Source organism: Bacteroides graminisolvens DSM 19988 = JCM 15093 (assembly GCF_000428125.1).
GTDB classification, from domain to species: Bacteria; Bacteroidota; Bacteroidia; order Bacteroidales; family Bacteroidaceae; genus Bacteroides; species Bacteroides graminisolvens.
The window spans coordinates 1-51,501 of record NZ_ATZI01000017.1; the positions used below are offsets into that span (position 1 = coordinate 1).

The window sequence follows — 51,501 nt, forward strand, 5'->3', positions numbered from 1 at the left end:
ACACTTGCAGCAATGTATATACATGGTTGCATTTGCTCTTTGTCCCAAAGAGGGATAGCTCTGTCATTTTTAACCCTTTAATCACATCCATAATGGTATACATGGCTTTATGGGAATCATTTTCCCGGAAAAAGATGCTGATCTCTGAGAGGAATGTTGTAACTTTGTGCATAAGCATAGGGGCGAGTATTAATTTTAGTTTGCACTTTAAATTTACTCATTTTCTGCAACATACAGAAACTCCTATGCCTTTTTTATGCCATCATGTCAACATATCTCATTAACTTGCGAAACTTGAATTATTAAAAGTAAGATTATGAAAATGACTATTAAAACTGGCTTGACAGCTATTGCATTACTACTTTGCGTTAACCTAAGCGCCCAAGAGAAACCGGTAACTTTTGGAGTAAAGGGAGGTCTTAACCTTTCTAATATGACACAAGATTTAAAAGGAGATGCCAAAGTAGGCTTTAACTTAGGCGTAACAATGGATTATGCATTACAAAACAATTTCTATTTATTAACCGGACTAAGTTATTCACTGGAAGGTACTAAAGAAGATGATGTAAAACTCAATCTGTCATATCTAAAATTGCCTATCCACTTTGGATATAAATTACCCGTTGACAACAACACCAAAATTGTATTCCATGCAGGACCTTATCTGGCATACGCACTAGATGGCAAATATAAATCGGGGGGAGTTAGTGTTGATGCTTTCAATGATGATATTGAGGAAGCTTCAGGTTATAAACTAAAACGATTCGACATGGGATTGGGATTGGGCATTGATGCCGAATTCGGACAACTATGCGTAGGTCTTAACTGCGATTTGGGATTAACAAACCTGATTGATGTGAAAGATGAGGTAGAAGATATCTTTGGCACAGCAAGCCCAAAAGGGAAAAACACCAACGCTGCATTAACAATAGGATATAAATTCTAATTATAGAGAAGCATCTGTACGCTATGTGACAAACTATAAAAAAGGTATCTGCAACAGATACCTTTTTTTGTGACCGTTAAACAAATCTAAATTACACCCTTCACGAAGCAAGCAATGCACTTTTACTTCATTTAGACTATAAATAACCAATCAAAATAATGAAGTAATGAAAAAAGTATCGATTCTTATTTTTACATTTTGCATGATTTTAAGTTCATGTGCCACATCAAAAAGAACACAACAAGACGTTTCTATTACAGCAACACAATGGAAATTGAGAACTGTGGCCACCTCTTCAAAGGAACTTAAACCGAGCGAAGAAAACCCTGTGACACTAAAAATAGAGAATAACCAGGCAAGTGGCAACAGTGGTTGCAATTATTTCTCGGGACCTGTAGAGTTGAAAGAAAAGAGTCTCAAGTTTGGCGATTTGGCTTCAACCCGTAAGTACTGCATGGAAAGTATGGAAATAGAAAATGCCGTATTGAAAGCGTTGAGCGAAACGGATAATTACAGAATTAAGGACAATAAACTCGAACTTCGAAAAGGTTCCCAAACATTAGCTACATTTGCTATAGCCAATTAAGGCAACACGCGTACACGCGCATTCCAAACGAAATAAATAGTCTTAAAAAGAAAGTGGCAACTTTGTGCTTGCATACACAAAGTTGCCACTTAACATATTACGTTTCAACGAATACAAATACAATTTAGTTAGACTGAAAATCTACAAACAATTTGAATTCGTGTGCAGGTATGCTTATCGTTTGATTAGTAGCCGACACAGAAACAGATTCTCCCGTCATGTAGTTATACCACGTGCCCGTATGCGGGAAGGTAACGGTATAGCTGCCTGCCTGATTCGTAAAGTTGCCTGCAACAACAAGTTTCTTACCTCCCCCTTCAAGAGTCAGGAAGCGGCCGTTCAACCAGTTAGTATTTCCTTTTACCTGCCAGCTAAAGAGTGCTGAAGTATCAAATAATTCAGTATTTGCATTTCGCAAAGTCATCAGCTTGGCATAGGTGTCATAAAGCGCTTTGCGGCTTGCATCATCATAATACTCCCACTTAACAGGTTTCTTGCCGGTACGTCCGTTCTCTTCGATGGAATAATCGTAACCCAATTCACCAAATTGCCAAATCATTTTCGGGCCGGGTACAGTAAGGAAGAAAGCCGTATTCACTTTCAGTTGCTTCATGCGATCTGCCAGACTCGTTTTAAACGTATAATTACCATAAGCGATTTGTTTAAAACTCATGCGTTCCTCGTCGTGGCTTTCCATGAACCCAACCAAAGAGCCCATAGGCATTGAAGTGTCATACAAGCCCGAGAAATCAGAATTACCGGGAAGTCCCATAGCCGATTCGCAATAGGCATAGTTCATGTTACGCCACAAATACATGCCGTCATTAGCTAACTCCTTCTCTTCTGCGTTATCACAAAAATGCTCCAATATCATCATGGCCGAAGGATTGACTGTTTTCACCGTACTGTTGTAATCTTTAAGAATAGCAATGCGAGTAGCATCGTAAGCTGAGGCCGTACTCTCCGTGCTGCTTTTTTGTGTAAATCCTTTCGTCAGGTCAAAGCGGAAACCATCAATCTTATACTCTTTTAGCAAGAATTCAAGGTTCCGTTTTACAAAAGCACGAACCAAAGGAGATTCATGATTGAAGTCATGAAACACACTGTAAGGATGAGGTGCATCCACATTAAACCATGGATTCTGAGCAGACGTTTTGTTCGTTGCACTGTTCCAATAAAGTTTAGCAAACGGATGAGAGCCGGTGGCATGATTATAAACCACATCAAAAATAACAGCAATGCCTTCTCCATGACATGCATCAATGAACTCCTTATACATCTTGTCAGTTCCATACGCTTTATCGAGCGCAAAGAAGAAACAAGGATTATAGCCCCAACTATCGTTTCCGTCGAATTCCTGTACGGGCATCAACTCAATGGCATTTACCCCTAAAGATTTGAGGTAACTCAATTTAGCCTTAGCTCCGTTGAGGTCGCCCGAAGCAGTGAAGTCACGCAACAACATCTCATAAATCACCAGATCATCTTTATCCTTCATTTTGAAAGCAGTATTCTTCCACGTGTAAGTATCCGGTTCTGTTTTAAACACGGAAACAATGCCTTCAGCTCCTTGAGGATACGTCTTGTCTTCATTATAGGTAGTAGAAGATATATAAGAATCATTATCCGGATCAAGTATTTTTCTGCTATAGGCATCAGCCAGACGCGTGGCACCTTCTGCCGCCGTTCCTACATAATATTGGAAAGCATACTCTTTAGTCCCCGTCAAACCACTTAATGTAATCCACCAACAGCCGGCAGCGTCGTCGCGATTCATCTGAGATTTATCATCATTTGTCAACTTCCAGCTATTGAAATCACCTATCACATGCGCATAATCTTTGTGATTACCACTCTTATCCTTGTCGTAAAGCACCAACGTAACAGTAGAACTATTAACAATATTAATTCCCTCCTTTACTCCGGCAGGCAAGGTAGCATATTTAATAGCCGCAGGCGTAAATGGCTTGTATTTTGAATCGGTAACAGAAACAAAGGCATCATCAGTTAAGCCCTTCTTGCTGCCATCGGCGTTGCGAATCACAATGCCCAGTTTCTGAATGGAAGTTTCACCCGAGGCAAACCATTGCCGAACAGTAGGAGACAGCTTGACACTCCACACATTGTCGGCCGTTTTGGTCATTTTACATTTTGAGATATTTTCCGTCCATTCGGCAGGAACATACTTCCAGCTTCCATCAACAATTACGCCTATGTGAACATAAACATCGCCAACATAATTATACAAAGCAGAAGTACTACCTGCTTTAAAAGTAATTGTCAGCTCCTGATCCGCATCGGGAGCAGTTGGAGAATAGTTCAAACCTTCTTTGAGAACAACCGGTGGTTCTATGACAGGATCATCACTACCACTGCAAGCAACTATTAAAAAAGGAATCAATAATAAAAACCAATACTTATATCTCTTCATAAAACTAAAATTTTAAAATCAGGGCTCCAAGCAGTGTACCTGTTGAAGCCCCGATCATTATACTGAACAGTATGTTGTTACTGTTTTACAATTGTGCATTTATAAGCCTTAGGATCACTTAAGTTTAAGGTAATTAAATAAGTACCACTTTCAGCAATGCTCATATTGTCGCCGCCATAAGTCAGATTACTTGCATTACCTCCTAAGTTAATATCCCATGCATTATTAGCTCTGAACTTCATGACCTTTCCTCCTGTTAATTCAGCCGTTACAGTCCATTCACCGGTCGTTGCATTGTAAGTCATATCAGTTGAAGCATCCCAACTGCCCGGTGTTGCATCACCAATAATTCCCCAAACAGTTTTGGTCACCGTATAGGTCATAGGAGTTGTTGCTAAATTAGCAGTTAAGCGGTAATAACCGGCTTCGGTTACACTCATGTTTCCAGCGTCAGCGTCAGTACTGAGAGTTCCGTCTCCTCCGTTACCGTATTTAGTACCGTCCCAGCTTGGTTGAGCGGTAAACTTAAACGCTTGACCGGCAGCTGTAAAGTTAACATATCCATCATACTTCTTGTCATAGTTCTGACAATAAATAATAGGTGTCAAATCGGAATTCCAAACTTGATCAGCCTCCGGTACATATAATTGAAGAACCATGTCACCAATGTAGTCAATGGTGTAAGTTGATTCCATCATATTCAATGTAAACTTAACGTAGCCTGCTTCCTCAGCTATTTTACCGGCTTGAGCATTATCGTTTACTAATGTACCCGTTGCAGAAGTATCACCATCAGCAGACGGACCAAGAACGCCGGGGTTAGCCCATACATTACTTGCATCCACATTCGATTGAGGAATGATTTTCCAGTAACAATTGGCAGGCACCTTAACGATAACAGTAAAATAAGGATCTTCATACACATCTTTACCGCTGTGATTGAATTTAACTAATTTGGCTCCGTCCCAATCATTCATATTACCGATTAAATAATAAGCCGTTTCAATAACGGGAGCCACCGGGGTAACAATAATATTAATCGTATCGGAAGAAGCACGGAACACCTGACCATTCGTCTTCATGTATGCATGAACAACACCTTTCATGGTTCTCGCTTGCGGACGTTTGCCAAAAAGCTGTGTTACAGCCGATTGTAAATCGGCTGTTGCAACTTTACCCGTTGGCGTTAAATTCAAAAGTATTTTTTGGTCAAAGCTCAGATCGAACCCGGTAATCGTTTGCCCTTCACTCACCGGCGGAGCGGTGAATGAACAAACAGCAACCGAATCGGTCGTAACCGTTGCTAAATCAATTGCCGAAGCAGCCGTAGCTGAGAAAGAAACCGATTTACCATCTTCCTGTTCCCAACTCTGCGGAGCAGCAACATCTTCGTTAAAGTCCTCATCGCAAGCAACCAATGCTGATGCCAGCATGAGCATATATAATGCTATCTTTTTCATATTCATTTCCTGATTAAATGTTATTACTCATACTTTCCTTTACCAGTCATAAAGTTCAGGTAAGCTTTCTTGCCTGCGTTGACACTAATTCTTTCCTGATCTCCTCCGGTACCACGATAAGAAATAAGACCATCTGCCAAAACGATAAACTCAGTTTTCCACCAATCAACATCTTTCAGTTTAACGCACATACGTACCTCGTCAGTAGCAGCAAAAGGTTTGGAAATAAAGAACCCTTCTCCATCTGCAGGAACATCAAACAGATTGCTATCAAGCACATCCCAACCGCCGGCTGTTGCACCCATCAAATAAACCTCAGGCTTATTAAACTCAACGGTGTAAACAATGTTACGGCCAACGATCTCAGCTTTTACAACCACCAGATACCAACCGGCATTCGCAACAACAATATTACCGTCACCACTTAAACCAGCCTCTGCATTATCTTTCAACGTAGCAGTGGTTCCAAACTCAACGCCATCCCAAGCCTTTTCAATGTTGAACTTCAGTTCGCCCTTCTCAGGAACATAAATCATTCTCCAGAACGTACCGTTATTGTCATAGGTAGGAATCATTGCAATAGCGTTTTTCTCCCAATCCCATCCGCCAACACCGCTTCCGATGATATTCATTGTTTTGGGTAACACAACCGGACTTAATGCGAAATGTACGCGAACATTCTGTAATTCAACCACATTGGAATATATTTCTCCCGTTCCGTTTGTTAATGCCGCCTTAAGACGAACATACATCTTGGTCACAATAGGAAATTCATCTTCTGTCTTGCCATTAGCTAAAGCCATTGTAGTTGCTGCTGTCGCAATTTCCGATGCATCAACATTCATTTTGGCTGTTGTATAAGTAGTAGCTAAAGTAGTATAAGTTCCTTCGGTTGTAAAATCGTTGTTTAACGAAACCTGAACCGTATAGACTGTTGCAGCAGTAAAACCGTAATCAGGCTGCGAACAAGTCAGTTCCACACTTGAAGACTTCGACAAGTCATATACTGCCGTAGAGTAGGCAGGCGTATTCAATACAAAAGCAGTTGGATCCTGTAATATCGGATTTGAATCTCTGTCATCCTCACAAGCTGTGAAAAGAGATAATCCCAAGAACAAGGATGCCCATATCGTTATTTTTTTCATAATCATTACTTTTTATTAATTACTAAATCTTGTTGCAACCTCATTAATAACCAGGATTCTGTATCAGATTAGAGTTCGAATTCAAGTCGTTGGTAGGAATAGGATATAAGTTATAGTTTACACTAAAACTGGTTCCTGCCTGAGTACCACCTTTCCATTGCCAAGTATAATCAGAGTTACCACCAAATTTGCCAAAACGGATCAAATCAGAGCGACGACGGCCTTCGAATGCAAATTCTCTGGACCACTCATCCAAAATCATACTCAAGGTATAAGAAGTCTCCGTCTTTGCATTAGCACGTGTACGAAGAGCATTAATCGCATTTTTTACGGGATCCGAACTGATGTTGTTGTTTGCTCTGAGAGTTGCTTCAGCAAAAGTAAGGTAAGCTTCGGCAGCCCGCATAAAAGGCACATCCGTATCGGTGAATTTGGAATCATTAGATGAAGCTCCATCTGCTCTTACGTTTGAATACTTAGCACAAGAGAAGCCATTGACAAATTTGGATTCATCATCTATGGACAACGTACGATCAATTCCGTAAAACAAAGCACGATCATCTTTAGCAGCTGTAACCATTTCAGTAACTCCTACATTAGGAGCATCGGATGTTGGAAAGAATTTAGCCATCAGTTGAGGACGGCAACTATTTCCTGCCCATCCTTCGGTAGTGCCGTAGTAAGGCATATCATCCTTATGTGTTGATGCAATCAAGAACAAACTACCACCGTAATTTTTGGTTGTAGCTCCATCTTGCAAAATAGGAAGGATAATTTCAGTGTTCGCTGTATTAACAGAACTACCATTATTATCAGCCATAAACAAATGTTTATAAGTAGTGCTCAATGTATAAGCAGAGTTCATCACTTTTTCGGCATAAGTAGCAGCATCTGTCCAACGTGCAGTACCGGTATAGACTTCAGCATTCAAGTACAAGCGTGACAACAATAACCATGCAGCTGCCCTATCAACACGGCCATACGTATTAGTACGTGGCTCCTTCATATCAGGTTCAATAGCTAATAATTCCGTTTCAACAAAGTTGAACAGCTCACTTCTTTTTGCTTGTTGAGGGTTCTCTGTTGAAACACTTGTTACCAAAGGAACATTGCCAAACATATCAATCAGGTAGTAATAATTCAATGCGCGAATAAAACGGGCTTCCGCACGCTGGGCAACAGACTCCGCATCCGTTTTTCCTTCCGTTTGTTCCAAGAAGAAGTTACATAAAGTTACATCAAAGTATAAACGATAATACAAACCTGTAATTTGGCTGTGAGAAGCTCCCCATGCGCCATAATTCAATTCAGGAATTCCCACATCACCCCAGTTGCAATGAGCCTCATCGGTGGGTAATTCATTCAAATTCCATATCAAGCGTACAAAATCAGAAGTTCCTTCATCGATTCCATCTACGTCACCACTTCCGGCAGGACCTTCCTGTCCTGTCAAGCCGAGTGTTGCATAAATTTTAGTAAAAACTTCGTTTTGATTAAATTCCATTGTTGTGCTCGGATCAATCGGATTAACATCCAAATCGCTCACACAAGAGGTTACACTGAGCGCCAATGTCAAGGCTGCTGCCGGTATAATTGATTTTAAATATCTTAATTTCATAATGATGTTCTTTAAATGTTAAGTGATTTAGAAGTTAAGACTTAAACCGATAAGTGAAACCAACGGACGTGGATAGATATCTCTGTCAATACCTCCGTTTACTTCCGGATCAAGGCCTTTGTAATCAGTAATCGTAAAGACATTGGATACTGCTGCATAAGCACGTCCACTAACACCTAATCCAAAGAGTCTCTTGAATGAATATCCCAACGTAATATTATCACATTTCAGGAAAGAAGCATTCTGTACATAATAATCGGACATATAGTAGTTACCTGTTCCCTGGAAGTTATTGGCAAGTACCATGGTAGGACGGTTAACCAAAAAATTCGAAGGAGCATAGAGTGTACCCATATCACTGTTGTTTGATTCTACATCATTATATACATAATTATTAAAGCTGGCACGCAGTGAAAAGCTTAAATCCCAAGCTTTATAAATTAATTTAGAGGTGAATCCCATCAACACATCTGCTGTTGGCTTTTTATAGAAGTATTTATCACTTTCATTGACTACGCCATCACCATTGCGGTCTACAAACAAGTTTTCAATCGGTTTACCGTTTTTATCATATACTTGTTGGTATACATAGAAAGAAGAAGCCGGTTGTCCAACAGCATGCGCCTGAACCGTATTTCCTGTTCCGGCAGAAATACCACCTGTAGTAACATAGTATCCTTCGCCTTCACCACTGGTTAATTTAGTAATTTCATTCTTATTATATGTCAGATTAAAACCAACATCCCAAGTCAAATCCTTTTCAACAATCGGTTTTGCGTTGATTGTAAATTCAAAGCCTCTGTTTTCCAAAGAACCTACATTCGCATTTACCTGATTCTTAAAGTTTGTACCGGCAGCAACATATACATAATTCAACAAGTCATCAGTCTTGCGGAAATAATAATCAGCCGAAGCAGTGATGCGACCATTAAGGAAACCAAAATCCAATCCGGCATTGTAAGTTGTTGTTTTTTCCCACTTCAGGTTTTTATTATAAGCATTGGGCCTATAAGTCTCACCATCTCCGTAACCGATAGGATAATAAGCACCATCTTTGTTGGCATTGTAAGAAGCAAAATAAGCATAATCACTACCAATGTTTTGCTGTCCTGTCATACCATATCCTAATCTGAGTTTCAAATCAGAGAAAAGATCTACATCTTTCATAAAAGCCTCTTCTTTTATTTTCCATCCCAATGCGAATGAAGGGAATGTTCCCCAACGATTGTCTTTGTGGAAACGAGAAGAACCGTCATGACGTACAGTAGCAGTAAACAAATACCTATCCAATAAAGAATAATTCAAACGACCAAAGAAAGAAACCAGAAAGTTCTCTGAAGCCCATTCTTTTGTTGTCAGGTTATATGCTTCACCCGGTTTTTCAGTATGAGTAGACTGATAATAACCATTGTACCGTGAAGATCCTTCGCGGTGAAAATGTTGCCACTCGTAACCACCCATTACATCAAAGTTGTGAATGTTCAACTCCTTAGTATATTGTAAATAAGAGTTGAAAGAAAGATTATATTTATCAATCTTTTCCCATCCATAACTACCGTAATAGTTATTAGAAGCTGAATAAGGACTTACATCCGTGTTCTGCTTACCGGTTGAAACATCCATACCTCCATTCATGTGAAGACGAAGATCGGGTAAGAAATGAAATTTATAATCAACTTCCAGATTACCTACTAAAGATTTCGATGTGGCTCTATCGTTTTTCATTTCGAGTGTAGAAACCGGATTGGCAGGTGCCAATGAGTTGAATGTGCGCGTCCAGTTCGGATCATTCAAAGAAGTACCATTTGTTGTCCACTGGAAATACCCACCAAAATAGTTTTTGTAAACATCATCAGAAGAATAAACAGACTGTGTTGGATCAAAACGAGCGGCTGCTCCCACTACTCCACTATCGGCATAGCGGCTTTTAGCCAACATCGCCTTCAAGTTTCCGTTCAATTTCAAATAACCATCAAGGAACGAAGGAGCTACATTAACAGATGCCGTATAACGTTCAAATTTAGAAGTTTCAATAATACCATTCTGATTGGTATACCCCAAAGAAACACGATAAGGCATATTCTTCAAGCCTCCCGATATGGTAAGATTATGGTCTGTACTCAATGCATTTCTATAAATCTCATCTTGCCAGTCAGTATTACTGTTTCCCAAAGCTCTGTAGGCATCACTATCTTCTCCATAGAGTGCTACTATCCACTTACGATAATCACTTGCGTTCAGTACATCAAGCGTCTCTTTGACATTACTCATTGAAACATTACCGTCGTATGCCACACTAGGTGCTGCCCCGGCAGAACCTTTTTTAGTAGTGATGATAATCACACCGTTTGATGCACGTGAACCGTAGATAGCAGTTGCAGAGGCATCCTTTAATACCGTAAAAGTTTCAATGTCGTTGGGGTTTACCATTGACAAAGGGTTGGCCAAACCTTTAACGCCATCGTTATCCATTGCCAAACCATCAATGATAATCAACGGATCATTACTAGCCGAAAGAGAAGAACCACCACGAATACGTATGGTCGCTCCACCACCCGGCGTACCACCATTGGAAACAACATTTACACCGGCTATTTTACCGGCCATCAAATCTTGCGCATTGGTTGTAAGTCCACGATTCAATTTATCAGGTTTTATAGCCGTAACCGAACCTGTTGCATCGTTTTTCTTCACTGTACCGTAGCCGATAACTACAGCCTCCTCAAGCATCACCGCATCATCCTGAAGCGTAACTACCATGTTACGGGCTGCTGGAATCTCGGCCGACTTGTATCCTACAAATGAGAATACTAAAATAGAATTCTGAGGAGCATTCAGAACAAAGTTACCATCAAAATCTGTAATTGTTCCGTTCGAAGTGCCTTTAACCAATATGTTAGCACCAATAATTGGCTCGCCTGTTACATCTTTCACATGTCCCTTAATAGAGATCTGTTGAGCAAAAGCGCCAATTGACAAGAACATCCCTAATAGCAGGGGAAGAATCGTTCGAAGGATTCTAAGATTAACTTGCTTCATGCATTCTTAAAATTAAAGTTAACAATATATTGAATATACATTTCACATCACTAACAGAACCTCTCATTCTGTTCGTTTGTCACTGCAACAAAAATAGGACTTCTTAACATGAGCGATACAACTTATTTAGTCAAATCTGCATTTAGCACAGTGCAATCGTTTGCACTCCGATGCGGAATCAAACACACCTCATAATCAAACAATTGCGGTTCGTTCCATTATTTTTGCATACAGTTAAAACAAAGTCCACATGCAATGGTTTTGTTATTTCCTTTGTATTATTTACCTTTGATTGAAACATTGAGAACCATGAACAAACCGCAGATCACAATAAAAGATATCGCCAAGGCGTTGAACGTCTCTCCTTCAACTGTGTCCAGGGCATTAAAAGACAACCCCGACATTAGTCAGGATACTCGAGATGCCATCAACAAATACGCGCGCGAACATAATTATAAGCCCAATGCTTTGGCCCTGAATCTTCGTACCAGTCGTTCAAACACCATTGGTGTTATTATCCCGCAATTGGTACATCATTTTTTCTCTTGCGTATTAAGCGGCATAGAAATGCAGGCGGCTAAAGCCGGCTATAACATTTTAGTGGCACAGAGCAATGAAGAGTACGAACAGGAAGTTAAAATAGTACACTCCTTTCTTGCTGCAAGAGTATGCGGCGTTATTACTTCATTGGCTAAAGACACCTCTCAATACGATCACTACCAAGAACTCCTGAACAACAACATACCTATTGTTTTTTATGACCGCATTTGTACCGGTATCAATACCGAACGAGTGGTTGTTGACGATTATGCCGGTTCTTTTGCTGCCGTTGAATACATGATTCAGACCGGCTGCAAACGTATTTTATTTTATAGCGGGCCACCTCATTTGGAAATATCCAAAAATAGAAGAAACGGTTATTTGGATGCCATGAGAAAATACAAAGTTCCGGTAGACGATAACATGATTAAATTATGCGATACCCGCGAACAAGCCATAGCCATCACGCCCGACCTGCTGGAAAAAAAGAATCGTCCCGACGGTTTTTTTGCTATTAACGACGAAACAGCTTCAGGCATTTTGTATGCTTGTAAACTAGTAGGGCTTAAAGTACCCGATGAAGTCTCGATCTGTGGTTTTACCGATGGAGCCATTGCACAAAGTACAGATCCGAAACTAACTACCGTAGAGCAACACGGACAAGAAGTTGGAGAAAGTGCTTTTGAGATTTTAATAGGCCGCTTAGAGGGAACAAGCGGAGAACAAAAAAACAACAACCGGATTGTTAAAACCAATCTGGTAGTTCGAGGAACCACAAAATAATAATTACTAAGAAATAATACCATGAAAGTAAAACCAGATTTAAGTTTTTGGAAACTGTGGAACATCAGTTTTGGATTTTTCGGCGTACAAATAGCCTATGCACTTCAAAGTGCAAACATCAGTCGAATCTTTGCCACCTTGGGTGCCGATCCGCACAACCTCAGTTATTTTTGGATACTGCCACCATTGGCCGGAATTATTGTGCAACCCATTATCGGATCGGCAAGTGATAAAACATGGACCCGATTCGGCCGACGCATTCCCTATTTATTTATAGGATCTCTCGTTGCGGTACTAGTTATGTGTTTGCTCCCCAATGCCGGAAGTTTCGGAATGGCTGTAAGCACAGCTATGATATTCGGACTCATTTCTCTCATGTTTCTGGATACTTCAATCAACATGGCGATGCAACCTTTTAAAATGTTGGTAGGTGACATGGTTAACGAAAAGCAAAAAGGCTTGGCCTACTCCATTCAAAGTTTCTTATGCAATGCCGGCAGTCTGATGGGTTACCTTTTCCCTTTTTTATTTACGTGGATAGGCATTAACAATGTAGCAGCCAAAGGAACGGTTCCCGATTCTGTTATTTACTCATTTTACATCGGATCGGCTATCCTGATGCTTTGCGTAATATACACATCTGTCAAAGTGAAAGAAATGCCTCCTAAAGAATTTGAAGAATTTCATGGTATAACGGCTGATGAGAAACAAGAAAAAACAGATTTTATATCCTTATTAAAACATGCACCCAAAGTATTCTGGACAGTCGGACTGGTCCAATTCTTTAGCTGGGCCGCCTTTATGTACATGTGGACATATACCAATGGAGCTATAGCTGATACCGTTTGGAATACCACTAACGTACAAAACGCCGGCTACCAGGAAGCCGGGAACTGGGTAGGCATACTATTTGCCGTACAAGCCATCGGCTCGGTTGTATGGGCAGTGATACTTCCATTATTCAAATCTCGCAAATTAGCTTACTCGTTAAGTTTACTGTTAGGTGGCTGTGGTTTTGTATCCACCCTGTTTTTTACCGATCAATATCTATTATTCATATCTTATTTACTGATAGGTTGCGCTTGGGCAGCGATGTTGGCAATGCCATTCACCATATTGACCAACTCCATTTCCGGTAAAAACATGGGAGCTTATCTGGGATTATTCAACGGAACCATTTGCATTCCGCAAATTGTGGCAGCCGTAGTTGGTGGCGGCATTTTACACTTAGTGGGAGGCAAACAAATAAATATGTTAGTTCTTGCCGGTGCATTATTAATGATAGGTGCCTGCTGTGTATATTTCGTTAAAGAAACAGTGGTACACACAAACGATAAATAAAAAACAAGGGAAATACTTGCATTGTCATTTTTATAAAGTATTTTTGTAGAAGATACAAACCTTGTAGCAGTTATTTATTATTAAAACGGCACTATATCATGAAGAAATTCCTCAAAACAGATGAATGGAATGTTATTGAAGAGAGTTTTCACGCTGACAACCTGCGCGCTTTCGAAAGTATTTTCAGTTTGGGAAACGGCAGGTTGGGACAGCGTGGCAATTTTGAGGAAACATATAGCAGTGACACGTTACAAGGTTCTTATCTGGCAGGTATTTCATTTCTGGACAAGACTCGTGTGGGATGGTGGAAAAACGGATATCCCAACTATTTCACCCGTATACCGAATGCGCCCAATTGGAGTGGAATTATTGTGAGATTAATTGACGAAGAACTCGACCTGGCACTCTGGGATGTAGATTCCTTTGAGAGACGACTCGATATGAAAGAGGGAATCTCTTATCGCGATTTCCAGGTGACTTCACCCAAAGGTCATAAACTGAAAGTACATGTTGAGCACATAACCAGCATGGCAAATCAAAACCTATGTATTATAAAATACAGCGTAACATCAGTCAATTACGAAGGGAAAATATCACTGGTTCCCTACATAAATGGTGACGTAAAGCATGAGACATCTAATTTCAATGAAAAGATGTGGAATATTTTACGAGCTGAAACAACCTCTGAATATGCTTATTTATGGACGCAGACACGACATGAAGACTCGCAAGTGTGTAGTTGCATGACATACCAGCTCTTTAAAAACAGCAAAGAAATCACCGGGAATCCCATTAAGATAGAGAAAGAAAAAATGACCGGGTTCAGTATTGGAGCCGATGTAAAACCCGGTGAGCGGGTCACTTTGATAAAATATACCGCTGTTCTAAGTTCGCTTTACTACGATCGTCAGCTATTGGTTGATGAAGCTGTATCTGAAAGTAAAAAAGCAAAAGCAATAGGATGGGATGCACTGGTAAACGAACATAAAAAGGTGTGGGAAGACATCTGGAACGAAACAGATGTAATCATAGACGGAGATCCCGAAGCGCAACAAGGAATTCGGTTTAACATTTTTCAATTGAACCAAACCTATCGGGGAGACGACCCACGACTAAACATCGGATCCAAAGGATTTACAGGCGAAAAATACGGAGGAAATACCTATTGGAACACAGAGTTATGCTGCGTACCCTTCTTCTTATTGTCTAATCCTAAAGACGTAGCGCGTAATTTATTACTTTATCGATACAATCACTTACCTAAAGCCATTGAGAACGCTAAAAAACTTGGATTTAGTGGAGGCGCAGCTCTTTACCCCATGGTTACCATCAATGGAGACGAATGCCATAACGAATGGGAAATCACCTTCGAAGAAATACACCGCAACAGCATTATAGCTTACGCCATCATGTTGTATACCACCATGACCGGCAACAAAGAGTATGTCGCTCATTACGGATTGGAGGTACTCATCGCAATCAGTCGCTTTTGGAGCCAACGAGTTTCTTTCTCGCAGCCCAAACAAAAATATGTAATATTAGGAGTTACCGGTCCTAACGAATATGAAAACAACGTTGACAATAACTGGTACACGAACTACTCTTGCATACAATGTTTAAATGTGACCCTCGAGTATTTGGAGATGATAGCGTTAGAATACCCTGATGAGTATGCTCGTATCCGTAGAAAGACTTCTTTTGATAAAGAAGAGACATACCGGTGGAAAGAAATCATAGACAATATGTACATGCCTGAAGATAAAGAACTGGGCATATTTGTACAACATGACGGTTACCTAGACAAAGAATTAAAAACGGTACAAGATATTCCGACCAATGAGCGCCCTATCAACCAACATTGGTCATGGGATCGTATATTACGTTCTTGTTACATCAAACAAAGCGATGTATTGCTAGGTTTGTATTTATATTACACCAACTTCGACAAAGAATTCATCCGTCGCAATTTTGACTTTTACGAACCTCGCACAGTACATGAATCATCTCTTTCACCCTATCTGCATTCCATTTTAGCTTCACGAGTAGGTTACGTAGACAAAGCCTACAATCTGTTTCTGCATGCTATTCGTCTTGACTTGGATGATTACAACAATGAATTAGAGCAAGGTTTGCACATAACCAGTATGGCAGGCGGGTGGCTCGCTATAGTACGAGGATTTGCCGGCATGCAAGTACTCGAGGGGCTGATGAGTTTCAGTCCTACAATTCCTCAAAAATGGAACAGCTATACTTTTAAGATTAATTTTCGGGAACGAACACTTCAGCTATGCATCAACAAAAGAAATATTGAAGTCAGACTGATTAAGGGTCAAAGCCTGAAAATCAAAGTGTATGAAAAAGAATATATTTTAGAAGAAAACAACCCAGCAATCATATCTACAATTATAAAAAATCAATAAAAGATAAAAGCAATACTGGGCGACAGCATATAATCCTAGTATTTAGATTATCGTTAACAATAAAGGCAGAGAAGCTCCTGTTGATTCTATTAGTAATCAATCGGAGCTTCTTTTATTTCAGCTACCCAAGGAATGAAATCAGCACGCCGGCAGCAACAGCCGAACCGATAACGCCGGATATATTGCTGGACATGCAATACTGTAGCACATGATTTTTAGAATCATACTTCAACGCAATTTCGTTGGCCACCCTACTAGCCATAGGTACAGCACTCAACCCCGTTGCACCAATTAGCGGATTGATTTTTTTCTTACTAAACAAATTGACTACCTTTACAAATAAAATACCGCCTGAGATAGATAATGCAAACGCCAAGAAGCCACCAACAACGATACCGATAGTCGTCCAGTTAAGAAAAGCCTCCGTAGTCATAGTCGCTCCCACCGATAGACCAAGAAAAATGGTTGCAGCATTCATGATACTGTTTGATGCAGCATCAAACAGGCGGAACGTATTAGTACCAATTTCCTTTACCAGATTTCCAAACATCAACATCCCTACCAAGGGAACTGCACTAGGTACAAATAATGCTACCACCGTAGTAACTACAATTGGAAATAATATCTTCAACACACGCAAATTCTTGATTTGCGTTTTTGACGGATACAGCTTCTCCTGTTCCTTCATATTGATACTTAATTCTTTTTTTGTGCAAAGCAGTTTTACCACCAGCGGAATAATAACAGGAACCAGCGCCATGTAAGAATAAGCCGCGATAGCAATAGGACCCAGCAAATGAGGCGCCAACTTAATGGTTGTAAAAATAGCCGTAGGACCATCAGCGCCACCTATAATTCCCAATGAAGCAGCTTCTTGCGGAGTAAATCCCATTAAAATGGCAACCAGCAGAACCGTAAATATTCCTAATTGAGCAGCAGCACCAAATATAGAAAGACGTAGGTTTCTCAACATCGGTCCAAAATCAGTTAATGCCCCTACTCCCATAAAAATAATTGGGGGTAAGAAACCTGTTTTGATTAACATGTAATACACAAAATTCATTAGCCCCAATTCATGTGCAATATCATGCAAAGGCATTTCCCAGATATTCTTCATAGCCCCGTGCACATTCACCATTCCGTACTCATCCGCTTGTATGACTCCCATATCGCCCCCGGGAAAGTTGGCCAGCAACACACCAAAAGCAATAGGCACAAGCAGCAAAGGTTCATATTGCTTTTTAATGCCCAAATAAAGTAATACAAAAGCGATGGCATACATTATCAAAAACTGCGGTTCAGCAATGATATTGCTGAAAGCAGTCATTTCATATAAATTCTCAAATATATCGTTCATTATCCAATCTTCATTAAAACATCGTCTTCAGATACCGCATCTCCCTGAGCAAAACCAATGGCCGTAACTGTTCCGGCAAACTCGGCGCGAATGGCATTATACGTTTTCATGGCTTCAACATAGCATATAACGTCCCCTTGTTGCACTGCATCACCCACTTTAAGAGGAGTGTCGGATGCATTCTTGGTCAGGAAGAACTTCCCTTCCAGCGGAGAAAGCACCTCTTTTCCTTCTCCAAGAGGAGCAACAGGCTGTGCACCGGATGCCGCTAACTCAGCTTCACCGTAAGCCACTGTTACCCGATAAGCCTGTCCGTCCACCTGCACCGTAAGTGTTTTAGGTTTTACTTCCTCTTCCGGAGCCTTATCTCTTTCTGCTCTTCGCTTGGCTACATCTTCTAGAAAGTCTTCTTTGGCCTTTCCACTTTTGTAAGCCTCATATTGAGCAGGATGCATGGCATATTCAAAAAGTTCCTCCTCATCTTGTCCTAATTCCCACTTGTTTTCTTTCATCAATTTGCGATACTTGTCCAGTGCATCCGGATAGTTTTCTTGCGGATTTCCTTCGAAAAACTTACGTCCCTCACGCTCAGCCTTCTCAATAATCTCAGGAGCCAACTGACCCGGTAAGCGACCGGCCTTACCCAATAACATATCCCAAATGTCATCGGCAATCATTCCCCAACGCTCTTTCCCTTTTTCCATGGCCATTACATTCATCATAGCCAGATTCTTCACATACTGACTAAATGGAGTTACCAAAGGAGGGTATCCTACACGCGGCCACACATAAGCCACCTCGTTGAACAATTTGATTAAAAGCTCATCTTGCGTCATAAACGGAAGATTGTGTTTTGCTTTGTACTTGTTGATTGATTCCAGATTGGCTTCCAGGTCAGCCATCAAACTCCCCATCATACCACCGGGAAGCCCGGGTCCGATAAGCAACGAATTCATCAAACGATTTTTAGGGCTGATGTACAAGCCTAAAAAATCATCCATAAATTCTTGTACAAGACTACGCACCTTCATATATGCCTCCATATTAATTTCAGGAACTTGAAAGCCCGCATCTTTTAGCATAGCCTGCACGCTAAGTAAATCGGCATGCCCTGTTCCCCAAGAAAGCGGTTCCATGCCTACATCAATATAATCACAACCGGCATTACAAACCTCCAGAATGGAAGCCATGTTGAAACCCGGTCCGGCGTGACTGTGATACTGCACCGGCACCTCGGGATGAGTTTCTTTAATATTAGCGACAATTTTCCCCAAAGAAACGGGGCGTCCGATGCCTGCCATATCCTTGATGCAAATCTCGTCCGCCCCTAGTTTAATGAGCTCCAACGCCATGTTGGTATAATACTCAACCGTGTGGATGGGCGAATGCGTGATACAAAGCGAACATTGAGAAATCATACCAGCCTCCTTGGCATAAGTTATAGACGGTGCAATGTTTCTGATATCATTCAATCCGCAAAAGGTACGGGCAATATCTGTTCCTTGTGCTTTTTTTACTTTATAGAATAGCTGACGTACGTCTGCCGGTACGGGACTCATGCGAAGCCCATTGAGCGCACGATCTAGCATGTGTGTTTGTATTCCTGCCTCCTGAAAAGGTTTTGTCCAGTCGCGTACTGCCTTGTTGGGATTCTCACCAAATAACAAATTAACCTGTTCAAAACCTCCCCCATTGGTTTCAACACGCGCAAAACATCCCATTTCAATAATGGCAGGCGCCACTTTTACCAGCTGATCTACTCTGGGAACATATTTTCCGGCCGATTGCCACATGTCTCTGAATAGCAAGCTGAACTTAATTTCTTTTTTCATATAGCTCTTATATTTTAATTAATTTTTTCGACTTTGGTTATCTTCCCTTTTCCGTGAGTTACCACGTTAACTGCAGCAGTAATGGCAGCTAGTACATTACCCGGTATCGGTAACGGACCTTTAGGCATAATTTGTTTGGCAGCAACCTCTTCTTCAGGGGCATATTTATTAACCAAGGCAATCAGAAATTTACCCAAATAAATTAATAGTAAAAGGATGGCAAAGACCGTCCCCATCCCAACAACAAGCAGCAACAAGGCTGTTTCCATATTCTCCATAATACAATCAGATTTTATAGTTTATAAATAAAAAGTGGCGTTTTGTTTTAAAACGCCACAAAATAGAAATTAAATCTTATAAAATAAACGCATAAATGAATAAAAAAAGCTAATTACTAAAACAAAAAAATGTCAATCGTTAAATAAATAAGCATGGATATGCAATAATATTATTACCTTTGCCACAAAGCAAACCACAAAAATAATGAAACCCAGGTCTTTAATACAGCATATAACTTATTATTCTATTCTGTCCTTTTTGATTTGCGGATGCAACACTGATCACAAATACATGAGTGAACTAAGACAAATTGATTCACTAATTTATTCAGATCCACAACAAGCATTAACTCTTTTACAACAAATCTCACTTGATTCCCTTTCTAGTAAAGAAGAAAATGCATATTACGGGCTCTTGTTATCGCATGCTTCCGATAGGAATGAACGTAATTTACTTCCCTGTGATTCCCTGCTCAACCTTGCCATTGACTATTATCGCAAGGGGTTCAACAAAGGCAGGTCGCTATTCTATAAAGCCCGACTCCTAACTGCAATGGGTATGGAAGACGAAGCCATGGGATACTATTTCGGTTCGTTAAAAGAATTCGGTCATACACCTCGCGAAATTCGTTTTAAAGGAATGGTGTATGAAGACTTGGGAAACATCTATTTTGACCAGGCCATCTACAAAGAAGCACTCGAAAAATACACTACTGCATTAAAATATTATTCTATTATCAACGATAAAAAAGCAATGATATATGCTTCCAGTATGGCTTCAAGTGTCTGTTTAGTGGATTCTGATAATGAAAAATCCCATCATTTTCTAAACATGGAAATGCAACTGGCAAAAGAGATAAATGATTCTTGTTACATAAGCAATACATTACAGCATGCCAGTGTTTTCTACGAAAGCACAGATAAGCCCGACAGCGCCTTATATTATGCAAAAAAGGCTTTGAGTTTCACGACAGGTAACACGAACACATCCAAGTGGCTGTCTTCAATTGGGCGCATATACCTTGAAAAAGGACAAACAGACTCTGCCCGCCATTATCTGGAAGCCAGTCTAAACACCAAAGATGTTGAAGCTCTCGCTATATCACATGCCAGTTTAGCCGAAATAGAAAAAGACAGGCATAATTATAAAAGTGCTTATAATCATTTGGAGCAATACACAGACGTAATTGACTCCATAGCCGCAGCAGATAAATCATCGGAGATACAGAAGTTAGGTTATCAACATGAAGCCGAAGTAAAAATAGCAAAACACAAAGCCGAGATGCAACTAAGTAATGCATTGATTATTACCGCTGCCATAATAGCTATCCTCATCTTAATTGTCATTCTGCAACAAATAAGCAAACGTAAGAAAACAGCCCAACTAAGATATGAGCGTAAAATAAATAGCATGAATCAAGATATGAAAATATTGCAAACACGCATCACGCAGAGTGAAACAATGCTCACTTATTTAAGAAAAGAGCAAGAGAGCTATACTGCCGAGATACAAAATAAAGAGCAAGAAATAAAAGACTTGTATCAACAAAGAGAGGAAGTGCAACATGCCTTCTTCAGACAAAGTGCTATTTACAAGAAAATTAATAAACTAGCCAAACAAGATACAGCCGACAAGAAGAAAATCAATGTATTAAATCTATCCGATCAAGAATCACTAAGAGATACGATTTTTGCAATTTACAATGATTCGATAACAGAGTTACGTCTTCGACATCCCCGCTTAACTGACGAAGATATTATTTTCCTCTGCCTCGAAAAGAACAATTTGCCTTCCTCAATTATAGCCTACTGCTTTGGAAGCACCAATACGCAAGTTATCAACCAAAGGCGTTACAGGCTCAAAGAAAGAATGACCAATTAGCATCGGCAAGTAGCAAGTGTTATAGTACAAAAACATAGTACATTGATAATCAAGCACTTATGTTTTTCAAGTGTTATAGTATTTATAACGCATAGTGTCTATTTACTACCTATCTTTGTAGCATCAATAGATTGCATAGCATATACAATATTTAAGATATCAGCTTTCACTAAGATAGCTAGCTGGCTAGATAAACTTTACTATACAACTTGGGATGCGCTTTTTGAAAGCGCATCCCAAGAAATTTATCCTAAAACACTTAAAATTCACTTGTGAAGTGGAACTTAATGTGCTTAAAGTCCATTTGAGCCATTTGCAACACGTAGTTGCTATCCGCTAGGAACACATCACGTCCTTCACGGTCTTTAGCCATAAACTGATACTTCCGTTTCTTGAAAGCATCCAGTTCAGCCGCATCGTCACTCTCAATCCAGCAAGCCTTGTACAAACTCACGGGCTCCCAACGGCAAGAAGCGTTATACTCATTCAGCAAACGATACTGAATCACTTCAAACTGAAGTTGCCCTACGGTACCAATAATCTTACGGCCGTTGAACTGATTCACAAAAAGCTGTGCTACACCCTCATCCATCAACTGATCAATTCCTTTGGCCAATTGTTTTTGTTTCATTGGGTCAGCGTTCTCAATGTATTTAAACATCTCCGGCGAGAAACTTGGCAAGCCACGGAAATGAAGCATTTCTCCCTCCGTAAGCGTATCACCTATCTTAAATGTACCATTATCGGGTAAACCGATGATATCACCCGCCCAAGCCTCATCAATCGTTGTTTTACGCTGTGCCATGAACTGCGTGGGCGATGAAAAACGCATGCTCTTACCGTGACGAACATGCAAATAAGGTGCATTACGAACAAATTTTCCCGAGCAAATTTTACAGAAAGCTACACAAGAGCGGTGATTGGGATCAATGTTAGCTGTTATTTTGAAAATAAAACCGGTAAACTTAGGTTCCTCGGGTTTCACCTCACGCTCTTCCGCTTGCACAGCACGCGGACTGGGAGCAATTTCCACAAAACAATCGAGCAACTCTTGCACACCAAAATTATTCAGAGCAGACCCAAAGAACACAGGAGCAATCTCCGCTTTCAAGTAATCATCTACCTGAAATTCAGGATACACACCGTCCACCAGTTCCAATTCCGAACGAAGTCTTTCGGCCAGCTCCGTGCCAATTTGCTTATCAAGTTCATCGCTCTCCAAGTCAAGTTCCACCTTCTCGGTAACTACCTGTTTAGACGGTTGGTAAAGATCCAGCTTCCCTTCATAAATGTTGTACACCCCCTTGAAACGGATACCCTGTTCGATAGGCCATGAGAGCGGGCGCACTTTGATATGCAGTTCTTCTTCCAGTTCATCAAGTAAATCGAAAGGATCGCGACCTTCACGATCCATTTTATTGACGAAGATAATTACCGGCGTATTACGCATGCGGCACACCTCCATGAGTTTACGAGTCTGAGCTTCCACACCCTTGGCACCGTCAACCACAATAATGACACTATCAACAGCGGTCAATGTGCGAAAAGTATCTTCCGCAAAATCCTGGTGGCCCGGTGTATCAAGAATATTCACTTTGTAGTCTCCGTAATCAAACTCCATCACAGAGGTCGTTACCGAAATTCCACGCTGTTTCTCAATCTCCATCCAGTCACTCGTTGCCGTCTTCTTAATCTTATTACTTTTAACGGCACCGGCTACCTGAATCTGACCTCCGAAGAGCAACAACTTTTCCGTAAGTGTTGTTTTACCCGCATCGGGGTGAGAGATAATGGCGAACGTACGCCTCCTGTCTATTTCATTCATCTTGCTAAATTACTCGCTGTATATTTATTGTTTTTATTCTTTTTCTGCTTGAAGCAACAAATGCACACACTCGTTCAAGCTAGTTTCCCAATGAGGAATTTCAATGCCATAAGTCTGTTTGATAAGACTCTTATCGAGCACTGAATAATGCGGACGGGCTGCTTTGGTAGGGTAATCGGCTGTATGCAGCGGACGTACCTTACAGTTATTGATACCGGCCAGCTTGTGAATGGCCAACGTAAAATCAAACCACGAGCACACCCCTTCATTGCTAAAGTGATAAACACCCTTTACCACTCCTTTTTCTATAACCGCAAAAATGGCCACAGCCAAATCGCGGGCATAGGTAGGTGTGCCTACCTGATCAAAGATCACACCCAGCGTATCACGTTCGCGTCCTAAACGAATCATGGTTTTCACAAAGTTGTTACCATACGGAGAATATAGCCACGCTGTGCGAATCACAGCCGCCTTTTCACAGTTCTGCAACACTACTTGCTCACCCGCCAGCTTAGTGGAACCATATACGGAAGTAGGACAAGTTGGTTCCTTTTCCGTATAAGGAATATGATTGGTGCCATTGAACACATAATCTGTTGATATATGAATAACGGAAGCTCCCCTACTCTGTGCCGCAGCAGCCAAGTAACCCGGCGCCAGGTGATTAAGCTTATCACAAAGTTCCTTGTTGTCTTCGGCATTATCTACGGCCGTATAGGCTGCACAATTGACCACCACATCAATATGGTTATAAGAGATGAATGTTTCCACAGCCTCTTTGTTGCAGATATCCAATTCTTGTACATCAGTGAAAAAATAGTTGTGCTGCGCATAGTCTGCCGACAAATTGCGCATCTCGTTTCCCAATTGTCCGTTTGCTCCGGTTATCAGTATATTCATATCAATCTAAATCTAATTCTCCTTTTTTATCTTTATCATAATAGTTAGCCAGCATGGAAAGCAGATTTGTAATAGCCTCCAAAGCCTTAGCCGTGCCATCACTAACCGTTTTCTTCTGTAGTCTCAGCAACATGACACCATAAAGTGCTTCGAAACATGTTTCCAATTCCGGTTCATCTGTCTTATTTCCCTTGGACCTGAGTTCAACAATAAAGGGCAGTGCCTTATAATAGGCTGAACTATAAAACGGAAATTTAGGTGAACGCAACAGTTGCATATGCAAATCGGTTAATCCGATTATTACATTTTTGTTAATTTGCAGGTGTCCTTTTTCCTTCACTCCCTCTTCGCGCATCATATTCACCAAATCAGCATACCACTGCCTTAGTTCCTGTTTTTGCTCCGAAGGCAAATCATAATTCCGGATTACTTGTTGCTCAATTTTATCCAAATCGCATTCGTTTGCGCGGATCAAATCTTCTACCTGCCACATATATAGAAGGTACTCAGCTATGTTTTTAGCTTTCAAATGTTGTGCTATGTACATAATTTTAATAGAATGAAGCGCCCAAAAGCGTAAAAATGAAGCCCAATAAAGATACCACCATCACTACACCGCCAATAATGCGGTTTATCAGCCAGATGCCGCGCAAGTTAAAGCATGTTCTCACCTTACTCACAAAAAAAGTAATGCCAAACCACCACGACAAAGCACCCAGCAGAATGGCCAGATAGCCAATCACCTCCTCGTAAACAGGCATGCCGGGCAACACAAATGCGAAGCGGGCAAACAAACCGATAAATAAGAAAATGATAAGCGGATTAGATAGTGTCACGGCAAAAGCCGTTATAAAATTGTGAAAATAAGATCCTTTGTTTGTCGATATAGGACGAATAGACTGTACCGGGTTACTGCGAAACGTATAAAACCCAAAGCCCAATAGCATGATGCTTCCCAACAACTGCAGATAAAACAGGTTGGCATTTATAAAATCGAATATAAAACTCATTCCGTAGCCTGTGAGCAGGGCATAAGCAATATCGCTAAGCGAAGCTCCAAGGCCTGTTATAAAGCCATACCACCGCCCTTTATTTAGTGTGCGCTGTATACAAAGAACCCCAACAGGCCCTAGTGGTGCTGAGACCACAATGCCCACTATGAAACCCTTGATCAGCAAGTCCAATATGGTAACTTCAATTTCAAACATGCCGCAAATATCGTATTTTTATATGAAAAGAGAGCAATGTGTTAACGTTTTTTCGTGACAAATTGCTTAGAATAAGAAAAAGCAGAGCTTTTTATCTGCTTATTGAGTTAAAATCAGATCCAAGAACATTGCATTCAGTTTCTTATTTAACCTACTTTCTCAATACTACTAATTTAATTGCAGCAGTATAACACCCAATAAACAGTTGCAGGAATCTTGTTATAATTAAATAACATCCTACTTACCGGAGAAGCGATTTGACAAAATATAAAAACTATAAATTTTAAATCACTATTAATCGTCTATTCTTTTCAGGTCCTTTATAAAACATTAAAATTAGATCATTCAAACGCGTACAGCATTCTATTCTCTTTTATAAAATACAATCATGTCATTGATACCCTTCCGCGATCTTCCTTTGCAAAGCCACGCTGAATTGTTTTATCGATGCCTTTTTGCATAGAAGCTTCCACAATAGTTCCCAACCGAGAATAACCAAACAATTTAGCGGTTTCGCGAATTAAATCTTCGCGCAACAAACTAAATTGTGATTCTAAAACCTCTTTTACAGCAACGCTAACTTCCTCAGGAGAAATATCAGAGGCTGTTGTCATATAAACACGATAATTCATATACTCCGTGGGGCTCTGTTCATCACGCCAAAAAAAACGTTCTTTAGCAGAGCCAGTATATTTAAGATTCATCCGAGCAAATATTTTATTAAAATGCTCACCAATACGGTTTCCAATACGAGATATGCCCCACATTGAAAGAACACGTCGACAAAGCTGTTCTCGACTAATTGGAGCTTCTAAGGCAATAACATCTTTTATTTGACGAGCAATTAGTTCCTCCCATTGAGGGTGGGTAAATTCATCGGGAAGAACTCCACAAAAATGAATCGGAGCAGATACATAATCGACTTTATAGCTCACATAGTCCTTTTGTATAATCACTTGCTCTACTGGTTTCTCAGTAATTTGCTTTTCTTGAAAAGAAATTTCAAGGTCATTTATTTCATCATTAGGCTTCTTTCCCATGCTCATCTGAGCCTGATTAATTGCTCTTATTATCTCAGATATTACTTTCTCATGATTATCAATCCAATCCATTGTCCAAACACGATAAATATTCCATCCTAAAAGCCTAAGAATATCTTGCTGAATAATCTCTCTATCCCGTACTGTTTTAGCCGATTTGTAGTTATATCCATCACAAAGAATTCCTAAAAGATACTCTGACTTATTATCAGTATTGACTATACCTATGTCAACGCGATAACCTGAACATCCAATATTGGTATGTACCTCATAGCCGCATTCTCGTATTTTGTTTGCAATAATATCTGTAAGCGATTTATTTTTCAATTGGTCATGCAACGAAACTATAGACACCGCTTTCTTACCCTTCTCCGCATATTCAAGAAAAGATTTAAGCCCAGCCACTCCTTCAGCAGATGTTCGTGACAAGTCTATTTGATCTGCACGAAGGGTTGAAAAAACCTTCATTTCATAACGAGCCCTAGATACTGCAACATTTAATCGCCGCCATCCCCCCTCACGATTCAAAGGGCCAAAATTTAAGCTGATCTTTCCTTCCTTGTCAGGGCCATACGCCACAGAGAAGAGAATTACGTCACGTTCATCACCTTGTACATTCTCTAGATTTTTAATAAACAATGGTTCTGAAGAGTCTAATGCTAAAGTCTCCAACTCCGGATTTCGAGCAAAAGCTTCAGTAAGTAAATCCTCAATCAATACCTGTTGAACAGAGCTAAAAGTAACAACACCAATACTTCGTTTAGACAATTTATGATCTGAAAGCCGAATTAATATCTCCCTTACAACAGCATCGGCTTCAGCTCTATTTTGGCGACTTTTACTTTTGTCATAAAACCCTGAAACAGGCTGAAAAGTAACCTTATTTTTTATATCATCAGGTGATGGAAATGTAAGTAGTTTATTTTCATAGTATTGCGAATTACTAAAAGCAATCAAACTTTCATGTTTGCTACGATAATGCCACAAAAGATATTTTGAAGGCATTGATAATGCTAAGCAGTCATCAAGAATGCTCTCCATATCTTCTTTATCAAGGTTCTCCTCATCCACATTATTTGAAGAGAAGAAGTTTGTTGGTGGCATCTGCTTTGGGTCACCAACAACTATTAATGTTTGACCGCGAGCTATTGCACCAATTGCTTCGCAAGTTGGCATCTGCGAGGCTTCATCAAAAATTACTAAATCAAAATTTACATTATCAACATCGATATATTGAGCAACAGACATAGGACTCATCAACATGCATGGATTGATACGGGTTATCAAATTGGGTATCGTATCAAAAAGTTTACGTATCGACATCCCTCGCCCATTATTTCTAATATTACGTTGCAAGATTCCAACTTCAGAACTTTGTGATGCCTCTCTAACAAATGAAGGAATATTAGCGGCTAATTTGGCAAATAGTTCTTCACGCGTCAATTTCTCAAACTGAGTTGTTAATTCTTTAAACTTACGTATTTTATCTTCAAATAATTTTCCATTAAAATTAGCAAGTGTCGGGCATGAATCAACTATATAATTAATTATTGACTTATATATAGCTTTATTAAACGCCTTTATTAGCTGTTTTGTTTCTTTGGATATAATGTATCCCACAAAAGCATCTAACCCTTTTTCAAATGCTTGCTGCTTAATGCTATTCCAGCCACACCAATCTTTTAGCTGTTCTATATTATCTAAAAGTCGTTCCGATAGAAGCAACTTTTCATCGACCCAATGCTCATCATTAAATACTACGCCTGATTTCATAGAAAATTCATCATTTACAAATGATAATTCTTTAAAACAATCAACATACATCAATAATTTACTTTTATGCAATAATAGAAAACAATCAAGACCTTGTGACAGATTATTAGCAAAAAGGACACGTACTTTTAAACTAAGAGAAACATCACCTAACAGGGATATTATTTTATCTGAGAATATCACAGCCTCATCACAAGCATTCCTCATTACAACCCAATCCTCCCACAAGGGTCCGAACATCTCTGCATAGAATGTTCTCTTACTATCAATAAACCGTCTTTCATTTTTATATTTTATTATAGTAGCTAATATTTGAGTCACATTATTTTTCTCTATATTTCCATTTAGCGAATAAGCCTGTAACGTTCTCGCTATCTTTTTTCGAGATAGCATCTTAGCTAAAAACCATTTATCTCGAGATAAGTTCCAATCAACAAGAAGCCTATCAGCATCAATATCTACAATTGTTTCTGCGAAATTTTTAATTAATTCTTCTTTAGATTTATCTCTTTCTATTCCGTGAGCAATAACATTTTTTATTTCTGATACTACATTTAGAACATCATTAATTTTTAAAAGAGAACTAGGAAGATACTTGGCTTCAAGTAAAAAAAGAGACAAATTAAATAGCTCTTTATATTCAGAATAAGAACTAAGATGTAGGTTACCACCTAATAAGAGTAAAATTTCATTAGTTACTAATTTCAATTTATTGAGTAACGTAATCTGCTTTTCCAATAAGTCCTTCAATTCTATTTTTATTGATTGTGAATAATTAATCAATTTCAATTCACGCAAAGGATGATTTACAATTGAGCCACAGAAATCCGAAACCACCTGAATCTGTTCTACAACATCTCTCCATTCATTAAGTCTGGATGTGGTTAACTCTTGCGCTACAGCATTTGGAAATTCAAAATCAGAGTCATTATCGGCCAAATTAGAATAACAATACAATGCATCATAAAGAGAAAATCCCGAAGGTAGTTTCCTATGTAACAGTTCAACATAATCACTCAGTTCATTGCGAAGCATAGAAAGCCTTTCTGACTCTATCAAGAAATCTTCAGGAGGTGTTTTTCGTGTTACTTCCGTTGTAATCTTTAACTGTTCAAGCACGGACGTTTTTTTTGATTTATTAGAGTGTAATTCCAAACAGAATGGAGCTAGTCCTATATCAGATAAACGTTTCTGAACAACTGACAAAGCTGCCATTTTTTCAGCAACAAACAAAACTTTCTTGCCATGATATAATGCATCAGCTATTATATTGGTTATAGTCTGTGATTTACCAGTACCAGGAGGGCCATGTAGAATAAAGCTTTTACCTTTTGCAGCATGACAAACAGCCTCCATTTGAAAAGAGTCTGCACTTATAGGTAAGGCTACATCAGAAGGTTTAAAATCCTTATCAAGATTGATAGCACAATCTTCAGGTACTTCCCATTCAATCATTCCAGAGACTAGACTCTTCACTATTTTATTCTTACATAATTTAGCTGCATTATTATGAATATCATTCCACATTATAAATTTACTAAACGAAAAAATTCCCAATATAGCCTGCTCTTCAACATTCCATCTCTTTTGGTTCATTATGCCTTTACGGATGATATTAAATACTAATTTAACATCTACCCCGCTATCGTCTTTTGGTAATATCTCTAAGCCCCCTATATTTACTCCGAAATCTTGTCGTAACATCTCAAGTAGTGTGATATTCATCATTATCTCTTCTTCACGCGAACGAATAACATAACCTTTTGAGGCTGATTTTCGAACAATTTCAACAGGGAGCAATAATATCGGCGCATAGCGAGGACGCTCACTTGCTTGCGTTTCGTACCATTTTAATAACCCCAAAGCCAAATATAAAGTATTAGCACCATTTTCTTCCATAGAAGAACGAGAACTACGATATAGTCCTATTAATGAATAATTGAGTTCAGTTTCAGTAAGATATGAGCGTAATCGTTTTTGAGTTAGCTCTTGTTTCACTAAATCAATTATGGGATCCGTTTGATGTAATGCATGGTATATTCCCGAGTCCATAAAACCATTATCCCAATCTGCAGGTTTTGGCAATACAACAAATTCATGTCCATCTGCAAGAGCATCTTCAAGAAGATTTATATTGACGGATATTAATTGTAATGTGCTTTTCGTCAATCTTATATTAAGAAGGTTATTTCTTAAAGTTAAATCTAACAATTTACGTTCCCACAACTTCTGTTTTGTAACATTAGCTTTACTAAAATCCATCACTCTATCATCTTGAAAAATAGCTTCAGGAGTATCATTATTACGAACTATTGAGACCGGCTCAATTAACTTAAGTCCATCTGTGCCTACTATTCTTTGCGGAAGAGGTCTAATTGAAGCAAACCGACACCGTTTAATATCAACAGATAATACAAACTTCATGTAGTCGTTCAGATGATCTTCGGCTGCTACCATAGCCAAGTCAAAGCTCATATTTTTTCCTGCATTCATACAAGTAGTTTCAACTACTGCAATTTCATTGATTCCATTCGCTAGTCGTTTTGTAAGTAATGACACATCATCATTTACACTATCAGCAAAAGTATCATCAACGAGCCATCCTCCCGTAAAAGCATGCCCTTGAACAATAACTATCAATGGGTTTATCCCAACGAATTCCAGACAAGAAGCATAGAAAACCGCCATATCAAGGCATGTGCCTAATTTTGTAGATAATATAGTTTCGCACAAACGAATGCGTTGACCTGAAAGCTCATAGCTTGCTGGCGGAGTACAATAAACAATGTTTAATTCAGCAATCGCTTCATAAATTGCAGCCATTTGTTTTTTCACTCTATCTGGAGTGCGACTTTGATATTCGTCAAAAGATGGGCTACCAGTCCATTTCTCTAGAAAGTAGGATGCTCGATGTATAATTGTGGCAATTGCAGGGCAATTCGGTGTCACAAATGCAGAAAGCATCTCCGGAAGTATAACTACTCCTGCCCACTGATCAAAAGGCAAAATTTCTATCGGATATTTATTTATTAAGACGCTCTCGTCATTCTTTGATATTGAGACCACAATCTCACATAATATTCTTTCTGTCAACTCTGATAAGTATTTTGAAGAAACAGAAAACTCCATATCTCTAATCTCAAGCGTAGTTTTTCCCGAGATAGTATCAATATATCTTTCAATTTTATCGGTTAGATTTGGAACAAAGGATAATGTTATTTTAATATCATCAATCGATTCATCATCTTCATTTATTATATGTATATTTTTAATTATTGGAACGTGATTTTGTTGCATTGCAAAATTCACAGAAGAACTATAAGAGAGATTCAATTTAAGCATAATATATAAGTATTAATAGAATTATCTTCCACATACAAGAAACGCCACACAACGTGATATCCTACAAAAGTATAAGATTTAATATTGCAATCAAAAAAATAATAAATAATATCCTCAAAATATGATAATTACATTTTTCAAACCCATATTTATTAATCATAGTTTACAAAGCATCTTCAGTAACTTTAATAAGACATAGAACATTTACATCATTACTTGATTATTTTTATATGACTGTTATCTTAATATATCTGCATTATTTATTTATCAAAAAACTACCTTCACATATGCTGACAGTTAATAAAAATCGGTTTATTATATCTATTTTTTAGATTAAAATAAAGCTAATTAGTAAATTTATGGTAAAGAATATTCGTGTATACCCGGGTGTACAGCAATTGTACACCCGGGTATACAAACCGTGTACATGGGGGTGTACAAAGTCTGTACATCCGGGTAGAGACGAAAATTGCTCACCTGCAAAATAAATCGCATAAGCATGCTTGTTAAAAGGCTTATATATAAGATAGATAGCGATGTATTTGTAATAAATAACTGCAGAAAAAGTTGGTGATACTTGGTGATACTTGGTGAGGCTTTTTTTTAGCGAAGTGTCACCCGGAATAATCTGATTGTCAGGTTATTACAAGGTTGGTGATACTTGGTGATACTTTATTTTACACTTTTTATGAGAGCGGAGAAACCAACACTTCTAAAAAACAGTAATTAAAATATTCGGAGCACAAACATTTTTTCGTTATCTTTGCCGCATCATTTACAATACGTAATTCATAACTCGTAATTCAATATGATCTTTTTTTTCAGAACTCCTTCCACAAGCGTGATTGCCGTTGACTGCAACCACGAACTTACCACGAATGATAGTAAGAAACTCTGCTGGCTCTTTGGAGATGCCGCTGCGGAAAGTGAAGATAACCTGCATGGCTGTTTTATCGGGCCACGACGCGAGATGATTACTCCCTGGAGTACGAATGCCGTTGAAATCACTCAAAACATGGGGATTGACGGCATTCTTCGCATAGAGGAATACTTCCCCGTGAAAGATGAAAACGCCGATTTCGATCCCATGTTGCAACGCTTGTACAAAGGGTTGAATCAGGATGTATTCGTAACCAACCGCCAACCGGAACCGATTGTGTACATCGAAGATCTGGAGGCTTATAACGAGAAAGAAGGTCTGGCCCTTTCTAAAGAGGAAATGGATTACCTCAAGAAGATGGAAAACGACCTGGGACGTAAGCTGACCGACTCGGAAGTATTCGGCTTTGCCCAAATCAACTCGGAACACTGCCGTCACAAAATATTTGGCGGTACATTCGTTATCGACGGGGTGGAGATGGAATCTTCGCTTTTCCAAATGATTAAGAAAACAACGCAGGAAAACCCCAACAAGATTTTATCTGCTTACAAAGATAATGTGGCGTTTGCCGAAGGACCGGTTGTGGAACAGTTTGCTCCTGCCGATCACTCCAAACCCGACTACTTTATCATTAAAGATATTAAAACGGTGATTTCGCTCAAGGCGGAAACACATAACTTCCCTACTACGGTTGAACCGTTCAACGGTGCATCAACCGGTACCGGTGGTGAGATTCGTGACCGTATGGGTGGCGGTAAAGGTTCATGGCCTATTGCCGGAACAGCGGTGTACATGACTTCGTATCCGCGTACGGAGGAAGGCCGCGAGTGGGAAGAAATTCTTCCGGTTCGCAAATGGTTGTACCAAACACCGGAACAGATTCTCATCAAAGCATCTAACGGAGCATCCGACTTTGGAAACAAGTTTGGCCAGCCGCTTATCTGTGGTTCGGTACTGACCTTTGAACATACCGAAAACAACGAGGTGTATGGTTACGATAAGGTGATCATGCTTGCCGGTGGTGTGGGTTATGGCACGCAAAGAGACTGTCTGAAAGGTCACCCCGAAGCGGGCAACAAGGTGGTAGTAATTGGTGGCGATAACTATCGCATCGGACTGGGTGGCGGTTCTGTTTCTTCTGTAGATACGGGTCGTTACAGCAGCGGCATTGAGCTGAATGCGGTGCAAAGGGCGAACGCCGAAATGCAGAAACGAGCTAATAACGTGGTGCGTGCTTTGTGCGAAGAGGAGGAGAATCCCATTGTTTCTATTCACGACCACGGTTCGGCAGGACACGTTAACTGCTTGTCGGAACTGGTTGAAGAGTGCGGTGGGGTTATCGAAATGGATAAACTGCCCATTGGCGACAAAACATTGTCGGCCAAGGAAATTATAGCCAACGAATCACAGGAGCGCATGGGACTCCTTATTAAGGAGGAAGCCATTGAGCATGTTCGTAAGATAGCCGAACGCGAAAGAGCACCGATGTATGTGGTGGGTGAAACAACAGGCGATCAGCGTTTTGCGTTTCAGCAAGCAGACGGGGTTCGTCCGTTCGACTTGGCAGTAGAGCAAATGTTCGGCTCATCACCCAAAACTTACATGATTGATAAAACGGTTGAAAGACATTACGATAATCCGACGTATGATGTGGCCAACCTGCACGAGTATCTGACTCAAGTTTTGCAATTGGAAGCAGTGGCTTGCAAGGATTGGTTAACAAATAAGGTAGACCGTTCGGTAACGGGTAAGGTGGCGCGCCAGCAATGTCAGGGTGAAATTCAACTTCCACTGAGTGACTGTGGAGTAGTAGCACTCGATTACCGTGGAGAAAAAGGTATTGCTACTTCCATCGGACATGCACCGCAAGCGGCACTGGCCGATCCGGCTGCGGGTTCGGTGCTTTCTGTTGCCGAATCGCTGACCAACTTGGTGTGGGCTCCGCTGGCCGAAGGTCTGGATAGTGTATCACTTTCTGCCAACTGGATGTGGCCTTGCCGCTCGCAAGAAGGGGAAGATGCCCGTCTTTACACTGCTGTCAAAGCGTTGAGTGATTTCTGCTGTGCACTGCAAATCAATGTGCCAACGGGAAAAGACTCGTTGTCGATGACTCAGAAGTATCCCGACGGCAGCAAGGTTATTTCTCCGGGTACGGTAATCGTATCGGCAGGTGGAGAGGTGTCCGACGTTAAGAAGGTGGTTTCACCGGTAATGGTCAACGACGATAAATCGTCTTTCTATCACATTGACTTCAGCTTTGACACGTTCAAACTGGGAGGTTCTGCTTTCGCTCAGTCGCTGGGCAAGGTAGGCGATGATGTTCCTACTGTGCAGGAAGCCGAGTATTTCCGCGATGCATTCCTTGCCGTACAAGCGCTGATTAATAAGGGGCTCATCATGGCCGGACACGATATTTCAGCCGGTGGTTTGATTACTACGTTACTTGAAATGTGTTTTGCCAACGTTGAAGGGGGTATGGAGATAAGCCTCAACAAACTGAAAGAAGAAGATATTGTTAAGATTCTGTTTGCCGAAAATCCGGGTATCGTGATTCAGGTGAAAGACAAGCATAAGGATGAGATCAGCAAATTGCTGGAGGATGCCGGAGTAGGTTTCGTGAAAATAGGTAAGCCTACCGACGAACGCCATATTTTGGTGACCAAAGGGGAGGCTACTTACCAGTTCGGCATTGATTACATGCGCGACGTTTGGTATTCTTCGTCTTACCTGCTCGACCGTAAACAGTCGATGAACGGTTGTGCCAAGAAACGTTTCGAGAACTTCCGTATGCAACCCATCGAAACGGTGTTCGCACCTTCTTTCAAGGGTAAGTTCTCACAATACGGCATTGACCCCGACCGTCGCACACCAAACGGCACACGTGCAGCCATCATCCGCGAAAAGGGAACCAATGGCGAACGTGAAATGGCGTACTCGCTCTATTTGGCCGGATTCGATGTAAAGGATGTTACCATGACCGACCTGATCAGCGGACGTGAAACTTTAGAAGACGTAAGCATGGTGGTTTACTGCGGTGGGTTCTCAAACTCTGACGTACTAGGTTCTGCCAAAGGATGGGCTGGCGGATTTTTGTTCAACGAAAAGGCCAAAGCGGCTCTGGATAACTTCTATGCTCGCGAAGACACCTTGTCATTGGGTATCTGCAACGGCTGTCAGTTGATGATGGAGCTGGGACTGATTAACCCGGAACACGAAAAGAAGGGTAAAATGTTGCACAATGATTCGCACAAATTCGAATCGACTTTCGTTGGGGTAACCATTCCGACAAACCGCAGTGTCATGTTTGGCTCGTTGAGCGGCAGTAAGTTGGGTATCTGGGTGGCTCACGGAGAAGGAAAGTTCTCTCTTCCTTATGAGGAAGACAAATACAATGTGGTTGCCAAATACAGCTACGATGAATATCCGGGCAATCCTAACGGATCCGATTATTCGGTAGCAGCACTTGCCAGTGCCGACGGTCGCCATCTAGCTATGATGCCTCACTTGGAACGTGCCATCTTCCCTTGGCAAAATGCTTATTATCCGGCCAACCGGGTAATGGGTGATCAGGTTACACCGTGGATAGAAGCATTTGTCAATGCCCGTAACTGGATTGAAACAAGGAAAAAATAATGAAGCATTAAATGAGAGTCCCCGTTAACTTTTTACCTTAAAAGATGAACGGGGACTTTTTATTTGTGTAATTTTTACCAATCACATATTTTGATTGTTCAAAAATAATAAGTAAGTTTGTATTGGGATGACTAAAATTTGTTCAACTTTATAAAAGCAGACAGCCATGAAAAGAATGACGATGCTACTTCTCATCTTTACAGCAGCAACGAAAAAAACGTATGCTTTCACTCCGGATGATGCTCAAATTGAATACGCAACAGGAACCATCTTGCTGTTTATTGTATTGATCGGAATCTGTATCTATCTCATGATGAGAAACTCTGCTTTGAAACAAGAACTAAAGAGAGCGGAAGAACAACTTCAGTCTTTTACCGATGTGGTGCAGAACATGCGCACACCGGTTGAACTCATACGAAAACCACTGGAAGAAACACTGACCAATGATACGCTTACGAATGAAGGAGTTGGTAACCTGAACACAGCCATCCGAAATGCCAACACCATTATTCGACTCATCAATCAGATAACTCATACCGAGGTGTTGCCACCCACAGAAAGTAGTTCTTTGACTCTGCTTACTGCCGAAGAGGTGGTTGTGCCCACGGTAACAGCCAGCCGCATGCTTATCTTTGAACCCGATGCGCAAGCTGCTGATTTTCTGGTGCAACATTTATCCGACCAATATCAGCTGGAAGTGGTGCACAACGGACTGGATGCTATTGATAAGGTAAGAGAACTAAAACCGGATCTTATTATTGCCAGCATGAATTTGCCGGGCATGGGAGGCGACGAGCTGTGCAGTAAAGTGAAAAATAACATCGAAACGTCTCACATTCCCATCGTACTGCTCATTGAACTGGAAGATAGAAAAGGACTGATGAAAGGATTAAAAACAAGTGCCGACGAATATGTAATTAAGCCTTTCAATATTGATATTCTGAAAGCAACGCTGACCAACTTGCTGACCAACAAAGCATTGATGCGAAAAAGATATGCCGACTTAGACTTCAATACATCTGCCGAATGTGTAAATTGTTCTACAGACATAGACTGGAAGTTTATAGACGGAATTAAGAGGCACGTGGAAGAGCACATGGCCAATCCATCGTTCAACGTTGACATGCTTTGCACGTTGCTCAATATGAGCCGCACCAGCTTTTACAACAAACTAAAGGCACTTACGGATCAGGCACCGGCAGATTATGTACGGATTATCCGTCTCAAGAGGGCAGCGCAGTTGCTCAAGGATCAACAGCACAGCATAACCGAAGTAGCGGAGCTAACCGGATTTAGTGATGCCAAGTACTTCCGCGAGGTATTTAAGAAACATTTTAAAGTTAGTCCCAGCAAATACGGCAAGGGAGAAGATTAGATTTAAATAATAAATAAAATGAGTATTTACCTGAAATTATTCGGGATTTTCTTCAAAATAGGATTATTCACCATCGGCGGAGGCTATGCCATGATTCCGCTAATAGAAAATGAAATCGTAACCAAAAGACAATGGATTAAGAAAGAGGAGTTTCTTGATCTGCTTGCCATATCACAAACAGCTCCGGGTGTGATGGCTATCAACATTGCCATTTTCATTGGTTATCGTTTGCGTAAGGTAAAAGGTAGCCTCTTCGCTACATTAGGTGTGGTGATGCCTTCGTTCGTCATCATTCTAACTATCGCTATGTTCTTCCATAGCTTTAAAGAAAACCCGGTGGTTGAGAAGATATTTAAAGGAATACGACCGGGAGTAGTTGCTTTAATTGCTGCTCCTACCTTTAACATGGCCAAAATGGCACGAATAAACCGATACACTATTTGGATTCCGGTGGTATCGGCTCTGCTTATCTGGCTGCTCGACGTATCACCGATATGGATTATTGTGGTTGCGGGTACAGGTGGTTTCTTGTGGGGAAAATATGTAAAAAAGAGTATTTAAAGCTATGATATATTTACAACTGTTTTATACTTTCTTTAAGATCGGCCTTTTCGGCTTTGGTGGTGGATACGGAATGTTGTCTTTGATACAGGCCGAAGTGGTTACCAACCACGAATGGATGACCGCCGGCGAATTTACAGATATTGTAGCGGTCAGTCAGATGACACCCGGCCCCATAGGTATCAATGCTGCTACTTATGTGGGATATACGGCAACGGGTAGTTTCTGGGGATCGGTGATTGCTACTTTTGCAGTGGTACTCCCCTCTTTCATCCTGATGCTTACCATCAGTAAGTTCTTTTTAAAATATCAGAAGCATCCGGTTATTGAAGCAGTGTTTAAAGGATTGCGCCCGGGTATTGTTGGGTTATTGGCCTCTGCCGTATTGGTCTTGATGACTACAGAAAACTTTGGTTCGCCTCAAACAGACCTCTACACATTTTTAGTAAGCAGCACACTTTTCGTAGGGGTATTTATCGCCAGCAAGGTGTATAAAGTAAACCCCATCCTCCTGATTGTAATTTGCGGAGTAATGGGGTTCATCCTTTATTAAATGGTGCTCACAAGGGAACTATAACTTCACCTTTTTAGAAGCGCTTTTTGATTCGTTATGCAGGCGATCCAGTGCCGTCACTACATAACGGTATTTGGTTTTACCCGATTCATAAGGCAATTGATAGAACGTAGTCCGGGTGATAGCTACAATGTGTGAAGGGTCTTCGAGATTCACTTTCTCCTTGTTCTCAAAACGGTAAATTACATACTGAACGGCACGGTTCATTTCTGCCTTGGCTTTCGGTGCAGTCCAAAACAGCATATAACCATCTGCTGTCCAAACAGATTTTACCTTTCGTACTTTATCGGGTGCCTGACTATCCATGAAATGGAAAACAGGAATTAACGCCGGATATTTATGGTATTCCTTGATCAAGGCATCACGGTAATTGCCTGCGTTCTCAACCACCGCACTGGCAGGCCACTGACAACTTCCACCAATGGTTTGATAAGCACGCTGCAAAGCCATCTTACGAGGCAGTTGGTTGATAGCTGGGTTTTGAGGATCGGCCTTCTCAACAGTATTTATCACAGATTGCCCGATAAACAACGGACGGTTGCAGGTGTTTCTTGCCCACCAGTCGACCAGTGTTTGGTAGTCGGCACGAGGGTGTCCAATCTCCCAATATAGCTGAGGTATGTTGTAGTCAATCCATCCTTCACGTGCCCAAAGTAACACATCGGCATACAGGTCGTCGTAGTTTTGCAATGCCTGAGTCTTGCTTCCCAACGGATCACTGCTCTGGTTACGGTAAACACCGAACGGGCTAACGCCGAATTTCACCCAAGGTTTGAGCTCACGAATGGTCTCGTGTATCTTTTTAATCAACAGATTGACATTACTTCTGCGCCAATCGGCCCGGCTGTCGAATCCACCTCCGTAACGTGCAAAGCTGGCGTCGTCGGGGAAATTCAATCCTTTAATGGGGTAAGGATAAAAATAATCGTCCATGTGAATGGCATCTACATCATAACGGGAAACAATATCGGTTACCACCATGCTGATGTGATGTCTGCTTTCCGGCAAGGCAGGATCGAAAAAGAGTTGATCGCCGTAAGTAACGAACCATTCGGGATGGATATTATACACATGACTAGGTGCTAGCTGACTCTTTAAAGTTGTTTTCACACGATAAGGATTTATCCATGCATGAAACTCCATATTTCGTTTGTGACATTCGTCAATCATAAATTGCATCGGGTCCCACAAAGGTTCGGGTGCTTGCCCTTGAACTCCTGTCAGGAAACGGCTCCAAGGTTCTAGTTTGGAAGCATAAAGAGCATCGGCTTCAGGGCGTACCTGAAAGATGATGGCGTTAATACCTGCTTCCTGAAGGGAATTGAGCTGATTGGTTAACGTTTGCTTGAGTTTCTCGGCAGACATTCCCTTAAACTGTCCGTTCACGGTTTGAATCCACGCAGCTCTAAATTCTCTTTTGGGATAATTTTGCGCCTGTGTTACCAATGAAAAAGACAAGGCTGCCAAAAGGAAGAAAAATTTTCTTAGTTTCATATTGCCATTGTTTATTATAATAATGCAGGGCAAAGATAAAAGATAATTCATTAACTTTGCATATTCGGAGCTAATTATCGGACCGGGAAACTGTACGGTAAAAGCTGATTATTCATAAACTAAGACGAGATAACAATATGTCGGACAGCAAATATATAAGCATAAAGGGCGCAAGGGTTAACAACCTGAAGAACATTGATGTGAATATTCCCCGCAACAAACTGGTGGTAATAACCGGATTATCGGGTTCGGGAAAGTCATCACTGGCTTTCGATACCCTATATGCCGAAGGACAACGCCGCTACGTGGAAAGTCTGTCATCTTATGCCCGACAGTTTTTGGGAAGGATGAGCAAACCGGAGTGTGACTTCATCAAAGGCATTCCACCCGCCATTGCCATTGAACAAAAGGTGAACAGCCGGAACCCACGTTCTACCGTTGGAACCAGTACGGAGATTTACGAATACATGCGTTTATTGTTTGCCCGTATCGGGCGGACTTTCAGCCCTGTGAGCGGTGAAGAGGTTAAGAAACACAGTGTGGAAGATATTGTAAACTGTATGCTGCAATACCCGGAAGGGACACGGTACATGGTATTGACCCGTATATTGCTGCGCGAAGGCAGAAGTTTGAAGCAGCAGTTGGAAATAGACCTCAAACAAGGATTTAACCGCATAGAGGTAAACGGTGAGACGGTGCGTATGGAAGAATACGAACCCAAAGAAAACGACGAAGTGTATTTGTTAGTTGACCGCATGACAGCCGGAAGTAGTAAGGATGCCATAAGCAGGTTAACCGACTCGGCGGAGACTGCCATGTACGAGGGTGACGGTTTGTGCATGCTGCGCTTCTACCTGCCCGACGGCACGACACGTTTGCATACGTTCAGTACCAAATTTGAAGTCGACGGCATCAAGTTTGAGGAACCGAACGACCAGATGTTTTCGTTTAACTCTCCCATTGGAGCCTGCCCCAAATGCGAGGGTTTCGGTAAAGTAATAGGAATTGACGAACATTTGGTGATACCCAACAGGGCATTATCGGTTTACGACGGTGCTGTGGTTTGTTGGCGAGGTGAAAAAATGGGGGAATGGAAGGATGCATTGATTCACAATGCAGTGAAGTTCGATTTTCCTATTTTCACTCCCTATTATCAATTGACCGATGAGCAGCGCAGAGTACTGTGGGAAGGTAACGAGTTCTTTCAAGGGATCAATGATTTCTTCCGCATGTTGGAAGAGAATCAGTACAAAATACAATATCGGGTTATGCTGGCCCGTTACCGTGGCAAAACAATTTGTCCTCAATGTCACGGCACACGTCTCAAACCGGAGGCCGGCTATGTAAAGGTAGGTGGCGAAAGCATCAGCGAACTGGTTGACTTGCCAATCACGGAGTTAAAAAAGTTTTTCGATACGTTGCAACTCACCAAACATGATGAAGAAGTGGCGCGACGCATTCTGACTGAGATAAATAGTCGCATTCGTTTTTTAATTGATGTTGGGTTGGGCTATCTTACATTAAACCGCCTTTCAAATTCACTATCGGGGGGTGAAAGTCAACGTATAAACCTAGCTACCTCGTTGGGAAGTAGTTTGGTGGGTAGTTTGTACATTCTCGATGAACCGAGTATTGGTTTGCATAGTCGGGATACCGACAAATTGATTCACGTGCTACTCGAATTGCAAAAATTAGGAAACACGGTTGTAGTGGTTGAGCACGACGAAGAAATTATACGAGCTGCCGATTACATCATTGACATTGGCCCGGATGCCGGCCGTCTGGGCGGAGAGGTTGTGTATGAGGGTGATATGAAAAACCTGACCAAAGGAACGATTAGCCATACGGTACGTTACCTGCTTGGCGAAGAAGAAATACCTCTCCCACTGCATCGCCGTCCGTGGAATAATTACATTGAGATAACCGGCGCGCGTGAAAATAACCTGAAAGGAATAGATGTACGCTTTCCGCTTAACGTAATGACGGTTGTGACCGGTGTTTCAGGTTCAGGAAAGAGCACGCTGGTAAGGGATATCTTTTACCGGGCTTTAAAAAGGGAACTGGATGAATGCAGTGACCGCCCGGGTGAATTTCTTTTGCTACAGGGTGATGTCAAAAGCCTCAAAAACATTGAGTTCATAGATCAAAACCCTATTGGTAAGTCATCACGCAGCAATCCGGTAACCTACATCAAAGCTTATGATGAAATCAGAAAACTTTGGGCAGAGCAACCTTTAGCGAAACAAATGAATTATACAGCCGGGCACTTCAGTTTCAATAGTGAAGGTGGACGCTGTGAAGAGTGTAAAGGAGACGGTAACATTACGGTGGAAATGCAGTTCATGGCCGACTTGGTGTTGGAGTGTGAATCTTGCCACGGCAAACGTTTCAAAAGTGAAACACTCGAGGTTTGCTTTCACGAAAAGAATATATATGATGTGTTGGAGATGACGGTTAATGAAGCTGTTGAGTTCTTCACTCTTCACGGACAGAAGAAAGTTGTAAAGAAGTTATTGCCGTTGCAGGAAGTAGGATTAGGTTACGTGAAACTGGGACAATCATCTTCCACTCTTTCGGGTGGTGAAAACCAACGTGTGAAACTGGCCTATTATTTAAGTCAGGAAAAAGCTGAACCGACCTTGTTTATTTTTGACGAACCAACTACCGGACTACATTTTCACGACATTCGAAAATTACTTGAAGCATTCGATGCTCTAATTCGCCGGGGGCATACGCTTATTATCATTGAACATAATATGGATGTGATTAAGTGCGCCGACTATGTAATTGATCTCGGCCCCGAAGGAGGTGACAAGGGAGGACACTTGGTTGCCTGCGGCACACCGGAAGAGGTAGCCGAATGTGGAGCCAGCTACACGGGACAATTTCTTAAAGAAAAACTGGCTACAGGTAAGTGACAAGATGCGCTCTCATAAAAAAGCCCCTGATTAAAAGACAATATGTTCTTTCAATCAGGGTCTTTCAGTTAAGCTATCATTTTTTATCAAAAGTAGAAGCCAAATCCTATTTTCAAACCAATTTTGGAATAATCACCATCCTTGAATGACATATCATAATATACAGCAGGTTCTATGGTAACCGTCTTTGAAAGAAAATAAGCATAACCGGCTTCAACGCCAAATGCATAATCATCTTCTTCAACACCACCTTTCAAATCCCATTTCTTCATTTTTAATCCGGCTCCCATATATACACCTGTGCGATCAAAATAGTAACGACCACCCACACCCAATGAATAAACGTCGATGGGATCAGTCCAATCGGCTCCGATATGAACTAACAAAGCAATGTTATCTTCCAGGAATGCTCCACCCTGAACCTGAAATCCAAACTGTGTTTTCTCAGCACTGCTGTACGACAAATCAAGTCCGGTAACCGATGGATTCAATAGCCAGGTTCCTTTTTCAAACTGCGCCTTTGCTACCAATGCGGTAAACAGAAAGGCAATGATCATTAAAGATTTCTTCATGTTTTTATTTGTTTAAGTTATTATTAGTAGCTTCACGGCGTCGTTGTTCCTGAAGCTTTTCTTTCTTTCTCAACACAAGCCACAAGGCTAGTACTATAACATAACCTCCGGCAAGAGTGAGATATTTTTCCGTATCACTAGTAACAGTGTTTCTTGGCAGCAAATAGGCTGCCGTAGCCGTTACATAAATAAAAAAGGCAATAGCTATCCAACTGGATTTTCTCAACTTTTTCATATCATTTTTTCATTAATGCGCATTCTCGTCTATTCCATCTGTAAAAAAGTACCATGGCTGTTACAACGCTCACAGAACCTACTGCATAAGCAACTTGTTGTGACAATCCGAATCCTTCGGGAGCAATGCTAATGTAAGTAATGCAAACACCTGTCATAAAGAGCGCCGGAATAAATGTCACCCAATACAACTTGCCCGCTTTTGCTAAGAAAACCGTGATTGCCCAAAGAGTAAAGACCGACAGTGTTTGATTGGCCCAAGCAAAATAACGCCAAATCATATCAAAACCGTTTTTGTCACGCAGGCTGTATAACAACAGTCCAACTGCAACTAGAAACATCGGTACACTTATGTATAAACGGTGACGCATGCTTTTTTGTTCCATTCCCAAAAAATCAGCAACAATAAGTCGGGCCGAACGGAAAGCAGTATCACCCGATGTTATTGGCGCTGCAATAACACCTAAAACGGCTAACAATCCGCCTATAGTACCCAGCCAGTTTTTCGTTATGGCATCAACTATCACCGAAGCATTTGTTTCCTCCATGCCATTCTCTCCGAAGAAGCAGGTTGCTGCCGCAGCCCAGATCAAAGCTACAATTCCTTCGGTAATCATTGCTCCGTAGAAAACGGGACGACCATACATTTCACTTTTCATACAGCGTGCCATGAGTGGACTCTGTGTTGCGTGAAAACCAGAAATGGCTCCGCAAGCAATACTGACAAACATAATCGGAAAAATAGGTAAAGACTCTGACTGAGGATGTTTGTTGCTCAAACCATCCCAAAATTCAGGTAAAACGGGATGATGATAATACAACATAAACAAGATGCCTACTGCCATAAACAGCAAAGCGATTGCAAAAAGCGGATATATCTTACCAATGATCTTATCAATAGGCAATAGAGTAGCTAATATGTAATACAAAAAAACAACTATGATCCAAAAAGTAGTATCCAGATTATCGGGTGTAAGTTTGGCTAATAAACCAGCAGGGCCGGCAACGAACACGGCTCCGACTAATATCATCAGAATAACGGTAAAACCTCGCATCACCTGTTTGGTGGTTACCCCCAAATAACGCCCTATGATTTCGGGTAGACTTTCACCGTTGTGACGAATGGAAAGCATACCGGCCAGGTAATCGTGAGTGGCACCTGCAAAAATACTTCCTAATACAATCCATAGATAAGAAGAGGTTCCGAATTTAGCTCCCATAATAGCGCCGAAAATGGGTCCCAATCCGGCAATGTTAAGAAACTGGATCATAAAGATCTTCCAAGTAGGAAGAGGAATAAAGTCAACTCCATCTGTCTGAGTAAGGGCAGGTGTTTGTCGGTTGTCGGGTTTAAATAATCTTTCGATAAATCGCCCGTAAATAAAGTAGCCTGCTATAAGAGCAGCAAGACAAATACTAAATGTAATCATGACGTGTTGGTTTATATAGCGCAAATGTAGCATATTATCAGGAAACAACACAACAATATCAACTCTTTTACTACCTTTGCAGAAATTTAAATAAATAGAATATACATGTTTAGATATATATTTGCATTACTGGCAATAGTGTTTACTATGAGCATGCAAGCAGCACCGAAGTATGAAGTCAGGGCTGCATGGGTGACAGCGGTTTACGGGCTCGACTGGCCAAAAACAAGAGCAACAACTCCGGCAGGCATCCGCAAACAACAAGCAGAATTGGTAGCCATGCTCGACAAACTCAAAGCGGCCAATTTCAATACCATATTGTTTCAAGCCAGGACCCGTGGCGACGTACTGTATGCATCAAACATTGAACCGTTCAATTCAATTCTCACGGGGCAGACAGGAAGAGATCCCGGTTACGATCCGCTGGCTTTTGCCGTTGAAGAATGTCACAAAAGAGGAATGGAGTGTCATGCGTGGATGGTTACCATCCCATTAGGCAACAAAAAACATGTGGCTGCATTAGGCCGTAAATCCGTTACTGTGCAAAACAGAAAGATCTGTATTCCTTACAAGAATGAATGGTTCCTGAATCCGGGACACCCCGAAACCAAAGAGTATTTAATGAAGCTGGTAAACGAGGTCATTACCCGATACGACGTAGATGGTGTTCATTTCGACTACCTTCGTTATCCAGAGAATGCGCCTCATTTCTCCGATAACAAAGAGTTTCGTCAATATGCAAAAGGCAGAAATATCACTCAATGGAGAAGAGACAATCTCACTGATATAGTCAGATACATATATAAAGGAGTTAAGGCCGTTAAGCCATGGGTTAAAGTAAGCACTTGCCCTGTAGGAAAATTTCGCGACACCTCACGGTACTCTTCACGCGGATTCAATGCTTATTTCACGGTGTATCAAGATGCTCAGGGCTGGTTGAAGGAAGGCATACAAGACCAGATTTACCCCATGATGTATTTTCGCGGGAACAGTTTCTATCCATTTGCGCTCGATTGGCAGGAGAACAGTTACGGTCGACAGGTTATTCCAGGTTTAGGTATTTACTTTCTGCACCCGTCAGAAGGGAACTGGAAACGTGATGAGGTGGAAAGACAAATTAATTTCGTCAGAGCACACCAGTTGGCGGGACAAGGACATTACAGAGTTAAATACCTGATTGATAACACGCAAAACCTATACGATGAGTTGGCCGATCGGTATTACAGTGCCCCGGCTTTACAGCCGGCCATGACTTGGTTGGATGCCATCGCGCCTACAACACCCGAAAGTCTGACCGTAAAATATCAAAGAGGATACACAGAACTAAGTTGGAAGTCTTCTGAAGACAATGATAAACAAAACGCACCTTATTATGTGATATACGCTTCTAATAGTTACCCTGTTGATACGGACAATCCTGATAATATCATTGCCCAACGAATCAGATCGGTTAATTATGTATATGCACCTGTCCGACCGTGGGACTCCCGTGAATATTTCGCTATTTCAGCTGTAGATCGCTATGGAAATGAAAGCAAGGCTGTGCAGATGAAAAGTCCACTATAAAAAAAATACAAAATTCATGTCTGATTTTCATTCTTCTTCCACCAATACCCAAGCACTATATTGGGTTCGCTGATGAACCGGTGTGAGAGCCAAGTAACCCGACCGAATGCGTCCGTCTTTAAGTTTTAATGGAAAAGCATTCAACTTGTTCTGATGCTTAAACAAAGCCTCTCCAGCCTTTGCATCATAATCAACAACGAATAAACCCTTACTGCGAGGAGAGACATAACGTTGATATAGAGAATGGGCCACAACACCCATATTCATACGTAAATTAACTTCTACACAAGGGTGAATACGATACGTGGGACTAGATTCAAAACGACAAATCATCATGTCAACTCCCAAATAGCCATTATAACATCCTGCAATACGAGTGGAGAATACTTGAATTAACTCATCACGTAGCTTATAAATATCCTCCAAGGAGATAAAAGCCGATAATTGTTCTTCAATTGCTTGATCGGAAAGCAAGTTATTACCCTCGTAAGAACCTGCCGGATTAGTTCGAAACAACGAATAACCAACAAATGAAATCACTCCACACTCATTTGCATAAAACTCCATTGCAAAATCAAGCTCCTTGTTGTAATAAGGCTCTGCTATAATGCCTCCCTGTAGCTCTATTGTACGATTAATCCAACCGGAAAGTGAACCTGTTAACAGACCATTATACCAGTTTAACCCTTTGCCACTTCCCGATAAAGGAGATTTTAAAACGGTTTTTTGTTCCTTTTGCAAGAAAGCAACAACTTGTTCTATTTCGGTAAAATAGTGAGGATTACCACAATATAATTCATTTGGATTTAATATTGACAGTACATCCACCCAAGAAGAACGATGAGAAAGGGTCCTAATATGGTTAATTAGTTCAGAGCAGCATAAAACGGATTCATCAACGCCCATTTGCAACATCCTTTTGCGTATGGCATGATTCCACCCCCAAGGAGATAAGGATAAAGAGGAATGTGTTTGTACCTCAGGTTCGGTAAGCAATTCCAGCTGTAAGAACGGAAAATTACTTTTTACAAGCTTTAGATAATCGTTATTGTAAGCAGAAGAAGCCAACACATATCCATCACCATCTGCATACCATATAGGTAGACACGCTAAATCTTCCGACATCTTTCTTGCAGAGGACGGTGCCATGTAATTTTCATTACCGTTTGCCAATGCCAGATCATTATCCGGATTAAACAAATAAAGTTTCTTTTCATCCATTATTTAATCATTGAAAGTGCAAAATTACACAAAAAAGCAAGAATACATATCTCAAGTTAATAAGTAACTCAACCCGGAAGATAAAACAATAAAAAACATATTTAAATAAGCAATCGCATTATTATAACATATTATCACAAATAAGCAGATTACAAGGCATAAACAGTAAGCAATGAACATCAGATTTCAAAATAAATCAAAGAAATAACAAACAGGTGTCAATTAAAGCATCACATGCTATATAGAAGACTGACATGAGGCAACGTTATAAAATATAAAATATGAGAGAAAAAAGAGTTTTTGCTATCTCTACTTTGCAAATAATAGAAAAAACGATTATATTTGTGGCCCGAAAAACCAATAAACAGATGGAAGCATTTTACCGCACACACGCTTATCTTGTTGAGCACATTAATGCCCCTGTCCGCCGCGACCTGATGGATGAAATAGATTGGAGCGACAGACTGATAGGTATTAAAGGTACTCGAGGAGTAGGAAAAACAACTTTTTTGCTTCAGTATGCTAAAGAGAAATTTGGAACAGATCGTTCTTGTCTCTTTATAAATATGAACAATTTCTACTTTTCAGGGCACAGTATTGTAGATTTCGCGTATGAATTTCAACGTCGGGGTGGAAAAGTGCTTTTGATTGACCAAGTGTTTAAATACGATGGCTGGAGCAAAGAGCTTCGGATGTGTTATGATCGCTTTCCAGGTCTTAAGATTGTATTTACCGGTTCGTCTGTGATGAGGTTGAAAGAAGAGAATTTGGAACTAAGAGATATAGTCAAAAGCTACAATTTGAGAGGATTTTCCTTCCGTGAGTTTCTAAATTTACAAACGGGAATGAAATTCAAAGCATACACGCTTGATGAAATACTTAGAAACCATGAGCAAATTGCAAAAGGGGTTTTATCTAAAGTAAAGCCTTTAGATTATTTCCAGGATTATCTTCACCATGGTTTTTACCCATTCTTTCTTGAAAAACGTAATTTCTCGGAGAATCTTCTAAAAACTATGAATATGATGGTAGAAGTTGATATTCTACTCATTAAGCAGATTGAATTAAAATATCTATCAAAGATAAAAAAGTTATTATACCTGCTGGCTGTCGGCGGACCCAAAGCGCCCAATGTCAGTCAACTGGCCAGTGACATACAAACATCAAGGGCAACAGTGATGAATTATATCAAATATTTAGCAGATTCACGTTTAATAAACATGGTATATCCTGAGGGAGAAGAATTCCCCAAGAAGCCCTGTAAAATAATGCTACACAATACCAATTTGATGTACTCCATCTATCCTCTTAAAATAGAAGAACAGGATGTTTTGGAAACATTTTTTCTGAATACCATGTACAAGGATCACAAACTACACAAAGGAGACAAAAACATCTCCTTTTTAGTTGACGGGAACATGTCTTTCAGAATTTACAGTGAAGGTTCCAAGGTTAAAAACACGCCCCATGTAACACATGTCATGCATAAAGCAGAAATAGGCCGGGCTAACCAGATACCGCTCTGGATATTCGGCTTCTTGTATTAATTAATATTTTTTACTTAATAATAATTTAGTTATGACTAAACAGAAGAAATTCATCACTTGTGATGGTAATCAGGCCGCAGCGCATATCTCGTATATGTTCTCTGAAGTGGCTGCGATTTATCCCATCACCCCATCTTCGACTATGGCTGAATACGTAGACGAATGGGCTGCCGCAGGACGCAAGAACATCTTCGGCGAAACAGTATTGGTAGAAGAAATGCAATCTGAAGCTGGTGCTGCAGGTGCTGTTCACGGTTCATTACAGGCTGGTGCACTGACTACTACTTATACCGCTTCGCAGGGTCTTCTTTTGATGATCCCGAACATGTATAAGATTGCCGGTGAATTATTGCCATGCGTATTCCATGTATCGGCACGTGCACTTGCAACTCATGCCCTTTCAATCTTCGGTGACCATCAAGACGTGATGGCTGCTCGTCAGACAGGTTTTGCCATGTTGGCTGAAGGTTCTGTACAGGAAGTGATGGATCTTGCAGCTGTAGCACACCTTGCTACAATTAAATCTCGCGTTCCATTTATGAACTTCTTCGACGGATTCCGTACATCACACGAAATTCAGAAGATCGAATCATTAGAGAACGAAGACTTGGCTCACCTAATTGACCAAGAGGGATTGGCCGAATTCCGTAAACGCGCTTTGAACCCATCTGCTCCGGTTGCACGTGGTATGGCAGAGAACCCCGATGTATACTTCCAGCACAGAGAAGCTGCTAACTCGTATTATGAAGCAGTTCCCGGTATTGTAGAAGAATACATGAATGAATTGTCTGCTATTACAGGACGTAAATATGGTTTGTTCGATTACTACGGTGCAGAAGATGCTGACCGTGTTATCATCGCAATGGGTTCGGTAACTGAAGCTATCCGTGAATCAATTGATTACTTGAATGGGCAAGGAGAAAAAGTGGGTTTGGTTGCTGTACATTTGTACCGTCCATTTTCTGCAAAACATTTCATGGCTGCTGTTCCTAAGACTGCAAAACGTATTGCTGTTCTTGACAGAACAAAAGAACAAGGCGCTAACGGAGAACCTTTATATCTTGACGTAAAAGATTGCTTCTACGGACAAGAAGATGCTCCCGTTATTGTGGGTGGTCGCTATGGTTTGTCATCAAAAGACACAACCCCCGCGCAAATCCTTTCCGTTTACGAAAACTTGGCTTTAGCCATGCCGAAAAATCATTTTACAATTGGTATTGTTGACGATGTTACTTTCACTTCTCTTCCACAAAAAGAAGAAATAGCATTGGGCGGTGCCGGTATGTATGAAGCTAAATTCTACGGTTTGGGTGCTGACGGTACAGTAGGTGCCAACAAGAACTCTGTTAAGATCATTGGTGATAACACCAACAAACATTGCCAGGCATATTTCTCATACGACTCTAAAAAATCAGGTGGTTTCACCTGCTCACACCTTCGTTTTGGAGACACTCCTATTCGTTCTACTTATTTGGTGAACACTCCTAATTTCGTTGCTTGCCACGTACAGGCTTACCTCAGAATGTATGATGTAACACGCGGTTTGCAGAAAAACGGAACATTCTTGCTGAACACCATCTGGAATGAGGAAGAGTTAGCAAAGAATCTGCCTAACAAAGTAAAACGTAACTTTGCCAAGAACAATGTAACTGTTTATTCAAGTTTCGCAAGTTAATGAGATATGTTGACATGATGGCATAAAAAAGGCATAGGAGTTTCTGTATGTTGCAGAAAATGAGTAAATTTAAAG

General features: G+C 40.7%; 30 protein-coding genes and 3 pseudogenes. 14 read left to right on the forward strand and 19 right to left on the reverse strand.

Features of this window, described 5'->3' with window-relative positions; genetic code table 11:
* Window positions 1-178 (reverse strand): annotated as a pseudogene (locus tag C511_RS17930) (IS4-like element ISUnCu6 family transposase); the annotation flags it as partial.
* Window positions 179-316: 138 nt separating this feature from the next.
* On the opposite strand from C511_RS17930, the gene C511_RS0110655 reads away from it, so the two are divergent.
* A complete protein-coding gene (locus C511_RS0110655; RefSeq protein ID WP_024997084.1) occupies window positions 317-946 on the forward strand; it encodes a porin family protein in 630 nt (209 codons plus the stop codon).
* A 166-nt stretch (window positions 947-1,112) separates the two neighbouring features.
* A complete protein-coding gene (locus C511_RS0110660) occupies window positions 1,113-1,532 on the forward strand; it encodes an META domain-containing protein (protein WP_081698304.1) in 420 nt (139 codons plus the stop codon).
* 124 nt (window positions 1,533-1,656) lie between these two features.
* Here C511_RS0110660 and C511_RS0110665 read toward each other — a convergent pair whose 3' ends face one another.
* The 5 genes from C511_RS0110665 to C511_RS0110685 form a co-directional block, all read right to left on the reverse strand.
* Window positions 1,657-3,963, reverse strand: coding sequence for an alpha-amylase family glycosyl hydrolase (locus tag C511_RS0110665; protein ID WP_024997086.1), 2,307 nt, complete (start codon window positions 3,961-3,963; stop codon window positions 1,657-1,659).
* 77 nt (window positions 3,964-4,040) lie between these two features.
* The gene (locus C511_RS0110670) at window positions 4,041-5,423 is read right to left on the reverse strand and encodes an Outer membrane protein SusF domain-containing protein (protein ID WP_027318128.1); all 1,383 of its coding nucleotides are present in this window, start codon (window positions 5,421-5,423) and stop codon (window positions 4,041-4,043) included.
* A 23-nt stretch (window positions 5,424-5,446) separates the two neighbouring features.
* Window positions 5,447-6,568 carry a SusF/SusE family outer membrane protein gene (locus tag C511_RS0110675; RefSeq protein WP_024997088.1) on the reverse strand — a complete coding sequence of 374 codons (1,122 nt, stop codon included), beginning with the start codon at window positions 6,566-6,568 and terminating at the stop codon, window positions 5,447-5,449.
* Between the two features lie 43 nt (window positions 6,569-6,611).
* The gene (locus tag C511_RS0110680; RefSeq protein WP_024997089.1) at window positions 6,612-8,186 is read right to left on the reverse strand and encodes a RagB/SusD family nutrient uptake outer membrane protein; all 1,575 of its coding nucleotides are present in this window, start codon (window positions 8,184-8,186) and stop codon (window positions 6,612-6,614) included.
* A 27-nt stretch (window positions 8,187-8,213) separates the two neighbouring features.
* Entirely contained in the window at window positions 8,214-11,225 is a 3,012-nt protein-coding gene (locus C511_RS0110685) for a SusC/RagA family TonB-linked outer membrane protein (RefSeq protein WP_024997090.1), read from the reverse strand.
* A gap of 309 nt (window positions 11,226-11,534) precedes the next feature.
* Here C511_RS0110685 and C511_RS0110690 point away from each other — a divergent pair, with 309 nt between their 5' ends.
* The 3 genes from C511_RS0110690 to C511_RS16685 all read left to right on the forward strand — a co-directional run bounded on the left by C511_RS0110690 (window position 11,535) and on the right by C511_RS16685 (window position 16,309).
* Window positions 11,535-12,548 carry a LacI family DNA-binding transcriptional regulator gene (locus tag C511_RS0110690; protein ID WP_024997091.1) on the forward strand — a complete coding sequence of 338 codons (1,014 nt, stop codon included), beginning with the start codon at window positions 11,535-11,537 and terminating at the stop codon, window positions 12,546-12,548.
* Between the two features lie 21 nt (window positions 12,549-12,569).
* Window positions 12,570-13,889, forward strand: a complete 1,320-nt coding sequence (locus tag C511_RS0110695; RefSeq protein ID WP_024997092.1) for an MFS transporter — start codon at window positions 12,570-12,572, stop codon at window positions 13,887-13,889.
* A 98-nt stretch (window positions 13,890-13,987) separates the two neighbouring features.
* On the forward strand, window positions 13,988-16,309 hold the full coding sequence (locus C511_RS16685) for a family 65 glycosyl hydrolase domain-containing protein (RefSeq protein WP_024997093.1): 2,322 nt from the start codon (window positions 13,988-13,990) through the stop codon (window positions 16,307-16,309).
* A 121-nt stretch (window positions 16,310-16,430) separates the two neighbouring features.
* Here C511_RS16685 and C511_RS0110705 read toward each other — a convergent pair whose 3' ends face one another.
* Genes C511_RS0110705 through C511_RS0110715 form a run of 3 tightly spaced genes read right to left on the reverse strand, consistent with a single transcriptional unit; the run spans window position 16,431 to window position 19,776 of the window.
* On the reverse strand, window positions 16,431-17,666 hold the full coding sequence (locus tag C511_RS0110705) for a sodium ion-translocating decarboxylase subunit beta (protein ID WP_024997094.1): 1,236 nt from the start codon (window positions 17,664-17,666) through the stop codon (window positions 16,431-16,433).
* Window positions 17,666-19,498: a biotin/lipoyl-containing protein gene (locus C511_RS0110710; protein WP_024997095.1), complete on the reverse strand. Its 1,833-nt coding sequence runs from the start codon at window positions 19,496-19,498 to the stop codon at window positions 17,666-17,668. The genes C511_RS0110705 and C511_RS0110710 overlap by 1 nt, the downstream gene beginning before the upstream one ends.
* Window positions 19,499-19,512: 14 nt before the next feature.
* Complete coding sequence (locus tag C511_RS0110715) at window positions 19,513-19,776, reverse strand: OadG family protein (RefSeq protein WP_024997096.1); 264 nt, start codon at window positions 19,774-19,776, stop codon at window positions 19,513-19,515.
* 292 nt (window positions 19,777-20,068) lie between these two features.
* Here C511_RS0110715 and C511_RS0110720 point away from each other — a divergent pair, with 292 nt between their 5' ends.
* Entirely contained in the window at window positions 20,069-21,658 is a 1,590-nt protein-coding gene (locus C511_RS0110720) for a tetratricopeptide repeat protein (protein ID WP_024997097.1), read from the forward strand.
* Window positions 21,659-21,917: 259 nt separating this feature from the next.
* On the opposite strand, the gene C511_RS0110725 is transcribed toward C511_RS0110720, so the two are convergent.
* The 5 genes from C511_RS0110725 to C511_RS0110745 form a co-directional block, all read right to left on the reverse strand.
* Window positions 21,918-23,483, reverse strand: coding sequence for a peptide chain release factor 3 (locus tag C511_RS0110725; protein WP_024997098.1), 1,566 nt, complete (start codon window positions 23,481-23,483; stop codon window positions 21,918-21,920).
* Window positions 23,484-23,516: 33 nt separating this feature from the next.
* Complete coding sequence (rfbD, locus tag C511_RS0110730) at window positions 23,517-24,383, reverse strand: dTDP-4-dehydrorhamnose reductase (protein ID WP_024997099.1); 867 nt, start codon at window positions 24,381-24,383, stop codon at window positions 23,517-23,519.
* Between the two features lies 1 nt (window position 24,384).
* Window positions 24,385-24,930: a DUF4924 family protein gene (locus tag C511_RS0110735; RefSeq protein WP_024997100.1), complete on the reverse strand. Its 546-nt coding sequence runs from the start codon at window positions 24,928-24,930 to the stop codon at window positions 24,385-24,387.
* Between the two features lie 4 nt (window positions 24,931-24,934).
* Window positions 24,935-25,591, reverse strand: coding sequence for a LysE family translocator (locus tag C511_RS0110740; protein ID WP_027318129.1), 657 nt, complete (start codon window positions 25,589-25,591; stop codon window positions 24,935-24,937).
* A 386-nt stretch (window positions 25,592-25,977) separates the two neighbouring features.
* On the reverse strand, window positions 25,978-31,746 hold the full coding sequence (locus C511_RS0110745; RefSeq protein WP_027318130.1) for a DUF3320 domain-containing protein: 5,769 nt from the start codon (window positions 31,744-31,746) through the stop codon (window positions 25,978-25,980).
* 808 nt (window positions 31,747-32,554) lie between these two features.
* On the opposite strand from C511_RS0110745, the gene purL reads away from it, so the two are divergent.
* From purL to C511_RS0110765, 4 genes and pseudogenes are all read left to right on the forward strand, one after another.
* Entirely contained in the window at window positions 32,555-36,259 is a 3,705-nt protein-coding gene (purL, locus tag C511_RS0110750; protein ID WP_027318131.1) for a phosphoribosylformylglycinamidine synthase, read from the forward strand.
* Window positions 36,260-36,878: 619 nt separating this feature from the next.
* Window positions 36,879-37,634 (forward strand): annotated as a pseudogene (locus C511_RS18585) (helix-turn-helix domain-containing protein); the annotation flags it as partial.
* An 18-nt stretch (window positions 37,635-37,652) separates the two neighbouring features.
* Entirely contained in the window at window positions 37,653-38,195 is a 543-nt protein-coding gene (locus C511_RS0110760) for a chromate transporter (RefSeq protein ID WP_024997102.1), read from the forward strand.
* A gap of 4 nt (window positions 38,196-38,199) precedes the next feature.
* Window positions 38,200-38,748 carry a chromate transporter gene (locus C511_RS0110765; RefSeq protein WP_024997103.1) on the forward strand — a complete coding sequence of 183 codons (549 nt, stop codon included), beginning with the start codon at window positions 38,200-38,202 and terminating at the stop codon, window positions 38,746-38,748.
* An 18-nt stretch (window positions 38,749-38,766) separates the two neighbouring features.
* Here the strand turns inward: C511_RS0110765 and C511_RS0110770 are convergent, their stop codons facing one another.
* The gene (locus C511_RS0110770) at window positions 38,767-40,314 is read right to left on the reverse strand and encodes a glycoside hydrolase family 10 protein (protein WP_211227692.1); all 1,548 of its coding nucleotides are present in this window, start codon (window positions 40,312-40,314) and stop codon (window positions 38,767-38,769) included.
* Window positions 40,315-40,400: 86 nt separating this feature from the next.
* On the opposite strand from C511_RS0110770, the gene uvrA reads away from it, so the two are divergent.
* On the forward strand, window positions 40,401-43,181 hold the full coding sequence (uvrA, locus tag C511_RS0110775) for an excinuclease ABC subunit UvrA (RefSeq protein ID WP_027318133.1): 2,781 nt from the start codon (window positions 40,401-40,403) through the stop codon (window positions 43,179-43,181).
* Between the two features lie 86 nt (window positions 43,182-43,267).
* Here uvrA and C511_RS0110780 read toward each other — a convergent pair whose 3' ends face one another.
* Genes C511_RS0110780 through C511_RS0110790 form a run of 3 tightly spaced genes read right to left on the reverse strand, consistent with a single transcriptional unit; the run spans window position 43,268 to window position 45,417 of the window.
* A complete protein-coding gene (locus C511_RS0110780; RefSeq protein ID WP_024997104.1) occupies window positions 43,268-43,753 on the reverse strand; it encodes a hypothetical protein in 486 nt (161 codons plus the stop codon).
* 4 nt (window positions 43,754-43,757) lie between these two features.
* Window positions 43,758-43,988, reverse strand: a complete 231-nt coding sequence (locus tag C511_RS0110785; RefSeq protein WP_024997105.1) for a membrane protein — start codon at window positions 43,986-43,988, stop codon at window positions 43,758-43,760.
* 1 nt (window position 43,989) lies between these two features.
* Complete coding sequence (locus tag C511_RS0110790) at window positions 43,990-45,417, reverse strand: carbon starvation CstA family protein (RefSeq protein WP_024997106.1); 1,428 nt, start codon at window positions 45,415-45,417, stop codon at window positions 43,990-43,992.
* A 105-nt stretch (window positions 45,418-45,522) separates the two neighbouring features.
* Here C511_RS0110790 and C511_RS0110795 point away from each other — a divergent pair, with 105 nt between their 5' ends.
* A complete protein-coding gene (locus C511_RS0110795; RefSeq protein WP_027318134.1) occupies window positions 45,523-46,983 on the forward strand; it encodes a glycoside hydrolase family 10 protein in 1,461 nt (486 codons plus the stop codon).
* A 27-nt stretch (window positions 46,984-47,010) separates the two neighbouring features.
* Here the strand turns inward: C511_RS0110795 and C511_RS0110800 are convergent, their stop codons facing one another.
* Window positions 47,011-48,204: a hypothetical protein gene (locus tag C511_RS0110800; protein ID WP_024997107.1), complete on the reverse strand. Its 1,194-nt coding sequence runs from the start codon at window positions 48,202-48,204 to the stop codon at window positions 47,011-47,013.
* A gap of 368 nt (window positions 48,205-48,572) precedes the next feature.
* On the opposite strand from C511_RS0110800, the gene C511_RS0110805 reads away from it, so the two are divergent.
* Both C511_RS0110805 and nifJ read left to right on the forward strand, forming a co-directional pair.
* On the forward strand, window positions 48,573-49,751 hold the full coding sequence (locus C511_RS0110805; RefSeq protein WP_024997108.1) for an ATP-binding protein: 1,179 nt from the start codon (window positions 48,573-48,575) through the stop codon (window positions 49,749-49,751).
* A gap of 31 nt (window positions 49,752-49,782) precedes the next feature.
* Window positions 49,783-51,408 (forward strand): annotated as a pseudogene (gene nifJ, locus C511_RS16690) (pyruvate:ferredoxin (flavodoxin) oxidoreductase); the annotation flags it as partial.
* Window positions 51,409-51,501 lie beyond the last annotated feature (93 nt).

Bases quoted from the DNA above. Each gene is read 5' to 3' on its own strand.
- C511_RS0110760 (WP_024997102.1), top strand. From the start codon at position 37,653: ATGAGTATTTACCTGAAATTATTCGGGATTTTCTTCAAAATAGGATTA.
- C511_RS0110710 (WP_024997095.1), bottom strand. From the start codon at position 19,498: ATGAAAAAAGAAATTAAGTTCAGCTTGCTATTCAGAGACATGTGGCAA.
- uvrA (WP_027318133.1), top strand. From the start codon at position 40,401: ATGTCGGACAGCAAATATATAAGCATAAAGGGCGCAAGGGTTAACAAC.
- C511_RS0110800 (WP_024997107.1), bottom strand. From the start codon at position 48,204: ATGGATGAAAAGAAACTTTATTTGTTTAATCCGGATAATGATCTGGCA.
- C511_RS0110695 (WP_024997092.1), top strand. From the start codon at position 12,570: ATGAAAGTAAAACCAGATTTAAGTTTTTGGAAACTGTGGAACATCAGT.
- C511_RS0110675 (WP_024997088.1), bottom strand. From the start codon at position 6,568: ATGAAAAAAATAACGATATGGGCATCCTTGTTCTTGGGATTATCTCTT.
- C511_RS0110680 (WP_024997089.1), bottom strand. From the start codon at position 8,186: ATGAAATTAAGATATTTAAAATCAATTATACCGGCAGCAGCCTTGACA.
- C511_RS0110725 (WP_024997098.1), bottom strand. From the start codon at position 23,483: ATGAATGAAATAGACAGGAGGCGTACGTTCGCCATTATCTCTCACCCC.
- C511_RS0110715 (WP_024997096.1), bottom strand. From the start codon at position 19,776: ATGGAGAATATGGAAACAGCCTTGTTGCTGCTTGTTGTTGGGATGGGG.
- C511_RS0110770 (WP_211227692.1), bottom strand. From the start codon at position 40,314: ATGAATTATCTTTTATCTTTGCCCTGCATTATTATAATAAACAATGGC.
- C511_RS16685 (WP_024997093.1), top strand. From the start codon at position 13,988: ATGAAGAAATTCCTCAAAACAGATGAATGGAATGTTATTGAAGAGAGT.
- C511_RS0110655 (WP_024997084.1), top strand. From the start codon at position 317: ATGAAAATGACTATTAAAACTGGCTTGACAGCTATTGCATTACTACTT.
- C511_RS0110795 (WP_027318134.1), top strand. From the start codon at position 45,523: ATGTTTAGATATATATTTGCATTACTGGCAATAGTGTTTACTATGAGC.
- C511_RS0110705 (WP_024997094.1), bottom strand. From the start codon at position 17,666: ATGAACGATATATTTGAGAATTTATATGAAATGACTGCTTTCAGCAAT.
- C511_RS0110665 (WP_024997086.1), bottom strand. From the start codon at position 3,963: ATGAAGAGATATAAGTATTGGTTTTTATTATTGATTCCTTTTTTAATA.
- rfbD (WP_024997099.1), bottom strand. From the start codon at position 24,383: ATGAATATACTGATAACCGGAGCAAACGGACAATTGGGAAACGAGATG.
- C511_RS0110785 (WP_024997105.1), bottom strand. From the start codon at position 43,988: ATGAAAAAGTTGAGAAAATCCAGTTGGATAGCTATTGCCTTTTTTATT.
- C511_RS0110740 (WP_027318129.1), bottom strand. From the start codon at position 25,591: ATGTTTGAAATTGAAGTTACCATATTGGACTTGCTGATCAAGGGTTTC.
- C511_RS0110805 (WP_024997108.1), top strand. From the start codon at position 48,573: ATGGAAGCATTTTACCGCACACACGCTTATCTTGTTGAGCACATTAAT.
- purL (WP_027318131.1), top strand. From the start codon at position 32,555: ATGATCTTTTTTTTCAGAACTCCTTCCACAAGCGTGATTGCCGTTGAC.
- C511_RS0110670 (WP_027318128.1), bottom strand. From the start codon at position 5,423: ATGAAAAAGATAGCATTATATATGCTCATGCTGGCATCAGCATTGGTT.
- C511_RS0110735 (WP_024997100.1), bottom strand. From the start codon at position 24,930: ATGTACATAGCACAACATTTGAAAGCTAAAAACATAGCTGAGTACCTT.
- C511_RS0110765 (WP_024997103.1), top strand. From the start codon at position 38,200: ATGATATATTTACAACTGTTTTATACTTTCTTTAAGATCGGCCTTTTC.
- C511_RS0110685 (WP_024997090.1), bottom strand. From the start codon at position 11,225: ATGAAGCAAGTTAATCTTAGAATCCTTCGAACGATTCTTCCCCTGCTA.
- C511_RS0110780 (WP_024997104.1), bottom strand. From the start codon at position 43,753: ATGAAGAAATCTTTAATGATCATTGCCTTTCTGTTTACCGCATTGGTA.
- C511_RS0110745 (WP_027318130.1), bottom strand. From the start codon at position 31,746: ATGCTTAAATTGAATCTCTCTTATAGTTCTTCTGTGAATTTTGCAATG.
- C511_RS0110720 (WP_024997097.1), top strand. From the start codon at position 20,069: ATGAGTGAACTAAGACAAATTGATTCACTAATTTATTCAGATCCACAA.
- C511_RS0110660 (WP_081698304.1), top strand. From the start codon at position 1,113: ATGAAAAAAGTATCGATTCTTATTTTTACATTTTGCATGATTTTAAGT.
- C511_RS0110790 (WP_024997106.1), bottom strand. From the start codon at position 45,417: ATGATTACATTTAGTATTTGTCTTGCTGCTCTTATAGCAGGCTACTTT.
- C511_RS0110690 (WP_024997091.1), top strand. From the start codon at position 11,535: ATGAACAAACCGCAGATCACAATAAAAGATATCGCCAAGGCGTTGAAC.